59 protein-coding genes, 2 tRNA genes and 1 other RNA gene (1 of these 62 running past the window's edge) are annotated in these 57,671 nt (G+C 43.4%); 41 read left to right on the plus strand and 21 right to left on the minus strand.

The genetic code is table 11. The features are described from left to right. Nucleotides 1-251: 251 nt before the first annotated feature. Nucleotides 252-425, plus strand: a complete 174-nt coding sequence (locus N2317_05305; GenBank protein ID MCX7816907.1) for a hypothetical protein — start codon at nt 252-254, stop codon at nt 423-425. A gap of 419 nt (nt 426-844) precedes the next feature. Here N2317_05305 and N2317_05310 read toward each other — a convergent pair. Together N2317_05310 and N2317_05315 are read right to left on the minus strand one after the other, a co-directional pair. Continuing rightward, a tRNA-Gln gene (locus N2317_05310) sits at nt 845-918 on the minus strand. 67 nt (nt 919-985) lie between these two features. After that, nucleotides 986-1,879, minus strand: a complete 894-nt coding sequence (locus N2317_05315; protein MCX7816908.1) for an alpha/beta hydrolase — start codon at nt 1,877-1,879, stop codon at nt 986-988. Between the two features lie 56 nt (nt 1,880-1,935). Between N2317_05315 and N2317_05320 the strand changes: the two genes are divergently transcribed. From N2317_05320 to N2317_05370, 11 genes are all read left to right on the plus strand, one after another. Continuing rightward, complete coding sequence (locus N2317_05320; GenBank protein MCX7816909.1) at nt 1,936-3,012, plus strand: sugar phosphate nucleotidyltransferase; 1,077 nt, start codon at nt 1,936-1,938, stop codon at nt 3,010-3,012. 16 nt (nt 3,013-3,028) lie between these two features. Next, on the plus strand, nt 3,029-3,622 hold the full coding sequence (locus N2317_05325; GenBank protein MCX7816910.1) for a Maf family protein: 594 nt from the start codon (nt 3,029-3,031) through the stop codon (nt 3,620-3,622). A 13-nt stretch (nt 3,623-3,635) separates the two neighbouring features. Beyond that, nucleotides 3,636-4,331: a YggS family pyridoxal phosphate-dependent enzyme gene (locus tag N2317_05330; protein MCX7816911.1), complete on the plus strand. Its 696-nt coding sequence runs from the start codon at nt 3,636-3,638 to the stop codon at nt 4,329-4,331. 10 nt (nt 4,332-4,341) lie between these two features. Next, nucleotides 4,342-4,977, plus strand: coding sequence for an MBL fold metallo-hydrolase (locus tag N2317_05335; GenBank protein ID MCX7816912.1), 636 nt, complete (start codon nt 4,342-4,344; stop codon nt 4,975-4,977). A 13-nt stretch (nt 4,978-4,990) separates the two neighbouring features. After that, nucleotides 4,991-5,875 (plus strand): phosphoribosylaminoimidazolesuccinocarboxamide synthase, encoded by an 885-nt coding sequence (locus tag N2317_05340; protein ID MCX7816913.1) that lies wholly within the window; start codon nt 4,991-4,993, stop codon nt 5,873-5,875. A gap of 96 nt (nt 5,876-5,971) precedes the next feature. Next, a complete protein-coding gene (locus N2317_05345) occupies nt 5,972-6,418 on the plus strand; it encodes a hypothetical protein (protein MCX7816914.1) in 447 nt (148 codons plus the stop codon). Between the two features lie 6 nt (nt 6,419-6,424). Further along, entirely contained in the window at nt 6,425-7,498 is a 1,074-nt protein-coding gene (gene dnaJ / locus N2317_05350) for a molecular chaperone DnaJ (GenBank protein MCX7816915.1), read from the plus strand. Between the two features lie 86 nt (nt 7,499-7,584). Then, nucleotides 7,585-7,983 (plus strand): DUF3568 domain-containing protein, encoded by a 399-nt coding sequence (locus tag N2317_05355; GenBank protein ID MCX7816916.1) that lies wholly within the window; start codon nt 7,585-7,587, stop codon nt 7,981-7,983. 268 nt (nt 7,984-8,251) lie between these two features. Further along, nucleotides 8,252-8,914 carry a lytic transglycosylase domain-containing protein gene (locus N2317_05360; protein MCX7816917.1) on the plus strand — a complete coding sequence of 221 codons (663 nt, stop codon included), beginning with the start codon at nt 8,252-8,254 and terminating at the stop codon, nt 8,912-8,914. 22 nt (nt 8,915-8,936) lie between these two features. Next, complete coding sequence (locus N2317_05365; GenBank protein MCX7816918.1) at nt 8,937-9,866, plus strand: DUF523 and DUF1722 domain-containing protein; 930 nt, start codon at nt 8,937-8,939, stop codon at nt 9,864-9,866. After that, the gene (locus N2317_05370) at nt 9,856-10,278 is read left to right on the plus strand and encodes a GNAT family N-acetyltransferase (protein ID MCX7816919.1); all 423 of its coding nucleotides are present in this window, start codon (nt 9,856-9,858) and stop codon (nt 10,276-10,278) included. The genes N2317_05365 and N2317_05370 overlap by 11 nt, the downstream gene beginning before the upstream one ends. Nucleotides 10,279-10,289: 11 nt before the next feature. On the opposite strand, the gene N2317_05375 is transcribed toward N2317_05370, so the two are convergent. The 5 genes from N2317_05375 to N2317_05395 all read right to left on the minus strand — a co-directional run bounded on the left by N2317_05375 (nt 10,290) and on the right by N2317_05395 (nt 15,146). Continuing rightward, the gene (locus tag N2317_05375) at nt 10,290-11,129 is read right to left on the minus strand and encodes a universal stress protein (protein ID MCX7816920.1); all 840 of its coding nucleotides are present in this window, start codon (nt 11,127-11,129) and stop codon (nt 10,290-10,292) included. Further along, complete coding sequence (locus tag N2317_05380) at nt 11,126-11,818, minus strand: toxin-antitoxin system YwqK family antitoxin (GenBank protein ID MCX7816921.1); 693 nt, start codon at nt 11,816-11,818, stop codon at nt 11,126-11,128. Before N2317_05380 ends, N2317_05375 begins: the two co-directional genes overlap by 4 nt. A gap of 1,319 nt (nt 11,819-13,137) precedes the next feature. Continuing rightward, on the minus strand, nt 13,138-13,827 hold the full coding sequence (locus N2317_05385; protein MCX7816922.1) for a Smr/MutS family protein: 690 nt from the start codon (nt 13,825-13,827) through the stop codon (nt 13,138-13,140). Between the two features lie 3 nt (nt 13,828-13,830). Continuing rightward, nucleotides 13,831-14,742, minus strand: coding sequence for a CRISPR system precrRNA processing endoribonuclease RAMP protein Cas6 (gene cas6, locus N2317_05390; protein ID MCX7816923.1), 912 nt, complete (start codon nt 14,740-14,742; stop codon nt 13,831-13,833). 5 nt (nt 14,743-14,747) lie between these two features. After that, entirely contained in the window at nt 14,748-15,146 is a 399-nt protein-coding gene (locus N2317_05395) for a DUF2784 domain-containing protein (protein ID MCX7816924.1), read from the minus strand. A gap of 124 nt (nt 15,147-15,270) precedes the next feature. On the opposite strand from N2317_05395, the gene N2317_05400 reads away from it, so the two are divergent. The 7 genes from N2317_05400 (at nt 15,271) to N2317_05430 (ending at nt 23,904) form a co-directional block, all read left to right on the plus strand. Next, a complete protein-coding gene (locus N2317_05400) occupies nt 15,271-15,903 on the plus strand; it encodes a class I SAM-dependent methyltransferase (protein MCX7816925.1) in 633 nt (210 codons plus the stop codon). A gap of 82 nt (nt 15,904-15,985) precedes the next feature. After that, nucleotides 15,986-17,188 (plus strand): NAD(P)-binding domain-containing protein, encoded by a 1,203-nt coding sequence (locus N2317_05405; protein ID MCX7816926.1) that lies wholly within the window; start codon nt 15,986-15,988, stop codon nt 17,186-17,188. 254 nt (nt 17,189-17,442) lie between these two features. Beyond that, the gene (locus tag N2317_05410) at nt 17,443-18,804 is read left to right on the plus strand and encodes a TrpB-like pyridoxal phosphate-dependent enzyme (protein MCX7816927.1); all 1,362 of its coding nucleotides are present in this window, start codon (nt 17,443-17,445) and stop codon (nt 18,802-18,804) included. 94 nt (nt 18,805-18,898) lie between these two features. Beyond that, a complete protein-coding gene (locus N2317_05415; GenBank protein MCX7816928.1) occupies nt 18,899-19,162 on the plus strand; it encodes a hypothetical protein in 264 nt (87 codons plus the stop codon). Beyond that, on the plus strand, nt 19,146-20,483 hold the full coding sequence (locus N2317_05420) for a replication-associated recombination protein A (GenBank protein ID MCX7816929.1): 1,338 nt from the start codon (nt 19,146-19,148) through the stop codon (nt 20,481-20,483). Before N2317_05415 ends, N2317_05420 begins: the two co-directional genes overlap by 17 nt. A 259-nt stretch (nt 20,484-20,742) precedes the next feature. After that, nucleotides 20,743-22,524, plus strand: coding sequence for an ATP-binding protein (locus tag N2317_05425; GenBank protein MCX7816930.1), 1,782 nt, complete (start codon nt 20,743-20,745; stop codon nt 22,522-22,524). Between the two features lie 12 nt (nt 22,525-22,536). After that, a complete protein-coding gene (locus N2317_05430; GenBank protein MCX7816931.1) occupies nt 22,537-23,904 on the plus strand; it encodes a sigma-54 dependent transcriptional regulator in 1,368 nt (455 codons plus the stop codon). Here N2317_05430 and N2317_05435 read toward each other — a convergent pair. After that, nucleotides 23,890-25,254 (minus strand): FAD-dependent oxidoreductase, encoded by a 1,365-nt coding sequence (locus N2317_05435; GenBank protein MCX7816932.1) that lies wholly within the window; start codon nt 25,252-25,254, stop codon nt 23,890-23,892. The genes N2317_05430 and N2317_05435 overlap by 15 nt on opposite strands. 137 nt (nt 25,255-25,391) lie before the next feature. Here N2317_05435 and N2317_05440 point away from each other — a divergent pair, with 137 nt between their 5' ends. Next, a complete protein-coding gene (locus tag N2317_05440) occupies nt 25,392-26,198 on the plus strand; it encodes a sugar phosphate isomerase/epimerase (protein ID MCX7816933.1) in 807 nt (268 codons plus the stop codon). Here the strand turns inward: N2317_05440 and N2317_05445 are convergent. The 3 genes from N2317_05445 to N2317_05455 all read right to left on the minus strand — a co-directional run bounded on the left by N2317_05445 (nt 26,142) and on the right by N2317_05455 (nt 29,030). Further along, nucleotides 26,142-27,026: a carbon-nitrogen family hydrolase gene (locus N2317_05445; GenBank protein MCX7816934.1), complete on the minus strand. Its 885-nt coding sequence runs from the start codon at nt 27,024-27,026 to the stop codon at nt 26,142-26,144. The two genes, N2317_05440 and N2317_05445, sit on opposite strands and share 57 nt — an antisense overlap. A gap of 8 nt (nt 27,027-27,034) precedes the next feature. After that, complete coding sequence (locus tag N2317_05450; protein MCX7816935.1) at nt 27,035-27,493, minus strand: ferritin family protein; 459 nt, start codon at nt 27,491-27,493, stop codon at nt 27,035-27,037. Between the two features lie 91 nt (nt 27,494-27,584). After that, complete coding sequence (locus N2317_05455; protein MCX7816936.1) at nt 27,585-29,030, minus strand: diadenylate cyclase; 1,446 nt, start codon at nt 29,028-29,030, stop codon at nt 27,585-27,587. 54 nt (nt 29,031-29,084) lie between these two features. Between N2317_05455 and N2317_05460 the strand changes: the two genes are divergently transcribed. After that, nucleotides 29,085-29,603: an energy transducer TonB gene (locus tag N2317_05460; protein MCX7816937.1), complete on the plus strand. Its 519-nt coding sequence runs from the start codon at nt 29,085-29,087 to the stop codon at nt 29,601-29,603. Nucleotides 29,604-29,608: 5 nt separating this feature from the next. On the opposite strand, the gene N2317_05465 is transcribed toward N2317_05460, so the two are convergent. Next, entirely contained in the window at nt 29,609-31,231 is a 1,623-nt protein-coding gene (locus N2317_05465) for an MBL fold metallo-hydrolase (GenBank protein MCX7816938.1), read from the minus strand. Between the two features lie 137 nt (nt 31,232-31,368). On the opposite strand from N2317_05465, the gene N2317_05470 reads away from it, so the two are divergent. Further along, complete coding sequence (locus tag N2317_05470; GenBank protein MCX7816939.1) at nt 31,369-32,286, plus strand: ABC transporter ATP-binding protein; 918 nt, start codon at nt 31,369-31,371, stop codon at nt 32,284-32,286. Beyond that, on the plus strand, nt 32,283-33,050 hold the full coding sequence (locus N2317_05475) for an ABC transporter permease (protein MCX7816940.1): 768 nt from the start codon (nt 32,283-32,285) through the stop codon (nt 33,048-33,050). The genes N2317_05470 and N2317_05475 overlap by 4 nt, the downstream gene beginning before the upstream one ends. 8 nt (nt 33,051-33,058) lie before the next feature. Here the strand turns inward: N2317_05475 and N2317_05480 are convergent, their stop codons facing one another. Beyond that, entirely contained in the window at nt 33,059-34,363 is a 1,305-nt protein-coding gene (locus tag N2317_05480; GenBank protein ID MCX7816941.1) for a pyridoxal phosphate-dependent aminotransferase, read from the minus strand. 157 nt (nt 34,364-34,520) lie between these two features. Between N2317_05480 and N2317_05485 the strand changes: the two genes are divergently transcribed. Beyond that, the gene (locus tag N2317_05485) at nt 34,521-35,369 is read left to right on the plus strand and encodes a ribonuclease D (GenBank protein ID MCX7816942.1); all 849 of its coding nucleotides are present in this window, start codon (nt 34,521-34,523) and stop codon (nt 35,367-35,369) included. Here N2317_05485 and N2317_05490 read toward each other — a convergent pair. From N2317_05490 to N2317_05505, 4 genes are all read right to left on the minus strand, one after another. Next, nucleotides 35,366-36,667 carry a TRAP transporter large permease gene (locus N2317_05490; protein MCX7816943.1) on the minus strand — a complete coding sequence of 434 codons (1,302 nt, stop codon included), beginning with the start codon at nt 36,665-36,667 and terminating at the stop codon, nt 35,366-35,368. The two genes, N2317_05485 and N2317_05490, sit on opposite strands and share 4 nt — an antisense overlap. Next, on the minus strand, nt 36,664-37,071 hold the full coding sequence (locus N2317_05495) for a TRAP transporter small permease (GenBank protein MCX7816944.1): 408 nt from the start codon (nt 37,069-37,071) through the stop codon (nt 36,664-36,666). Before N2317_05495 ends, N2317_05490 begins: the two co-directional genes overlap by 4 nt. Before the next feature lie 112 nt (nt 37,072-37,183). Next, nucleotides 37,184-38,194 carry a TRAP transporter substrate-binding protein gene (locus N2317_05500; protein ID MCX7816945.1) on the minus strand — a complete coding sequence of 337 codons (1,011 nt, stop codon included), beginning with the start codon at nt 38,192-38,194 and terminating at the stop codon, nt 37,184-37,186. Between the two features lie 232 nt (nt 38,195-38,426). Continuing rightward, complete coding sequence (locus N2317_05505) at nt 38,427-38,738, minus strand: hypothetical protein (protein MCX7816946.1); 312 nt, start codon at nt 38,736-38,738, stop codon at nt 38,427-38,429. Nucleotides 38,739-38,886: 148 nt separating this feature from the next. Here N2317_05505 and hisI point away from each other — a divergent pair, with 148 nt between their 5' ends. The 12 genes from hisI (at nt 38,887) to rnpB (ending at nt 48,007) form a co-directional block, all read left to right on the plus strand. Continuing rightward, on the plus strand, nt 38,887-39,291 hold the full coding sequence (gene hisI, locus N2317_05510; protein MCX7816947.1) for a phosphoribosyl-AMP cyclohydrolase: 405 nt from the start codon (nt 38,887-38,889) through the stop codon (nt 39,289-39,291). A 22-nt stretch (nt 39,292-39,313) separates the two neighbouring features. Then, complete coding sequence (gene hisG, locus N2317_05515) at nt 39,314-40,192, plus strand: ATP phosphoribosyltransferase (GenBank protein ID MCX7816948.1); 879 nt, start codon at nt 39,314-39,316, stop codon at nt 40,190-40,192. Between the two features lie 17 nt (nt 40,193-40,209). Then, nucleotides 40,210-40,794 (plus strand): imidazoleglycerol-phosphate dehydratase HisB, encoded by a 585-nt coding sequence (gene hisB / locus N2317_05520; GenBank protein MCX7816949.1) that lies wholly within the window; start codon nt 40,210-40,212, stop codon nt 40,792-40,794. Between the two features lie 94 nt (nt 40,795-40,888). Continuing rightward, entirely contained in the window at nt 40,889-41,482 is a 594-nt protein-coding gene (locus N2317_05525; GenBank protein ID MCX7816950.1) for a hypothetical protein, read from the plus strand. Beyond that, nucleotides 41,479-42,213: a 1-(5-phosphoribosyl)-5-[(5-phosphoribosylamino)methylideneamino]imidazole-4-carboxamide isomerase gene (gene hisA, locus N2317_05530; protein MCX7816951.1), complete on the plus strand. Its 735-nt coding sequence runs from the start codon at nt 41,479-41,481 to the stop codon at nt 42,211-42,213. The genes N2317_05525 and hisA overlap by 4 nt, the downstream gene beginning before the upstream one ends. A 13-nt stretch (nt 42,214-42,226) precedes the next feature. After that, nucleotides 42,227-42,571 carry a histidine triad nucleotide-binding protein gene (locus N2317_05535; GenBank protein MCX7816952.1) on the plus strand — a complete coding sequence of 115 codons (345 nt, stop codon included), beginning with the start codon at nt 42,227-42,229 and terminating at the stop codon, nt 42,569-42,571. 57 nt (nt 42,572-42,628) lie between these two features. Continuing rightward, nucleotides 42,629-43,075 carry a GatB/YqeY domain-containing protein gene (locus N2317_05540; protein ID MCX7816953.1) on the plus strand — a complete coding sequence of 149 codons (447 nt, stop codon included), beginning with the start codon at nt 42,629-42,631 and terminating at the stop codon, nt 43,073-43,075. Between the two features lie 27 nt (nt 43,076-43,102). Further along, the gene (gene dnaG, locus N2317_05545) at nt 43,103-44,890 is read left to right on the plus strand and encodes a DNA primase (protein MCX7816954.1); all 1,788 of its coding nucleotides are present in this window, start codon (nt 43,103-43,105) and stop codon (nt 44,888-44,890) included. Nucleotides 44,891-44,893: 3 nt separating this feature from the next. Then, the gene (gene rpoD, locus N2317_05550) at nt 44,894-46,603 is read left to right on the plus strand and encodes an RNA polymerase sigma factor RpoD (protein ID MCX7816955.1); all 1,710 of its coding nucleotides are present in this window, start codon (nt 44,894-44,896) and stop codon (nt 46,601-46,603) included. A gap of 58 nt (nt 46,604-46,661) precedes the next feature. Continuing rightward, a tRNA-Ile gene (locus tag N2317_05555) sits at nt 46,662-46,734 on the plus strand. A gap of 175 nt (nt 46,735-46,909) precedes the next feature. Next, nucleotides 46,910-47,635 (plus strand): C4-type zinc ribbon domain-containing protein, encoded by a 726-nt coding sequence (locus tag N2317_05560; GenBank protein MCX7816956.1) that lies wholly within the window; start codon nt 46,910-46,912, stop codon nt 47,633-47,635. Further along, nucleotides 47,633-48,007: RNase P RNA component class A (rnpB, locus tag N2317_05565), an RNA gene on the plus strand. The genes N2317_05560 and rnpB overlap by 3 nt, the downstream gene beginning before the upstream one ends. A 13-nt stretch (nt 48,008-48,020) precedes the next feature. Here rnpB and ppsA read toward each other — a convergent pair. The 3 genes from ppsA to atpE form a co-directional block, all read right to left on the minus strand. Then, on the minus strand, nt 48,021-50,435 hold the full coding sequence (gene ppsA / locus N2317_05570; protein ID MCX7816957.1) for a phosphoenolpyruvate synthase: 2,415 nt from the start codon (nt 50,433-50,435) through the stop codon (nt 48,021-48,023). Between the two features lie 154 nt (nt 50,436-50,589). Further along, nucleotides 50,590-51,906: a cache domain-containing protein gene (locus tag N2317_05575; protein ID MCX7816958.1), complete on the minus strand. Its 1,317-nt coding sequence runs from the start codon at nt 51,904-51,906 to the stop codon at nt 50,590-50,592. 64 nt (nt 51,907-51,970) lie between these two features. Further along, nucleotides 51,971-52,351 carry an ATP synthase F0 subunit C gene (gene atpE, locus N2317_05580; GenBank protein ID MCX7816959.1) on the minus strand — a complete coding sequence of 127 codons (381 nt, stop codon included), beginning with the start codon at nt 52,349-52,351 and terminating at the stop codon, nt 51,971-51,973. A 353-nt stretch (nt 52,352-52,704) separates the two neighbouring features. Between atpE and N2317_05585 the strand changes: the two genes are divergently transcribed. Genes N2317_05585 through pyrF form a run of 5 tightly spaced genes read left to right on the plus strand, consistent with a single transcriptional unit; the run spans nt 52,705 to nt 57,616 of the window. After that, nucleotides 52,705-52,887: a hypothetical protein gene (locus N2317_05585; GenBank protein MCX7816960.1), complete on the plus strand. Its 183-nt coding sequence runs from the start codon at nt 52,705-52,707 to the stop codon at nt 52,885-52,887. Further along, nucleotides 52,880-54,880, plus strand: a complete 2,001-nt coding sequence (locus N2317_05590; protein ID MCX7816961.1) for a PAS domain S-box protein — start codon at nt 52,880-52,882, stop codon at nt 54,878-54,880. Before N2317_05585 ends, N2317_05590 begins: the two co-directional genes overlap by 8 nt. Before the next feature lie 21 nt (nt 54,881-54,901). Beyond that, nucleotides 54,902-56,275: a sigma-54 dependent transcriptional regulator gene (locus N2317_05595; protein MCX7816962.1), complete on the plus strand. Its 1,374-nt coding sequence runs from the start codon at nt 54,902-54,904 to the stop codon at nt 56,273-56,275. A 16-nt stretch (nt 56,276-56,291) separates the two neighbouring features. Next, nucleotides 56,292-56,870: a ribosome biogenesis GTP-binding protein YihA/YsxC gene (gene yihA / locus N2317_05600; protein ID MCX7816963.1), complete on the plus strand. Its 579-nt coding sequence runs from the start codon at nt 56,292-56,294 to the stop codon at nt 56,868-56,870. Between the two features lie 11 nt (nt 56,871-56,881). Further along, nucleotides 56,882-57,616: an orotidine-5'-phosphate decarboxylase gene (gene pyrF, locus N2317_05605; protein MCX7816964.1), complete on the plus strand. Its 735-nt coding sequence runs from the start codon at nt 56,882-56,884 to the stop codon at nt 57,614-57,616. 6 nt (nt 57,617-57,622) lie between these two features. Here pyrF and N2317_05610 read toward each other — a convergent pair whose 3' ends face one another. Next, nucleotides 57,623-57,671, minus strand: the end of a protein-coding gene (locus tag N2317_05610) for a hypothetical protein (protein ID MCX7816965.1). Its footprint extends 491 nt past the window's final position; 49 of the gene's 540 nt are visible here — the last part of the coding sequence; its start codon lies off the right edge, out of view; it ends in the stop codon at nt 57,623-57,625.

Below are 57,671 nucleotides of genomic sequence, written 5' to 3' on the forward strand. Positions count from 1 at the left end.
AGGTAGAGAAGCACACCCAGTCCAAAGGAAATCAATATCAGGAAGACAAATAAAATTCTGAAAATCGTTGGATCCTTTTCAAAGTAATCCCCAAGGCCGCCACATACGCCGGCAATTTTTCTGTCCGTGTTGGAAAGGTACAATCGCTTCATACAAAGTTATTTATTACGTTTTTCTGAAGGAGAAAAGTGTTTTTTGGACATTTGTGAATAAAAGTTACAAAAGTAATCTAACTGAAAGGTGCTTTTGAGATGGAGCATGCGTGGCTGTATGCCCAGGTGAAGGCTTACAAGTTGACCTCGGATTTAGTTAGTTTTATCGTTTTCAGGATATCATGTCGTCATTTTCCGGGAAAACTGATTGAGAGAAGTACAAAGATCTATCAAAGAATTACGATACTACCTGTGGGTGTCCACGAGTGTTGAGGGTGAGAGGAGGTTTGCCTTAATTTTCATTTTAAGTTGATGCCAGGGATAATTTTAGGATTTTTTTAGGTGTGTAGTTAATACAGTAAGTGTAGAGTTTTTCAACCCCAGCCAATACTCTTTGGATTTTTCTGCACTTGGTGAGTCCCTTTGGAGTTATATAATTTGTGAGCCTTGACTTGTTAGACTGTGTGATTAAATTATAAGATAATAATACTCAGGTGCATGTTTTTGACGAGATTTCATTGCCCTCCTTCACCATAACTACCCCCTCCTCCAGTGGCAGCGCTTGCCCCAGATTTTGGAAACGGGTCCGAAAGAAGGGGCAAACGCTGCCATGTTTTGTTTGATGGGTCGATGGTTTTTACTTAAATTGATCTTTTAGGCCTGATGACAAACTTTTAAGAGGAGAAAATATTTGGCTGGGGGAAGAGGATTCGAACCTCTATTCACGGAGTCAGAGTCCGTTGTCCTGCCATTGAACGATCCCCCAGTGTTCTGTTGAAAAGAATTATTTGATTATCAAATCTACCATCAACAGAAAGTCTCGTCAAGGCATTTTAGTGGAGAGATTCTATCCAGTTGACAATGGCTGCTGCAACTGTTTCCCAACCTGGTTCGGCTATTAGCATATGGGAGTGGTGAGGGAATTCTATGTAGGTTGAGACATTCCTGTATCTTTCGTGTATTTTTCTGACTAGGGCAGGAGGGGTTAGTCGATCTTCAGATCCCACAATGGTTAGAGCAGGACACGTGACTTTGTTTTTGTCGACATAGGTACTTTTTTTGAAATCTAGGAACCACAAAGCAATTTGAGCAACAACTTTGGGTGATTCGTAGGTAAATTTGCTAAACGCCTTCACCTGATCTTCTCGAGGTAGTAGGTGCAAAGAGGAGTACACCGCACCCTCGAAGTTTGGTTTAAGTGGTTTATTTAAGGAAATAAGTCGGGGTTTGTTGAGCCAGAGTAATTTGAAGATAGAGGTTGAGATGTGGAATGTGCCCCATGGAGGTGCAGGGGAAATGAGCACTATAGCTTTTGCCCTGTTTCGCTCAGCTAACATCTGGGCTAAAAGCCCCCCCATTGAATGGCCTATTATAATGGGTTTTTCGTTTAAAAGTGATAGTGTTTTTTCCACGTCTTCTAGGTAATCCTCTATCGTTGTTTTCACGAGCCTTTCGTCGGGAGGCTGATCCCACGTTTTATCATGGAATCTTAGGTATGGGGTTAAGCAGATGAAACCCTTTTTCTCAAAGTACGTTTTAAATTTTTCCCAACACCAAGGACCAACAAACATACCGTGGATCATTACAACTACGGGTCTGGCGGAAACTGAGGGTTTATCTTTGCCGAGTGCGTCACTGAGCAGGTAATTGAGGAATAGAAAGGAGAGTAGGAGGGGGTAAAGATGTCGTAATGTGGTTTTTGTTATTGGGTATCCTTTTGTTGACATCTCTATATTTAACCACTAAATATCACACGTAGGTGAAAACGGAAAGGAGGATATTCATGTTTGCGGTGATCATGGCTGGTGGAAAAGGTTCCAGATTCTGGCCCCGAAGTAGGAACCGACTGCCAAAACATCTGCTCGACATATACGGTGACAGAACATTGATTCAGGAAACCGTTGAAAGGGTGCTTCCGCTCGTAGGTAGGGAAAACATACTGGTCATAACGAGCATTCAACATGCTGAGGAGTTACGAAAACAACTGCCCAAAATCCCAGAAACGAACATTTTTGTCGAACCTTTGGGTCGTAATACTGCGCCCTGTATTGGAGTGGCGGCTTTAATGGTAAAAAGGCTAACAGAGGACGATGTTATGATTGTTCTTCCTTCAGATCATATTGTCAAAAATGTGCATGAGTTTAGACGGGTGGTGGAAGTGGCTGCCAAAATGGCCACACAGGGAGATTATCTGATTACCATAGGTATAACCCCGACGGGGCCTGAAACCGGTTATGGTTACATTAAGATGGGAACTGTAATGACCATAATAGATGACGAACCCATCTTCAGTGTGGAAGCAATGATTGAAAAGCCTTCAATTGAAAGAGCGCGCGTATTAATTAAGGAAGGTGGTTATTACTGGAACAGTGGGATGTTTGTATGGAGGGTGTCCACTATAATGAGGGCAATAGAGCGATATCTTCCACGGCTGTATGAAGGATTGGCACACTTGGAGCGAAACAGGAAGGCGTGGAAGGACATAGAAATTCTTACGGAAGTTTACAGGCGATTTCCTAATATTTCCATAGATTATGGTGTGATGGAGAAGGCGGAAAACATCCTTCTTCTGAGAGGCAATTTTGGATGGTCCGATGTGGGAAGTTGGGATGCCCTTTATCAGATATCCGAACGGGATGAGAACGGTATTGTGACCAGAGATGTAAAAAAGTTGATAGCTATAAATGCGAGAAATTGCTATGCTTATAGCCCTCAAAAGCTCGTGTCTTTTGTTGATGTTGAGGATTTGATAGTGGTTGATACAGACGATGCCCTTCTTGTTTGTCGTCGTGGATTTTCACAGGATGTAAGAAAAGTTGTGGAAACCCTCGAATTAGAGGGGGAGAGTGATTTTCTTTGAGTTCGGAGATGTGTGAATGGGTGTAAGATCAACAGGTAAACTAATTTTGGCTTCAGCGTCGCCACGCCGTATAGAACTGCTGAGTCTTTTAGGTCTTGTATTTGACGTTGTACCCAGTTCTATTGAGGAAACTTATTATTCCCATGAAGCGCCACAAGATTACGTTTTACGTTTGGCAGAAGTGAAGGCAAGGGTTGTAGCATCAAGATATCCAGAGGCATGGGTTTTAGCAGCGGACACTATCGTTATAATTGATGGTGAAGTTTTGGGTAAACCAAAGAAGCGGGATGAAGCTGAAGCGATGTTGAGAAAGCTCAGTGGCCGGACGCATGAGGTGTATACTGGGTTTAATTTGAGTAGCGTAAGGGAAGGTACGAACGTGAGTCGTTATGTTAGATCGTTGGTTACTTTTAGGAATCTAAGTGATGATGAGATTTTTTGGTACACAAGAACGGATGAACCGTACGATAAGGCTGGTGCGTATGCGGTGCAAGGGAAGGGAGCCTTTTTTATAAAGGAAATTCAAGGATCTTATACAAATGTCATGGGATTGCCTCTCTGTGAGGTTGTGGAAGTGATGAAAGATAAGGGGATAATTCAATTTTGCTAAGCGAGGGGGTTTTTTGAAAACCGAGGTCATACAGAAAAATATCCTTATCATAAGGGAAAATATTGCAAGAGCGGCGGAAAATGTTGGAAGGGATCCTTCTAGTGTGCGCCTCATGGCTGTAACCAAAACGGTAGATGTGGAGAAAATAAAAGTGGCGATTGAAATGGGTGTGGATATTATTGGGGAAAATTACGTCCAGGAGGCCAGAAGGAAGATAGAAGTTTTAGGAAAGGGGATTGAATGGCATCTGATAGGGCATCTTCAGACGAACAAGGCGAAGTATGCGGTTAAATTGTTCGATATGATTCATTCTGTTGACCGGGTTGAGATTGCCGATGAACTTGACAGGAGGGCGGAATTGGCGGGGGTTAAGGTAGATGTACTTATAGAGGTGAATCTTAGTGGAGAGGCCACTAAATATGGTGTTTCGGAAGATATGCTCGTACCCCTTGTGAATTATGTGGCTTCAAAGAAAAACCTTCGTCTGAAAGGGCTGATGACGATGGCACCTTGGACGGAGGATCCAGAAAATTCTCGTCCTTTTTTTGCGAGGTTGCGTCACCTAAGGGATGAAGTGGCAAGGATGAACATCCCAGGTGTTTCCATGGAGGAATTATCTATGGGCATGACGGATGATTATCGTGTTGCCGTTGAAGAGGGCGCGACGATTGTGAGGATTGGCAGGGCAATTTTTGGTGAAAGAAAGTAAAGGAGGAAAGATGTTTTTGAAGCAGATGCAAGTGGGTCATATGGCGGTTTTTGCGTATATTATAGGAGATGAAGTTACAGGGGATGCTCTTGTTGTTGATCCAGCAGCGGAAGTTTCTGAAATCGTAGCTGTAGCGCGCAGGAATAATTTGTTAATCAAATACATTGTGAATACCCATGGTCATGTGGACCACATTTCGGGAAATGATGAAATGAAGAGGTTGACCGGTGCCCAGATTATTATTCATGAGAGAGATGCCGATATGCTAGTTTCCATACCTGCGCTTTATCTTCGTCTTTTTGGGGCTAAGAAATCCCCTCCGGCAGACTATTTAGTGAGAGAGGGGGATATAATAAAGGTAGGTAGGGTGGAGTTGCGTGTTATTCATACACCTGGACATTCACCGGGTAGTATGTGTCTTTTAGGAGACGGTTTTGTAATTACTGGTGATACGTTGTTTGTTGGGTCTGTTGGTCGAACGGATTTGCCAGGTGGGTCTTGGTCACTTCTAAATAGCTCGTTAAAAGAGAAATTGTCAGTTCTGCCTGATGAAACTAAGGTACTACCGGGACACAATTATGGACCTACACCAACTTCAACAATAGGTTGGGAAAAAAGATTCAATCCTTTTATGAAAACTAATTGATATGGTGGACTCTATGGATGAAGTGTTAATGATGACGGATTTCCCACATTTAAAAAAGAAAGGTTCAGGTAAGGTGCGTGATCTCTATGAAGTGGATTCTCATCTTTTGATTGTAGCTACTGATCGTATCTCGGCATTTGATGTGGTCATGCCCAACCCCATTCCTGGTAAGGGACGTATACTAACAGAGATGTCGGCTTTCTGGTTTAAAAGGATGGAAGATATTGTAGAGCATCACTTGATAACCACGGATGTGGATCTCTTCCCAAACCCTTGCAGACCATACCGGGAGATTCTCAGAGGTCGTAGTATGCTTGTTAAGAAAGCAGTTCCGCTGCCTGTGGAATTCATTGTCAGAGGTTACCTCGCTGGTTCCGGCTGGAAAGATTATCTTAGGTACGGTTCCATATCAGGAGTAAAATTGCCTCCTGGTTTGAAGGAGTCAGCTAAGCTACCTGAACCTATTCTGACGCCAACGACAAAGGCACAGGAAGGTCAGCACGACGTCCCCATCACAAAAGACGAGATGGTAGCCATGATTGGTATTGAAATAGCTGAAATTATAGAGAGCAAGGCGTTAGAGATATACAAACGAGCAGCTGCGTATGCAGAAAAGGCAGGCATCATCGTGGCCGATACAAAGATGGAATTTGGGCTCTTTGAAGGGCGTGTTATTCTTATTGATGAGTTGCTAACCCCTGATTCGTCTCGTTTTTGGTCAGTGGAGACTTATGAAGAGGGCCGTCCTCAAGTGAGTTTTGATAAACAATACTTGAGAGATTACCTTCTTTCTCTCTCCTGGGACCAGAGGCCGCCGGCGCCTGAACTTCCCCTGGAAGTGATCAGGAAGACAGCGGAAAAGTACAGGGAGGTGCTTCATAGGTTGTTGTCGTTGTAGTTTTATACTAGAGAGTGGTAACCTTGACACTCTTATTTATGAGTATTAAGTATATAAATCCTTCCAAAAAAGCTATTTGTTTTGATTTGTGTGAGGGTGTTATTTTCGCGTTTAGTTGGGATTTTCAAAAAACGCTATAGTAAAGACAGGGTGATGCAGGATCTTCCCGATTATCGGGAGAAACAGAAGATATTATACACGGACAAGGGAAATATTGATCTCTGGATAAAATACGGTGATGCTTTTTTTGAAGCAGGGAGGGTATGTGATGCCCTTGATTTCTATCGCCGTGCTGATTATCAACCTGGTTTGAAACGTGTAATGGAGTCCGCTATCCAGGAAGGAGATGTCATGCTTTTTCAACAGGTATTAGATAGTTTGAGGCGCGAAGGTACGAAGGAGGAGTGGGATAGAATTGCGAGACGAGCATTTGAGCTTGGAAAGTATTCATTCAGCCGCTATGCCTGCATGAAAACTAACAATACAGAGCTTCTGAGTTTGTTTGAGGTTAAAACAAAAACTCCTGTGAACAGTGCGCTGTAAATTATCATGGCCAAACGCTGTTATTACGAAATACTCGGTGTTGATAGGAATGCCTCACTGGAAGAAATAAAGAAGAGTTACCGTCGCCTGGCAATGCAGTTCCATCCCGATAGAAACCCAGGTGATAAGGAGGCTGAAGAGCGTTTCAAAGAGGCTGCCGAGGCGTATGAGGTTCTTAGCGATCCTGAGAAGAGGGAGATTTATGATAGGTATGGTCATGAAGGTTTGAGTAGTACTGGCTATCGAGGATTTTCGGGATTTGAGGATATATTTGCCAGTTTCAGCGATATATTCAGCGATATTTTTGGTTTTCGTGACACTAAAACCCGTTCTCGTACAGCGGCAAAGGCGGGAGCTGATCTACGTTATGACCTGAAGATCACGTTTATGGAAGCGGCTTTTGGTGTTACGAAGGAGATTGAAGTTCAAAAGCTAGAGAAGTGCCGTATTTGTGACGGGACGGGGGCGGCTCCTGGAACTTTCCCCGATGTATGTCCCCGTTGCCATGGTCGTGGTCAGATAACTCAGACGAGTGGTTTCTTCAGTATAAGTACAACATGTTACTACTGTCATGGGCAGGGAAGTATAATTGTGAATCCATGTCGGACGTGCAAAGGTACGGGGAAGGAAAGGATTTCTAAAAGGGTTCAAGTACGTGTGCCTCCGGGAGTTGATACGGGTTCACGCCTCAGGTTACGCGGTGAGGGGGAGAGAGGGGAATACGGCGGGCCGGATGGTGATCTTTATGTGTTCATTCATGTGGAGGATCATGAATTCTTTAAACGAATTGATGATGATGTTTACTGCCGTGTGCCTATCACGTTTGTCCAAGCGGCTCTTGGAGGAACAATAGAGGTTCCTACTCTGACAGGTTCGGAGAAGATTAAAATTCCTAGGGGGACTCAAAGTGGAAAGATTTTCCGTTTGAAGGGAAAAGGATTTCCCCGTTTGAGAGGTTATGGGCGGGGGGATCAGATTATCGAAACTTACGTTGTTGTGCCCACTAACCTCACGAAGAGACAGGAAGAACTACTAAGGGAGTTTGCTAGCCTCAGTGAAGAATCACCCTCCAGTTCTTGATGTCTCTTTGAAATGATAAGCGTTGTTAACGGTTGGAGTGGTTTGATTGTGATTAAACTCACAGAATGACAAAAGGAGGATATACGATGAGGAGAGGCTTTGGACTTTTCATAGGCCTGTTTTTTTTGTTGGGGGGTGTTATTGGTTGTGCTGCTGTTGCGGTGGGCACAGGAATAGTAGGTAGTGGTTTGGGGACTTATTATTACGTTAAAGGGGAGCTAAGGACCGACTATTACGCTAGCTTCGAAAAAGTGTGGGAGGCTACGGAGAAAACAGTGGCAGTGATGGGAGGTATAGACGTTGTTCCGGAAAAGAGGATCGGTTATGGTTCTATCAGTTCAACTATAAGTGGTGAAAAAGTGGTATTTAAAGTAAACTATAAAGACAAAAACGTAACCACCGTCGGAGTTCGCGTTGGTGCTTTTGGGGATGAGAGGGCTGCCAAGAGACTTCACGGAAAAATATCTGATTTCTTGAGGGAGTGATTGTTTGCCAAGGGTCTCTTCTGCTCTCATTAAAGCATCGATCTGTGGTTTACTGCTATTTTTTTCGGCCACCCGCAGTGTTGCATTCACAATTCCCATCTTTGATCTACCCAAGGATTTACATTTATGTGGGGAGAGGGTCCCTCTGGAACGACCCGACGTGTGGGAGCAACTTGATCAGGCTTTTATATCTTCCATATACAATACAAGTCAGGTGATATTATGGATCAAAAGGGCGAACCGTTACTTTCCTTATGTTGAGAAACGGTTGAAAGAACGAAGTTTGCCTGATGATCTCAAGTATGTACTCGTTGTGGAGAGTTCTTTTAAGACCTATGCGATTTCATCGGCAAAGGCTGTGGGACCCTGGCAGTTTGTTTTGCCTACAGCTAAAAAGTATGGGCTCCGTGTGGATGCGTGGATTGACGAGCGTTACAATTTTGAAAAAGCTACCGAAGCGGCACTCAATTATTTAAGCGATCTGTATCAGATGTATGGTAACTGGAGTCTTGCCATTGCGGCATACAATTGTGGAGAACACAAAGTATCAGATAGGGTTAAGCTCCAGCAAACTACCAGTTTTTATGACACAGATTTACCTCTGGAAACTGAGGCCTACATATTTAGAATTTTGGCGGCAAAGATAATACTCACTCATCCTGAGGCTTATGGTTATAGGGTGCCTGTGCATAAAAAATACCCAGTTCAAACCTTCGATGAAGTAGAGATAAATTTGTCTCATAAAACGCCGGTAGTTCTTATTGCCCGAGCGGCAGGAACGACTTATAAGATGGTAAAGGAGATGAATCCGGAAATTCTCAAAGATGAACTTCCTCCAGGTACATTCAAACTTCGGATCCCGAAGGGTAAAGGTCTCCAGTTTCATGACAAGTTGTCCCAAGAGCTCACTAGTAATAAGTTAAGAAAATAGATTTCATCAGAAAAGTTTTGTTGTGGCAAAAATTAAAGTTGGAATCAGTGCCTGTCTTGTTGGGAAGAAAGTTCGTTACGATGGGAGCCACCATTGGGATACGTACATAACTACCGTTTTGGGTAGGTTTTTTGATTGGGTTCCCGTTTGTCCAGAGGTAGAATATGGATTAACGGTCCCCCGTGAACCGATGCGTTTGGAAGGAGATCCAGAATGCCCGCATTTAGTTACAGTCTACACTCGCATTGAACACACGGAGGGGATGAAGCGTTGGGCCGCGGAAAGGATAAATGAATTAGCAGAAGAGGATATATGTGGCTTTGTTTTCAAAAGTGGATCACCAAGCTCTGGGCTTAGGAACGTAAAAGTTTACGGTCCTTCAGGTAGGTATGTTAAGGCAGGCATTGGCGTATTTGCTCGCGTTATTGTGGATAATTTTCGTTTTCTACCCTTAGAGGAAGATATTGGTCTTCATGATCCCGAATCTGTAGAAGGTTTTATAAGGCGTGTCCAAGTGTATCATCGATGGAAATCTCTACAGGTTGAACGGGGAGAGTTAAAAGAGTTTCACGATAAACACAGACTATTGATAATGGCGCACAGTCCGCACCACCTGCATAAGCTGGATGAACTTGTCAATGAACCGGGATTGCACATTGATGAAAAGCTAAACCTCTATTTTCCAATCTTAATGGAGGGTTTATCTTTAAAAGCTACAAGGAGAAAACATGGAAAAGTTTTATTAAGTGCTTTCAACCGCCTGAAAATCTTTTTAAACGAGGCGCAGGCGAAAGATATCCTTTTGTGCATTGAAGGTTACCGAAAGAAATTATATCCTTTGATCGTTCCACGTGCAGTGGTTGCCCATTATGCGAGAATATTCGGTGTAAATGATCTTCTGACGCAGGTTTACTTTAATGTTTCGGCAGAGGGGGGCGTATATGAATCTTAGGATACAAGAGAACTGTGAAGGTATCAATTGGGATGAGGTTAGGGAATGCTTAAAAAGAGCTGGTTTGGGATATCATCGTCCTGAGTCTCATCAAAAAGCCTTTGAAAACAGTTACGCTGTAGTTTTTGTTTTTTACGGTGAATCACTCGTGGGATTGGGGAGGGCCATCTCCGATGGTGTATATCAGGCGGCTATTTACGATGTTGCAGTTGTACCGGAATTCCAGGGACGGGGCATTGGAACAGAGATTATGGAACGGATTTTAAAAAAAATAAGTCATTGTAATGTTATACTCTACGCAAACATAGGCAAAGAAGGGTTCTACACCCGTTGGGGGTTTCGTCCGTTGAGGACAGCTATGGCGAGATTTTTACGTCCCGAAATTATGGAGCAAAAGGGTTTTATAGGTTAATGGGAAACTGGTTATCGTGTCAAAAGGACAGCACAGGGGCTGTGGCGAATCACATAGGAAGTAGTGCTACCCCCTAAAAGTTCTCTTAGGCGGTTGTGCCCATAAGCTCCCATAATTAGTAATTCCACAGATCCTTCGTGAAGGAAGTTAACGATTTCTTTTTCTTCTTTACCTCTCAGCACAATGGTTTCGTTATCAACATTGAGGTCTTCAAGATACCGCTCAATCTTTGATGATAGTTCATAAGCCCAACTATCGTTGTTACTAACGATAATTGTGGTTAAAGGCCAGGATCCCTTCTCAGATAAAAATGCAGCAATTTTAAGGGCATGATCAGCCGGTGGGCTTCCGTCGTATGCGAGGGCTATGCTTTCAATTTCTATAAAATTTTTGGGTGTAACCATCACGGGTTTTCCCGCTTTGCGCACAACATATTCCGTGGTTGATCCTACAATGCCTCCTATGGTTACGTGAGAGTGTTCCCCCCTTTTGGCCATAACAATTAAGTCTGTAGATTTTGCCTCTTCAATGATGGTTTCACCAACAATTCCGTATACCTTTTTTGTGACAAATGATAGACCTGAATCGTAGCAGCGATCCTCGAAAGATTTAAGAATGTTATCTGCCTTCTTTTCCAGTTCTCTTTCTATGGCAGGAAACAAGTCTGCACAGGGGGGTAGGCCGATAGGTCCTGTAACATCTGTAATTATGGGTCCCTGTATCAAACGGAGGTCTAACACATGGATGCCAACTAAGGACGCTTTTAGTTTTTTTGCCACATAAATTCCGTAGTCTATGGCTGTTCTTCCATGTTCAGATCCATCGGTAGGAATAAGAATAGTTTTTATCATTTCCTGGGAATCTCTTTCTGAGGTTCATCCTCTATGTTGAAGTTATTAAGATCCCTGAGAAGGTTGTCTGCAAGGGCGTTTCGTTCCCTAATCTCCTCCTCATCAGGGTCTTTTGGGTAATTGTTAAGCTCGGTGGCTTTGATTTCGTTTCCCTGTTCATCAAAACAACGAAATGATCCAACCAGTTTGCCCTTCCGGTATAAAGCTTGCTCTTTTATACGTCCGTTTTTGTAGAAGGCCACGTACTCACCATCTCTGCGATCATTTATGAAGGACCCCTTTTCTTTAAGCTGGCCATTTTTGTAGTACGATACATAGTCTCCGTGGAATTTGCCATTTACGAAATGTTCTTCCTCTTTTAACTGGCCATTTTTGTAATAAAGACGGTATGTGCCATCAAGTAAGCCATCCTCGTTGTAATATTCCTCTTCCCTGATCTGTCCATTTTCATAGTAGCTTACATACGGACCAACGAGCCTATCATTTTTAAAAAAGCCTTTTTCTCTAAGTTTGCCGTCGGGATAGTAAGATTCAGCCTCACCCTCTTTCAAACCATTGCGAAAGAAAAGTTTAACCATGATCTGACCGTTTCCGTAATAAGAATTGTACTCACCTTCCCGTTTGCCGTTTAGGGTAAAGAAACGTTCAACGAGTTGCCCTTTCTCGTTGTATGTAAGATGTTCTTTCAGTTTGGCTTCTGTAATAACCTAGCTAACCTCCTTATTTTATTAAGGTTGAATCATTATGACTGTAACTCTTTTGCTTGTCAATCTTCATTTTTCCTAAAATGTATAACTACATCGGTTCAGAGAAGGAGATGGATCTCTTAGGCAGAAGAAAGCTATGGTAGATGAGGCGTACACAACCAGTGAATAACATATTTTCTGCCTCGTCTTGCCAAATTACGAGAAGACCTGTGAGAACCCATGATAGATTAATTATCGCCTTAAAGAGTAACAAGTGCTGATTTTCTGATGTTTTTGGGTTTCACTGCTATAAGGGTGAATATGTTCTCCATGGATATTTGTCATCGGATGTACACGCAACAGGTGGTATAAAATCAGACATAGTGAAGGATCTTTAAGGTTCTACCGACGGAATATCCGTTTGGTAAGATGGATAGATTGTCCTATATGATTCAGTGGTTCTGTGTTAATGGGCTTGCCTGTATATTTTTTGCCCGTATGGTCCCATATAGCAGCCCTGAATCAATATGTTTGTTTTTCATGTCGAGTTTAAATTTGTGTTTGATATTATCCCCCCGTGATGCCACCTGTGAGGAAGGATTTTTATGGTTTTCCTTTCAGAATTATTTGAAATTGCTTTTTCGCCTTCACCTTTTGGGAAGGGTGACTTTACAGCAGCTTTCACCAACCGTTTGGTAGTCATATAGGATTTGTCTTTTACTGTTTTATTCGCTTTCACGTAACCACAAAGTTGCAAAAAGTTGTTGAACAGTTATCACCGTATTGAAAAAGGGCTGACTCTGAGGGAGAAGACGCATAATATATTGTGAGTGTAAGTGAGAATGATTTTTTAAACTGCTCCGTCTACTGGTGTAAATGCGCGAAGAGGAGCGGATCGAAGTGCGGGAAAATAAATTTAGAAAAGATTACGGGTTACTATAAAGTCTCGACGGCGAGGTGATGTATCGTGGGCAGTTATCTTGTTTGATCACAGAAGAAATGATCGATCCTATGGATTACCCAAGTTGTCTCTTAGGGATAGATCGTCATCTTGGTTTAATATGGTCGAATTCCCACCTGTTCGGATCCTCTTTAAGTCGGAGAATGTACTTGCCTACGTTTCAGGTTTAATTACAGGTACTGAGATCTTTTGAAGCAGCTGGAGGGTGAAAGTGAAATGTTCTTTGCGGTGAGAGGCATGGAACCTTGCCGCAATTTGTTTTTTTGGTGTCCCATCATTTGCACTTTTTGTTGATTTTGTGCGAAGTAATGTCCTTCTAGTGTTGTATGGGTGGGATTTTATTATAAAGATGGGCAACTTATCACAAATGTCTTTTCAATAGTACGTAAGTTGCACCTGCGCCTCCATCACAAGAACGGGCACTTGCAAAGGCGAATACCCATTTTTTCCAAGGCCCACTGGTAAGCCATTCGACTACCTTTCTTTTCAGTATGGGTTCACCCGGTGATGAAAGTCCGCGTCCGTGAATGATAAGAACACCGAATTCGCCCCTTTTTATTACGCTGCGCATGAAGTTGTCGAATGCTTCTTTAGCTCTGTTCACCGTTAGACCATGGAGGTCAATGTGGGATTTTATGGAAAACTCACCCATGTGAAGGCGCCTTGCGTATTCTGCATGAACGTTTTTCCCGGTACCTTCTATATATTCAGGTGTTAAGGAAACAATAAAACCTTCACCTGTTTCCACTAATCTTTTTAGCTTTTCCATAACCTCTTTGCTCTCGTCCTTTTTTACCAAGAGTGGTGGACATTTTCGTTGGGTGATGACAATCTTTTCTTTGTCCCGTGTTATTGGTTTTACATCAACCATGGCGTTACGAAATATTTCAGCTTCCTGTTGTTGATCGGAGACCTCAATATCTTCCCTGTGTGTTAATGCGGGATCCGTCTGGGATGTTCGCCTTATAATTGGAAGTGGGAGTTTGGCGAAAGGTTTGAACAGGAGCTGGTTGTCATCCCGAATATTACCGCGAGAACAATGCCTCTTCATGTTTTAGTCCCTCCCGAGCAGTTCCATTTTTCCCATACCAATATGGGTGTAATTGCCTATGTGTGTCTTCGTGCCGCATTCCAAGAGGGGTATAAAAAGAGCCGGAACGTGACCGTAAGTAATTACTCCTACGATGCCCCTTTCTTTGCCTGTGCCGAGAGGTTGGTGAGCAAAATGTAAATCACTAGATATAGTAAAGGCTCGTCGGGCAGCAGCGCGGAGGTTGCTCAGGTCTAATGGAATTTCTCCGGTCCCGAAGGTTCTAAATAGAGATCCTAGTCTTTTAAACACAACGGCTATCAGTTTTTCAAATGGTAATTCCCTTTTTATTTCATTTGTAAAGAGAGGTGTTCTGAATTTTACTGCGACTCTATTGAAAGATGTTTCGCGGACTTGTTGGAAAGAGCGAAGAAATTCCTTTTTTAGATCAATCCATATGTCGCCTTCGATGTTTTTTCCCTTGAGGAGCACGTCAGAGGCACAACTTTCGTATTGCACATCGACCACCACAAAGCGAGCTTTATCTCCATTTGGATTTTTACCTGCACCTATGTATCCCATCTCTTCCACTACCTTAGCGAAGTGGGTGAATGATTCATTTGCTTTTCCGAATAGTATCAGTTTTATGAAAAATAGTGATTCTTTTGAGATAATGCCGTTCGGTGTTTCTGGAGGTTCTAGAACAAACGGTAGGGGATCTTCATTGAAACGTTTTTTGCTGCGGTTTTCTTGAACAAATTGAGGGAAGAGACAGCGTCTATTTATGGAGCAGATTTTGCAGTTTTTTTCTCTTGTGGCGCATACCACCTTTTTCAGAGCTGGTATGAATATTCTTATGAACTCGTAGCCAGGCCATGTACGAAAGTGAGCCTCGTCGATAAACCGGCATTTGAAAAGGTAACTTCCGTATAGCATAGCATTCAGGGTTTTTGCTCTGTTTTTAGAATTTTTTTTCGGAATACGATGAAGTAGAGAATGACATTAATGATGGCTGCTGCGCTGCCTAGCAGTATTTGGTGGAACCTTGTAAGTCCAGTGGGGTATATGATGGAAGTGAGATAATGGTTTATAAAGTCAGTGTTGTATGTGTTAAGTCCTGCTTTATACCTGAGCGTGTTTTCCCACACGGTTAACGGACAAATCCATCCTGTAAGTTCAACGGTGACGCCCCAGATCAGCGCTGGAATGTGCAGCCATATCCACCAACGGCTGTATAGAGCGAGTAAGCTTCCCAGGAGTACAAATAAGATGTATAGTGCATGTAAGACGAGTAAAGTATTCGCAAGGAACGTGTATAATGAAACTGTGTAAGCATCCATACATCTGCCTTATGTGTACTTCTTATGTATTTACAAAATAATACATTGCAAAGGAAGTCAAAGCAACACATAAATATAAATAGGTTAAATCAGTGGCGATGAGTATTGAGGTGAATTAGGTTTAATGAATCTATTCGATTACTGGGGAATTTTTGCAAATATTTACGATGAGGGTGCGGATTACGTTGTAGGAAAGGAGCTTAGACTTTCGATTTATCAAAGGTTATCTCAGCGAAGGGAATTGGGAGTTGTGCTTGATCTGGGTTGTGGAACTGGTTACTATACTTCAGCGATTGTCAATAATAGTGAATTCGTGGTAGCATCAGATCTTTCTTTCCCCATGCTCCAGGTGGCGAGGAAGCGTTTTAACGAGGGGGAAGGGATTTTTTTCTGCATATTGAATGCTTCTAGAACCCCTTTTAAAGATTCTCAGTTTGACACAGTTATAGCTGCAAATTTGTTGAATACAGTTCAGAATCCCATAGAGGTCTTAAATGAATGTTACCGCATTCTTCGGCCTGGGGGATGGTTCATAGTAATTGTGTATACAGATTTTGGAATGGTGCTTTCAGCGAGAGTTGAGACGGCCTTACGTTATATGAATGTGTTTGGTCTTCCACCTCCATGGGGTTTGAGAAACTTTAAGCCTGAAGTATTAGAAGGAATGGTTAAAGCTTCAGGTTTTCTGGTGGATGATTTAGTGCTCCTGGGAAAAGGGCCATTTGGGATTTTTGTAGAGGCGAGAAAACATGTTTGATTTACTTTGAAGAAGATGTATGGAGCTTAAGTGTAAATCATAATTATTTGACCTCGTAACTCTTTTTAGTTATGGAAGGCCCATGATTTTTCAACCGGATACGAGCAGGGTTGCCATAATAGGTCCAGGAAGATTGGGGACGGCTTTTGCGTATAAGTTTGGGAGGGATAACAAAAGGGTAACTGTCTATTATCCTGGTGCCGAAGTTTGTCGGGCAATTAACAGGGAACGTCTTAATCCTAAACATCTGACCCAAGATCTTGCCAGAATATTGGGAGGAATGGATAAAGTTCCCCGCCTATCTCCCAAAGTGCAAGCTACAAATGATTTGGAAAGAGTGATCGAAGACAACGATCTTGTAATATTAGCTGTGACTATGGACAGGTTGCCAGAGGTGCTGAATTACATAAGACCTATATTGGCAAGGAAGATCGGAGTTACATGTTTTATATCACCTATAAAAGGGTTGGCTTCTGATGAAATAACGAGGGAGCTCATCACCCCATCACAGTTGATTCACCATTACCTTGGTGACATGCGATCAAAGTATGAGCTCGTCTGTATTGGTGGACCTTTCTTTGATATCGATATCGCTTTGGGTCGTCCTGTGTGTGTGACAGTGGCTGGAAAGAGATCTGTTGCAATGATGATTCGCGAGGAACTGATACGTTTCAATCGTCGTGAACTGAGTTCCTACTATAATTTTGATGTTGTTGGTGTGGAAGCGTGTGGTTCACTTAAGAACATCGTCGCTAATATAAAGGGTTTGTCAGATTGCCTGGATCTGGGTGATTCTATTCCAGGGACAATATTTGCAAGGGCGGGGGTAGAGATAAGATCTCTTTCCATGATTTTGGGAGGAAGTTTCCAGGCTTTCCAGAGTCAAGCAGGTGTAGGTGATATGTATGTTACCGTTTCATCATTCGCGAGCAAGAATTACAGGTACGGTAGGTTTTTCTATGAACTTTACAATGGGAATCCCATTGAAACTCACCTGAAGGTACTGGAGAGGATTGATGGTACGCCGGAGGGTCCCAATACTATCAGGAACGTACATAGATTTCTCGAAAAGAAAAACATGTACAGTCCCCTTTTTAAGTGTGCTTATAGGTTGTTTAATGAGGGTGGAAATAAGAGGGACATGAGAGAAATGATCATTGAAGCTTGCCAGTTTGACAGAAGAGTTAAAGAGTTTGTGGGGCCTTTTTCCCGGTTGATGTACCGTTTAATGCCGAATTTCTGGTATCGGAGGGACAAGGGGTTCTTGGCCCATTTAAAAACGTGATCATTTAAAAAAGACTTGACACATCTTTTTTTTTCTGTGCTAAAGTGGTTTTATGTCAAAAATGTATTCTACGGGTTTCAGCTTTAAACGCTGGTGGTGGCGGGTAGATAAAGTCTGCCCATAGCCAAAGAGTATCTAAAAAAGGTCATGGGCAGGCGAGGGAAGCCTCCCGTGACCACTGGAGGTTTAAAGGCCATGGGAGGTTCCCATGGTTTTTCTTTTATTAATTAAATTGGTGGAAGGAGAGAAAGAAAATGGAACAGACAAAAGTTACACTGGCAGATTCAGAGATCCCCAGGCAATGGTACAACATACTTCCTGATCTTCCCACCCCTTTGAGACCTCCCTTACATCCCGTGACAGGTGAACCTGTTAAGGCAGAGGATCTAGCAGCTGTTTTCCCCATGAATCTTATTGAACAGGAAGTGAGTAACCAAAGGTGGATAGATATACCTGAAGAGGTTCTTGGAAAATACCTGATTTGGCGACCAACACCACTTTACAGGGCGCGGAATTTCGAAAAGCTTTTGGATGCACCTGTGAGAATTTACTACAAACACGAAGGTTTAAGCCCCGCAGGTTCCCATAAGCCAAACACTGCGATAGCTCAGGCGTACTACAATAAAGTGTTTGGCATTAAACGACTTTCAACGGAGACTGGTGCCGGTCAATGGGGCAGTGCCCTGAGTATGGCTTGCAGTATGTTTGGTTTGGAGTGCAGGGTTTTCATGGTTAGAGTGAGTTATGATCAGAAACCATATCGAAGAATTATGATGGAGACCTGGGGGGCGGAGTGTATACCAAGTCCCAGTGAGCTAACCATGGCGGGTAGAAAGGTTCTTGCAGAGAATCCCAACTCACCCGGAAGTCTTGGTATTGCCATAAGTGAAGCAATCGAAGATGCTTTGACGCATGAAAATGCCCGATACTCTCTTGGAAGTGTTCTGAATCATGTTTTGCTCCACCAAACGATCATTGGTCTGGAAGCTCAAAAGCAGTTGAGGGCTATTGGAGAGTATCCTGATGTGGTTTTGGGATGTGCTGGAGGGGGGAGTAATTTTGCGGGGATTGCTCTGCCGTTTGTCAGGGAAAAAATAGAGGGAAAGGATGTGAGGATCGTCGGTGCGGAACCGACTTCCTGTCCCACGATGACCCGCGGACCTTTCGCCTATGATTTTGGTGATCTAGCGAAGATGACCCCTCTACTTCCCATGCATACACTGGGCCACGATTTTGTGCCCCCACCCATTCATGCTGGAGGATTACGTTATCACGGGATGGCTCCTATAATAAGCCATCTCATTGAGGAAAAACTGATTGAAGCACGGGCTTTTGATCAGATTGAAACATTCGAGGCAGGCGTCAAATGGGCCAGAGCGGAGGGATTCATTCCAGCCCCAGAAACAAATCATGTGATAGCCGCTGTTGTGGAAGAGGCTCGAAGGGCCAAAGAGGAAGGGAAGGAGAAGGTCATTCTGTTCAACTGGAGTGGTCATGGTTTGGTAGATTTAGCCGCGTATGAAGCTTATCTAGCTGGAAGACTTCAGCCTTATGATCTCCCAGAAGAGGAAATTGAAAGGGCGCTTAAAGCAATTGCCGATCTGCCAAAACCGTAATTTATTAATAGGCCAAGGTGGTGGACCGTCATGGGGAAACCCTTGACGGTCCAATGTTTTTGTCCTACGCTTTATTTTAATGAAGGAGTTTCATGTGTTCGACAATCTGGAAACAAGATGTCCCCGTTTGGGGCATGTAGTTAAGTTTTGCTATTGTCGTCAGGAGGGGGGGATGCTACCTTGCACCCGGGTGATTCAATGTTGGCAGGGTATTTTCCCGGTTACGAATTACCTGGAAAATTTAATGGACAGAGAAAAACTCGAAGTTTTTCTAAACGTCAGACCTAAAGAAAAAATTGTCAGTATTTTGGAGATTGTGGAAAGTGTAAGGAAAAGATACAATGACGAAAAGGGATAATGAGAAGAAGGATAGTTTAGTGAGTCCCCTTGCCGATAGGATGCGACCAAGGACACTTTCGGAATTTGTCGGTCAGGTTCACCTCGTCGGAGAGGAAGCTATCCTGCGTAAAGCCATTGCAGAGAAACACATTTTTTCCATGATTTTTTGGGGTCCTCCAGGTTCGGGGAAAACCACGCTGGCCTACTTGTTAGCAAAGGAGTTCGATGCTGAATTTTTGAGTTTCTCTGCGGTTCTTTCCGGTATGAGGGACATAAGAAATGTCGTGGAAACAGCGGAGCGAATAAAGCAGGAGCAGAAAAGGAAAACCATTCTTTTTGTTGATGAAATTCATCGCTTCAATAAAGTTCAGCAAGATGCTTTTCTTCCCCATGTTGAAAGGGGTCTTATCACTCTCGTGGGAGCTACAACAGAAAATCCTTCCTTTGAAGTAATAGCTCCCTTACTTTCACGGTGTCGTGTGCTTGTTCTTTATCCATTAACGGAGGAAGAGTTAAAACTGATAGTTTGTAGGGCTTTGGCGGATCGAGAGAGGGGATTGGGCAATCAACATTTGAGTATAGATGAGGAAGCCCTTCGTTTTTTGGTGGTCCAGTCGGCGGGCGATGCTAGGGTGGCACTCAACGTGCTTGAAACCGCTGCCTCGCTGGCCAAGGATGGAATTATAAGCCTCTCCTGTGTGGAAAGAGCCCTTCAAAAAAGGGCGCTTCTTTACGATAAGTGCGGAGAGGAGCATTATAATCTAATATCGGCTTTCCACAAGAGTCTCCGGGGAAGTGATCCCGATGCGGCTCTCTACTGGTTGGTGAGGATGCTCGAAGCAGGTGAAGACCCTTTTTACATAGCTAGGAGAATGGTCCGCTTTGCCTCTGAGGATGTGGGTAACGCAGACCCTCGGGCGCTAACGGTTGCCATTGACGCCATGGAAGCTTTCCGGTTTCTCGGACATCCCGAGGGAGAATTGGCCCTTGCTCAGGCAGCTGTATACCTTGCCACTGCTCCGAAGAGTAACGCGGTGTATATAGCGTATGAGAGAGCAAAAAACTTTGTCAAGAGGACCGGCTATTTGTCTGTACCGCACCATTTACGTAACGCCCCTACACTTCTGCTTAAGCAACTTGGCTACGGTGAGGGTTACATGTATCCTCATGATTATGAAGAGGCATGTGTGCCTCAGGATTACCTTCCCGAGGGAATAGATTCGAAAGAACTTCCCTTTTATGTACCGACCGATCGTGGATACGAGAAGATCATTAAGGAGAGGCTTGTCTATTGGCGGGAATTAAAATCAAAGCTTAGAAGACTGAAGAAGATAAAATAGAAGACGGGGGAGATGTTTAACATCCCCCCTCCAGGAGGTAAAGATTGGAAAATCAGTTGGCATATTGCTTTCTCTTACTTCCAATTGCATTTTCTGTGCCTGAAACCCCAATTCAGAACCATTTGAAATTTTAGTTTTTTTGATTTTGCTCCATGTGTAGTATTCAAATACAGGTAATAAATGTCGAAAGAGATCACACTTTTGTCGGAAGTGTTAAATCGTTCGCTGTACTGAAAAAGAAAGTTGGTCTTTGTCGATTATGGATACAATTAGGATTAACCATGGAAAAAGATTGAGTAAAAGACCCTTTCTTCCTCCTTTTGCTGTGGCAGTGGTATTTCTGGTTTTCATCGGCCTTATTGTAGTTATGGGTGTGATGAACATTCAACGGATAGACAAAGCCCTTACTGAATTTGTGGAAGAAAGGGCGCTCAGCATAGCTGGTATTGTACAGAATCTAGCTCAGGAGAATCTTAATAACCTCGTTCAGGCTTCCAGGATCGAACGGGAGAGTTCTACTCCACGGAAAGGTGTGGATGTTTTCTCCCCAAAACAACTGTTAGTTACGGCTCTTTTTAACATTGGACGGGAAGTGGATAATCATTGGAGAAAGGAGAAGCTTGATGAGGGTTACCTAAACCGGTATGCCAGTGAAAGGGGTATTTTTTTGATTGCTATATTCGATCGGAAGGGTAGAGTTGTCATTCAGAGCAGAGAGTTGTCGAAAGAGTATCTCAAAGGTGCCCACCCCACTTTGGTGGAATCGGGTAAACTTAGCATGACGCTGATTGAATACTTAGGGGCAACTCAGAGGATAGGGTTTGTTGCTCTCAAGCGGAAAGATGGAAGTGGGACAGTGGTTATCGCCCTTGATCCAGAGGGTTTAAGGTTCTGGGGCATAAAGGTATCAGTTGAGAAAGCTATTTCTGAATTGGGGGAAAGTTCAGGTCAGGGACTTTACTATTTTGTGGTTATTGATCAGAAGGGAAAATTAATCAGTGCATCGGGAAGTGTGCCGGGACCCTGGCATCCTGAGGACCTTCAGGTAAGCGAAGTGATGGCAGGGTTACGTAGGATTGATAGCAGGAAGGTAATCTACCTCGGCAAGCCAATTTTTGATGTGGTAGTTCCCCTATACCTAAATGGACAGATTGCCGGAGTTGTGCGAATGGGTCTGGATAGGGAGGATACAGAAAAGATACTGGAGGATAATAAGAAAAACATCTTTGCCAATATGGGGATCATCACGCTAATAGCTTTTGTTTCTCTCTGGTTTCTCTATCATACTCAGAACAAGCACCTGGAGAGCATTGTGGCGATGGAGCGACAACTGGAGAAGGCAGAACGCCTTTCAGCTTTAGGTCAGCTTGCTGCTGGTTTGGCACATGAGATACGCAATCCTTTGAACGCAATAAGTATGGCGACACAGAGGTTGAAGAGGGAGTTTATGGGTGGAGATGAATTAAAAAACAAAGAGATTCAAGAATTGCTCTTCGTTGTACGGGATGAAATAAGACGCTTGAATGGTATAGTTGAAGAGTTTCTTAGTTTTTCTAGGAGTCGGCGTTTGGAGTTCAGAGAGTTTCCGTTAGCTGAGCTTTTGCAGAAGATAGTGAATCTTATGAGTGAGGAAGCGGCGGTTAGAGGTATTGTATTGAAAACCAAATGGGAGGATGATTTTTACATACCAATGGATGTTGATAAATTGCAACAAGCTTTTCTGAATTTCATAAAAAATTCTATCGAATCTATGAGTGATGGGGGAGAGGTTTCTCTTGAAATTGCACGGGAAAGGAAAGGATGGGTGACGGTCCGAATAGCTGACACAGGTTGTGGTATAAGTCCGGAAGAGTTAGAAAAGATTTTCAGTCCTGAGTATACTACTAAGGATAAGGGTTTCGGATTAGGTCTTTGTCTTGCTCATGAGATAGTTCGTGGGCATGGGGGTGAAATTCGGGTGACAAGTGAGAAGGGTAAAGGATCTATCTTTGAGATACACTTGCCTGAAGAAAAGGTCAATTTAACAGCATCCAGTGGCTGAGGATGGTTTGTTATGAAGAATCTTGACATTTTAATCGTGGAAGATGGTAAATCGCAGAGACAGATGCTACGAGATTTCCTTAGCAGAGAAGGATATAGAGTCAGGGAAGCTGAGAACGGTGAGGCTGGAATTGATGCTGTGCGGACCGGGTACTTCGATGTAGTTCTTTTGGACTACAAAATGCCCGGTATGGATGGCATGGAGGTCTTAAAAAGGGTAAAGGAAATAAATCCTGAGGTAGACGTGGTGATTATAACTGCTTATGGCACTGTGGAGACAGCGGTGGAAGCTATGAAAGCAGGTGCTGTGGATTATATAACGAAGCCTATCGATTTTGATGAACTTCTTATCGTTTTGGAGCGTTTAGCAGAGAGGCGGACGCTTATAAGAGAGAATGAAATTTTGAAAAAGGAGCTTCAGGAGAAACGGGTTACTACAGATCAGATAATTACCCGCAACCCCAGAATGGAAGCTCTTATAAACCTAGCAGGGAGAATAGCAGCCAGTAAGACTACTGTTCTTATTCAGGGTGAAAGTGGAACGGGGAAGGAGCTATTCGCGCGTTTGATTCACCATCTGAGCCCTAGGTCCAGCAAGCCGATGTTTGTCGTTAACTGTGCGGCTCTGCATGAGAATCTGCTGGAAAGTGAGCTTTTTGGGCATGAGAGGGGTGCTTTTACAGGCGCGATATCGAGGCGCATTGGTCGTTTCGAGGAAGCTAATGGAAGCACGATATTTCTAGACGAGGTAGCTGAGTTGACGCCATCGGTTCAGGTCAAACTACTTCGTTTTCTGCAGACGCGTGAATTTCAAAGGTTAGGGGGAAATGCCGTTATATACTCTGATGTTAGAATAATCAGTGCAACGAATTGCAATCTGGAGGAAATGGTTAAAGAAGGAAGGTTCAGGGAGGATTTGTATTACCGGTTAAACGTTGTTCAGTTTAACATACCCCCCCTCAGGGAGAGGAAGGAAGACATACCTCTGCTAATCGATTATTTCATAAAGCGCTATGCATGGGAAAATCGAAAAAACGTGGTGGGAATCAGTGCAGAGGCACAGGATCTTCTCATAAAGTATGATTATCCTGGTAACGTGAGAGAATTAGAGAACATTATCGAACGCGCTGTGGTAATAACGAGGGATCCTGTGATTTCCGTTGAGGATCTACCTTTTAGTGAGGAGATGATCTTCGGTGGAGAAGCAGCAAAAAGGTCGGAAAGTTTTTTGCGTAATTCTTTGGAGGATCTGGAGAGACGCTTGATTCTGGACGCCATGGAGAAGACAAATTATCATCAAACAAGGGCGGCGGAAATTCTTGGCATAAGTGAGCGGATGCTTCGTTATAAACTGAAAAAATACGGTTTAAAAGGTTCTTAAGGTTTGATTTTTTATGCGGTTGGCAATGGCTCTGGCAGCTAGTATACCGCTTGCCGAAGCCTGAAGTAGTCCTCTTGTTATCCCTGCTCCGTCACCTGCGAGGAAGAGGTTCTTTATCCTTGTTTCCATTTCCTTTGAAACCTCTATGCGGTTGGAATAGAATTTTACTTCCACACCGTAGAGAAGCGTGTGCCTGGAAAACACGCCAGGTACGAGTTTGTCCATTGCCTGAAGCATTTCAATTATACTTTGTAGATGCCTGTAAGGTAGTACAAAACTCAGGTCACCGGGTGTAGCAGTTTTAAGCGTTGGTCTTGTCAAACAGCGGTCTATCCTGGTCTGTGTTGATCTTCTTCCTGCAAGGAGATCACCTAGACGCTGTACTATTACGCCTCCGCCTAATAGATTCGCAAGGCCCGCTATGTAGCGTCCATAGGCAATGGGATCTCGGAAGGGTTCCGTAAAGTTACTGCTTACCAGTATGGCAAAATTGCTGTTTTCAGCTTTTTTTTCCGCATAACTGTGTCCATTTACGGTAACGATGCCGTTGTTCTCTTCTGTGACAACTTCACCATAAGGATTCATGCAGAAGGTTCTCACTTTGTCATCGAAGGTTTTCGAGTAATAGATGAGTTTTGGTTCGTATATTGTGTCAGTGATACGCTTCAAGATCGCAGCGGGAACTTCCACCCGGATGCCTATATCCACTGGGCTTATTGTCATTTTGAGACCCAATTTCTGTGCTTCATTCTTCATCCAATTTGCCCCTACCCTTCCAGGGGCAACCACAACAAAACGTCCTGTTACCACTTCGCCATTTGAAAGCTTAACGCCTTTTATTCTGCCGTTTTCGGGTAAAAGTTCTCTGATCTGCGATTCCATTCTAATTTCCACTTTATCGTCGAGGTAATGGCGGATGTTCTTCAGAACCAGTCTACAATTTTCCGTGCCGATATGTCTTATTGTAGTAGGGATAAAATCTAAACCTGCCATGTTGGCCTGATCGCTTATTTCTTCCAAGTCTGTGGGTGAACCGCGGAATGTCCTTTCTGGGGCTCCGTAATTGACGTATATCTTGTCCGTTTTGTCGAGAAGTTCCATTAAATCCTTTTCCGGAACGTAATCTGATAAGTACCCCCCTACCTGTGTAGAGATGTTCAGTTTTCCATCGCTGAATGCACCAGCCCCACCCCACCCACAAAGCACATCTTTTGGATCGGTCCGGGCTCTTTTCTCTAAGTCCTTTCCCTGATCAAAGAGAATGATATTCTCAATCCCTTCTTCGACGAGTGTAAGGGCGGAAAATATCCCCGCGGGTCCACAGCCTACTATTATGACATTGTAGTCCATTTAATTACCGTCCCCTAATGGTTTTGTTGCAGAAAATCTCATATTTCTATGTGATTATCAAGTTCTAGGTTTTTTACTTTGACAAAAGAATTTTGTTTGGCGTAAAAACCCTTTTAAATTCATATGAGGTGTATGAAATGAAATACGGGGCGACCAACCATCCTTTCCATCCCGTAACCAATGAGATACGATTTATTGCCTCTATGGGCTTTGATTATTTGGAACTTTGCTTGGATCCACCTAATTGCATTCCGGAAAAATTGTTTGATGATTGGAGAGAAATCAAGAATGTGCTGGACGGTGAGGGTCTTCAGCTTCCGGTTGTTCATCTTCCCACGTTTGTATGGCTCGCCGATATGTATCCGTCAATACGGGAGGCTTCATTGATGGAGATTTATAAAGCCCTGGACTTTACTAGGGAAATAGGTGTTCGGAAGGCTGTGCTTCATCCAGGGTACATCACAGGTTTACTCTCTTTCTCGCCAAATGTGGGGAAGATGTATGCACTTGAATCCTTGGATTTAATCATTAGGCGAGCTGAGGAGCTGGGTATCGTAATCTGTCTGGAAAATCTTTTCCCGAAGTTGGGGAATTTCCATCGGCCGGAGGAGTTTTCAGCAGTGCTTACAAAGTACCCGTCACTTATGGTGACGCTTGATCTAGGCCATGCCAGTTTACGTGCACCAAAAGAGCAGATTCAGTCATTTGTTTCCGCGGTGATGGGTAGAATTGGTCATGTGCATGTGGCCGACAATAACGGTCGCGATGATGAGCATTTGCCCATCGGTGTAGGGCGGGTGGATCTAGTTGGGGGATTGCGTGCCATTAAAGCTACAGGTTATGATGATACTTTAACGCTTGAAGTTTTTGCACCGGATAGGGAGTACCTAGGTATCTCTTTGCGAAAGGTTAAGAGTCTCTGGGAACAACTGTCGGTCTCCTGAGTACTGCGTGTAAACCTCGGGCCTTATACTCTTAAGAAAGGGCATTCTGGAACGAATTTCATCTACCTTGTTGAGGTCGATCGTTGTTGTTATGAATGTTTCAAATTCATCTCTGCTCTCAAATACGGTTTCTCCGAAGGGATCAATAATGGCAGAATGCCCGAAGAATGTTGCTTTTACACCGCCAAGCGTTTTTGTTCCAACCTGGTTTACCCCGACGACGTACATTTGATTTTCTATTGCCCTGGCTCGCAGAAGGATCTGCCAGTGCTCGAGTCGGGGATGGGGAAATGCTGCAGGTATGAGACACAGTTTAGCCCCCGACAGGGCGTAAATACGGAACATCTCAGGAAAGCGAAGATCGTAACACACGGCAAGACCAATCTTCCCCCACGGAGAGTGGGCGGTTACGAGTTTGTTTCCAGGAGTGAGGTATTTATCCTCACCAGCCAGAGGAAACAGATGCACTTTATGATAGACGCCTGCTGTCTTTCCACGGTTATCGAAGAGGTAAAAGGTGTTTGTCATGCCACCTGATTCATGTCTGCTGAGCAAAGATCCCCCGATCCAAATGTTGTTTTGTTTTGCAAGTTCCCCAATGCGGTCCACCATCTTTTGATGAGTGTCAACGAGGTCTTTTAAACTTTCCCAGTCAAAACCTGTGGTCCATAGTTCGGGAAAACAGATGAGTTGAACTCCTTTTTCTGAAGCTTTTCTTACGTATTCCTCGGCTTTACTCAGATTGGCAGAAGGAGAGCCACTTATGACATCCATCTGTACCAAGGCGATGGTGAGAGTTGAGTTGTCCATTGTCACAGAAAATGCCAATCTTGTCTCTAGCGGGAGACCACTAGTTTTAATAAACTGTTGTAATGTTGTCTTTCCTCTTCTATTATGGCATCTACTATGTGATGTTCGTGTTGTGGGACGAGCCTTTTAATTTCGTGATAGAAGAGTATGGAATCTAGTTCCCTTCGTAGGGCAAATTCTACAGCATCCGCTACGTTTTTGGGCACTTCATCTACCTTTTTGAAAACTATGTTGCCGTCGATAAAGTTGTGAAGATATGCATCGTACTCACCATCGTAAGTTTCAGGAGGGTTTACCTTTTCCATTGCGGCAAAGATCTTTCTAAATATTTTTTGATGATTTTTTTCTTCGTCCGCTAATCGGGCAAACAGCTTCTTAGTTTCTTCATCATTGGTCAGCTGGATAGCATAGCGGTAGAAGTTTTCCCCATTTTCTTCGATGCGAATGGCAAACTCTAAAATATCACTTCCCCTGAAAGTAGACATCTCTTCTCCTCCTTGGGTTTTATTACACAACGAGGATATACAGTAAAATTGTATGTAGATACAAGCTTTTTGTCGTAGATAGAGAGCTATTTCACTTTGGTCGTTTCTTTACGTATACTTTCACCGAAACTGAAGAGGGGGATCCATCTACGAGGGACACATGGGGAGGTAGCTTGAGAGGAACGTTGAGTACTACAGTTTCCGTAATTTTCGCAAGATCTATAGGTGTGGTGGTAATTTTTAAGTTCCGTTCTCTCATAAACCTCGGCATGATGACCCTAACGTGGGATGGATCGACCTTTATAGATGTTATTTTGACTCCTCTCGGGGGAGAATTTTTTTTGGCCACCTCAACACGTGCTGTATCGGTTATGAGTCGGGAGGCGGTAATTTTAATAGAGCTAGGCGATATGGTAACAATGGAAAGATTGGATGGTAGCCTTACGATGTCTTTGGATAGACCTATTACGTTGGTACCTTCCTTGAGGTGGGATAGATCTAAACTCACTTTTAGATGTTCCGGCGTGAGTAATTGAAAGGCCTGAGGTGGTCCCATAAGTCCTATCTTAACCTCCGAAGCCGGAGGTTCTTCAAGGACGAACTGCGGAGGGATATTTACAAAGTTGAGATATAATGTGTAATCTTTGAAAATGGTCTCTTTCTGATAACCGAAGAGGACCCAGAGGAAAGATGCCAAAACAAGCGCTATGAATTTTTCTTTTATGTTCTGTTTCCACAGGGTATCTGCAAAAGGTTTACGATGAACGAATTTCTCAATCAGATGGGACTCTATTATTTGCTTTAGATCTGTAAGATTTGTAATTTCTTCTAACGTCTCACCCCGGGCAATAGATATGGTACCCTTTTTTTCTGAGACTACTATACAGAGGGCGTCTGTTCTCTCTGCTAACCCAAGGGCTGCTGTATGACGGAGACCGAGATTTTTGCTTTGTTCACCCTGGCTGGCTAGGGGTAAATGACATCCAAAGGTGCTTACCCTATCCCCCTCGATTATAACGGCGCCGTCATGGCCGCTGGAGTGAGGATCGAAGATACTCTCCAATAGAGAGTGACTTACGAGTCCATTCAGTGGAATCCCTCCGCTTATGTGGCGTCCCAGGGGGTCGTTCCCACTTATGACGATCAAAGCTCCAACGTTCTTTTCTGCCATGTTGCTTACAGCAGAGGTGATTGCCTCAGCCACAGTGGCATATGGGGTAGTTTGGCTTATCTTTTTACCCATCTGGCCAATAAGACCCAGACGTTCGAAGAATCGCTTAAGATCCTCCTGGAATATGACGACAAGGACGAATAAAAAGATAGCAAAGAAACCCTGAAATATTAGGGTTGTGAGGTACAATTGCAAAAAACGGGCGATTCCGTAAATTAAGGCAACAACACTTATACCGATAAGTACCAGCCGGGTGGGTCTCTGTTTGAACCATGAGAGCAAAATGGATATAAGAGCCGCCACGATAATTATATCAACGATATCCTGAATACGAATATTGCGCAGTATGTACGCTATGTTAGACATTTCAAATTAAGCAATAACCTTGATTTTGTGTAAATTGGTCATTATAGTTTTTTTATGTACAACAAAACGTTAACAATTGCATTATCTCTTTCTCTCATTATTCATCTTTCTATACTTGGTGTTTCCTTTTTTGAAAGTAAGCCTGCTACAAAAGTTCTGGAGCGGAGCTCGATATTTGTAAATTTGTATGATGAAGGGGGACATGGAGCTGTGGTGGAAGGACATGACTCCAAAGATGTTTCGATATTGAATGCTGATGTTTCAATTGCTTTATTACCGAGTGATGTAAGTTATCGGGACTACATTTTGTCCGTGAAGAGACGTATAGAAGAGAGGTGGCTTTATTCAGGCTCTGCTTTCACACATGGCGAAAAGGGAGTGACCACTATTCGTTTTTCCATTTCATCTTCAGGAGATCTTGTAGATTACACTATCGTTTCATCCTCTGGTTTTCCCGTTCTGGATAGGACTGCTTTAGACGTAATTTGTTCTGCAGCCCCCTTTGGTCCATTCCCATCACATATTAAGATTTCCCAAATTAACGTTGTTGCGGAGTTTTATTATGGAATCTAGTGACATTATCGTAATGACTCACCTTTTGATTCTCCTGTGTAAAGTGCAATCAAACTTTCCAATCTCACGATCTGTTCTCTGAGGTCATTTTGTTCATCAAGACTCAGGGATTCTAATTGTTTTCTTTTCATTCGGAGCATTTCGACATAAGTAGCTAAATCTCTTAGGATTTTGTCCCAATCTACAGGAGGTATTAAGGCTGCTTCTTTCATTAGTTTGGGTGTTTCCCCTTTTACAAGTAACCACTCCTCTAATCGGTCTGGGATATACACTGGATAGTTGAACCTATCTCTGATAAGGTCCGCAAGTGCCTTCTGAGCTTGGTATTCACCGTGGATAAGAAACACTTGGAGGTTAGGTGATCGAAAGTGGCTCAGCCATTCGAGTAGTTGGCTCTGACCAGCATGGGCGGAGAAACCATTTATTGTGAAGATTTTTGCTTTAACTGCAATTTCCTCTCCAAAGATTCTTACCTTGCGGGCTCCATCTACTAGACGACGACCGATTGTGCCTTGGGCCTGGTAACCTACGAAGACTACACTTGCCCCTTCACGCCACAAATTGTGGCGAAGATGGTGTTTAATTCTACCTGCATCAGCCATGCCACTTGCTGATATTACGATGGAGGGTTTGTTTACACTGTTGATCTTTATGGATTCCTCTGTGGTTTTTGTAAATCTCAGCTGGGGTAGATGTAGGGGATCCTGTTTAACTTTGAGGATATTTTGGGCATCTTCGTCGAAATACTGAGTATATTGGTGGAATATCTCAGTGACCTTTATGGCGAGAGGGCTGTCAACGTAAACCATCATGTCTTCAGGCAAACGTCCATCCCGGTGGAGAAGGTGGAGACAATATATTATTTCTTGGGTTCTCTCCACGGCAAAGGCAGGGATAATAACCTTTTCTCCGTTTTTATAACTGTAATCGATAGCTTCGGCTAGTTCTTCTAGACTTTCCTGTTCGTTTTTATGGTCTCTGTTTCCGTATGTGGATTCCATGAACAAAAAGTCTCCTTTTTCCGGTGTGTAGGGGTCCTTAACTATAAGCTGTGCTGTTCTTCCGATGTCACCGGAGAATATTAGTTTTGTCGGGTTTGTGTTTCCTGTCATTTGGATTTCGACTAAGGCGGAGCCCAGTATATGACCGGAGTCCCTGAAGGTTACTTCTACACCGGGGTTGGGGTTGAAAGGATGGTCGTACTCCACATCTCTGATAAGTGTTATCGCTTTTTCTACATCGCCCTGGGTATATAGTGGCTCAACTTTTTCCTCCCCATGACGTTGTCTTTTTCGGTTTTTCCACTGGGTTTCTATTTCCTGGATGTGTGCGCTGTCGAGAAGCATAAGGTACATAAGATCCTTCGTGGGTGGAGTGCAGTAGACCGGTCCATTATATCCTTCGGACACGAGGCGGGGTAATAGCCCTGTGTGATACAGGTGAGCGTGGGTTACAAGAATGAAGTCTATTTCTTTAGGTTTATAAAGTTTGGTTTCACGGTTTCTAATATCGGCATCGCTGCCTCCTTGGTGAAGTCCACAATCGACGGCAAATCTTCCTTCGTGGTATTCGATCATGAAACAAGACCCAGTAACTTCTCTTGCTGCTCCTAGAAAGTGAACTTTCATCCTTGACCTCCAAAATAGTGATCTTTCCCATATGACATACAGTGGATAAAAAGCAACTGTGGATGTGGTCTAATCAGGTGTTTACAAGGACATTATCGGTATTAATTTATTTATTGAGGTGCGGAGGTAAATGCTGGATGCGTGACGAGGTTGTTGTTGCTTTTGAGAATGTGAGCAAGGTGTTCGGTAAAACGATAGCAGTTGATGGTGTTACTTTTACCGTAAGCAAAGGGGAGTGTTTTGGTATTTTGGGACCGAACGGTGCCGGCAAAACCTCTACAATTAGGATGATATACGGTTTATCACCTCTCAGCGGAGGCTCTTTAAAGGTATTCGGTATGGATGTCACGAGAGATATCCGTTCTGTAAAAAGGAGATTAGGAGTATGTCAGCAGGAAACGACTCTGGATCCAGACCTTACTGTGCTTGATAACCTTATAGTTTTTGCCCGTTACTTTGGTATTCCGAAGCGTGATGCTGTTCCTAGGGCAGAGGAATTATTGCATTTTATGGGTTTGGAGAGCAAGAGTCATGTGAAGGTGGGAGAGTTATCCGGGGGTATGATCCGGAGGTTGATGTTGGCGAGAGCCCTGATCAATGATCCGGAACTTCTCATTCTCGACGAACCGACGATTGGTCTCGATCCTCAGTCGAGAAATCAGGTTTGGGATAAGTTAATGGATTTAAGACTCAACGGGTTAACGATCCTTTTGACGACCCATTACATGGAGGAAGCGGCTAAACTATGTGACCGCATTATAATAATGGATAGAGGTAAGATTCTGGTCGAGGGAAGTCCTGAATTACTTGTAAAAGAATACATTGGTACTCACGTGCTGGAGATCACCGATGCTCCTTATGTGTTGAGAGATTATCTACATCATTCGAGTGTACCCTATGAAGAGTTTGGTCATCGTCTGGTTGTCTACGGGAAAAATTTGGAGCGTATATACGGAGAGATCAGTGGAATTGTTCGTGGAAACGGTTGTGTGCTCCGCATGGCCAATCTTGAGGATGTTTTTTTGAAAATGACGGGTAGGAGTTTGAAAGATTGATCGCGGGAGTTTTCAGGGTTTGGTTACGTAACTGGGAAGTTCACAAGGCAACCTGGAAGATCAATTTTTTGGTGCCTCTCTTGGAACCCATTTTTTATCTGGTGGCATTTGGTGTAGGATTAAACGCTCTTGTTGGAGAAGTGAACCTTTATGGCCAGAAAGTGTCGTACTTTACCTTTGTCGCTACGGCTATCCTAGGTATAAACATTATGAACTATGCTTTTTTCGAAAACACCTATTCGTCTTTTGTTCGCATGTATTACCAGAAAACCTTTGATGCCATGATTGCAACACCCCTAACTCCTGAAGAAATTATCACAGGAGAAATTGTTTGGGGAGCAACCAAGTCGCTTATGGCAACAGTGGTCGTTATGTTCGTACTGAGCCTGTTTGATCTTATCCGTTATCCCCATGGGCTTATGGTTATTCCCCTTGCGGTTATTGGCGGTTTGGCATTTGGTAGTATAGGTATGTTTTTCACTGCGTTTGTTCGACACATCGATTCTTTCAACTTGCCTTACTTTTTGTTCATTACCCCGATGTATCTATTCAGTGGTACTTTTTTTCCCTTAGATGTTTTGCCTTTGTGGATGCAGATTTTGGCTTTTTTCCTACCTCTCACGCATCTGGTTAACATGATAAGGGAGTTCTGTTATGGGAGTCTGGGTAGTGGTGTGCTATTAGGTATTGGTTATTTTTCCCTCTGTATACTTGTTTTTTATGCCTTTGCCCTACGAAAGATGAAGAATCGATTGCTACGGTAAAATGTCAACTACCTTGAAGAGTCAATGTACTCTACGATCTTTTCTGCTATTGTTTTGACTATGTGCTCGAATTTTGTTTCGTCTTTTTCTAGCAATGTCATTCTGAATCCCCTAAGAGAGGTAAAAAAGGAGGTTAATGGCACAACGCAGATCCCCGTGGAAGCTAGTAAATAGTAAACAAATCGTTTGTCCTGTTCAATTTTCTGACTAACAAGGGAGTTCACAAAATCTTTGATTTCTGGATGTTCAATGGGCAGTGTCTGTCTATCATTGAGGAACGCTTCGTTGAATACTACTGTCATGTAAAACGCACCGTTTGGTTTGTTGACTATAATACCGGGCACATCTTTAAGTATATTGTACGCTATATTGGAGAGCCTTTCGTAGTGCTTGACCCTTTCTTGGAGGTATTTGTTGTATTCGGGGTGTTGCATAATTTTGGGAATGGAAATCTGCGGGAGCGTGGTTGAGCATACCTCTGCCATTTTTTGCTTCAGTATTATGTCTATATAACGGTCAAAAGTTTCGTCCCTTTTTGCGTTATAAACTTCTATCCATCCACATCGAGCTCCAGGCCATGGGAATTCCTTGGATATACCTTTCATGCTGAAGCCAGGGACATCCTCAATGACGTCTGAGAGAGGTAACGTTTCTTTCCCATTGTAAACCATATTTATGTATGTCTCATCAAATATCAGAAAAAGATCGTATTCTTTTGCTATGCGCACTATTTCCCTCAAGATTTCAGGAGGATACACAAAACCTGTGGGATTGTCAGGGTTAATTACGAGAATACCAACTATTGAATGATGACTTTTCACCTTTTGTTCCAATTCCCTGAGGTCTGGGGACCAGTTGCTGTATGGATTCATTCGATAAGTGTTAGGTGGAAAGGATGCGTGTAGTACCTCCGCAAGAAAATGGGTAGAATATGTTGGTTCCGGAACTATTATACGGGCGTCCACGCGTATTGCGCTGTATATTCTTGCAATAGCATCGCCGAGGCCGTTGAAGAATATTATGTCGTCTCTTGTGATTTGAACCTTTCCCCGTCTATTGACCATTTCCACAAGGAAATCTCGGGTTTCGTCAACACCTTGTGTGGGTGAGTAGGCGAAGGATTTGTCGTCTTTTATTATGTCGATGATTATCTCTTTCATCCAGTCTGGTATACGTTCGCCTTTGAGTACGGGATCGCCTATATTTTCCCAGTGGACTTCTATCCCATACTCTTCCATTTTTTTTGCAATATTCACTATATTTCTAATTTCGTATGTAAGACCTGTTCCAGCTCGCGCTATATCGAAACGCATTTTTTTGACTTAACCCTCCGTATTGCGTAGTTTAAATGTGCTTCATTTATTATAATCTTACTTAAATATCCAGAGTTTTTTGAATTTTCAAGTATTGACGGGTAAAAGCGAATCTCTTATAGGTTGAAAATTGAGATTGGATTTAAAGAGACTGAGCGTGAAATGGTTTTTGGTGAAGAGTGAAAATGATGTTCTAATTTTTCTTGAGGAAATCACAAAGCACCCAGCCGTTGGTATTGATACTGAGTACGACTCTTTTCGTTATTTTCGGGAAAAACTCTGCCTTATACAGATAAGTACCGGTGAAAAGACATTTATATTTGATCCTCTTGGTGATTTAGATCTTTCCTTTCTCGGTGATATATTTTATAAAAAGGGCATTGTTAAGGTCGTGCACGCAGGTGACAATGATATTCGTTACCTGAAACGGGATTACAATTTCAAGTTTACCAGCATATTTGATACATACCATGCAGCTTCAATTCTTGGTTATAGGAACCTTTCGCTCGAGCGGTTGGTTCAAGAGGTTTTGGGTTACGAAATAAAGAAGAACAGAAGAATACAGAGATCCCGTTGGGACCTAAGACCTCTCAAGCATCACCAAATAGAGTACGCTGTTCAGGATACTGTTTTTCTTCTTCCTCTTTATGAGAGGTTAAGTGAGATCCTCGTGGAAAAGAAGTTGTTTAAGAAGGCACAGAATGTTTTCGCGGCGATTAGTGATGCAGAATGGCAGGAAAAGAGATTTTCAGCAAGAGGGTATAATTGCGTACGGGGTTTTGATAAACTTGATGTTGCTGGCAGGGAGAAATTAGAAAAACTATACAGATGGCGTTTTTACAAGGCGAAGGAGACTAACAAGGCTATTTTTATGGTTATGACCGATTCGGAGCTATTGCGGCTTGCTCAGAATGACTGTAAAAGTTTACATTCCCTTTGCAGCATTCTTCCACGCCGGAAAGTTTCCATGTACGGTACTGAGTTGCTAGGTCTTCTAAAAGGTTAACGCATCATAGAGGGTAGGTAAAGGGCAATCTGAGGAAAAATAATAAGAAGAACTGTCAAGATAAGCTGGGCTGTAAGCATTATACATGCACCTCTGAATATAATACCCAGAGGTACATCTCTCGCGACACTTGCCACTACGTATACGTTGATACCTACGGGTGGTGTTAGAACTCCCATTTCGGTTACTACAACGATTATAACGCCGAACCAGATAGGATCGTATCCGAGGGTTGTGATAATAGGAAAGAATAGTGGAACGGTGAGCATGATCATAGCCAAGGAGTCCATAAGGCATCCCATGATGAGGTATATAAATATTATTGCACCAACGATCATCCAAGGTGGCAATGGTAGATGGGCAACCCATTCTCCTATCTTCATGGGTATAGTTGTAACAGCCAAAAAGTGACCAAAAATGGTTGCCCCTGCTACGATTACTAAAATCATACAGGAGATTCTTGTGGTTTCTTCGAGAGCTACAAGCAGTTTTTCCCACGTGATGTTTTTTCTTAGCGTTGCAGATAAAAGAGTGGTAAAGGCACCCACTGCGGCTGCTTCTGTGGGTGTGAAAAATCCCAGGAACAATCCTCCCATAACGATAAGAAAGATAACAAGTGTTTCCAGTAAGCCTTTTAATTGGGCTATACGTACTTTCCAGCTAACCGGGGGTGCCTGCATACACATGTCGGGTTGAAGGCGAGTCCAGATGACTATCACAAAAATGAAAAGCAGCGAGAGAAGGATTCCAGGCAGTATACCCGCCATGAATAGTTTTCCCACTGACTGTTCTGTCATAATTCCGTATATGATGAAAATTGTACTAGGTGGAATGAGAATCCCCAGACTGCCACCAGCAGCAACGACACCAGTGGCAAGTGCTGCATCGTATCTATACTTTTTCATCTGGGGCAATGCGACGGACGCCATCGTTGCAGCTGTAGCACTTGTGGATCCACAAATGGCTGAAAAACCGGCACAAGCTCCGATAGTTGCGATTGCCAGACCTCCTCGGAGATGTCCTAGAAAGGCGTGAGCTGTTTGAAAAAGTCTGCTACTTATTCCTGCGTGATGGGCAACCTGTCCCATCAGTATAAAAAGTGGTACTACAGTAATGTTGTAAGAGCTAAAAACTGAAAAGAAATCTCTCACTGCCATACCGAGCGCTGCGTCCTTTCCTACGATCAGGGAGAAGCCAGCTATACCTACAATGGCCATAACAAATCCCACGGGAATTCTGAGTAGCATGAGGACAATGAGCGCCGCAATGCCAGTTAAGCCTATTTCTACAGGTGTCACTTGAGGAGCCTCCGAAATGACCGCAGACTTTCTTGAAGAAAGACTAATGTTGTCATTGCAAACCCCGCTGCAATACCAAAGACCATTGGCGAAATGGGTATTCCTAAAGTTAACGATACTTCCTGGCTATTTTTGAGTTCCATTGCATAGATAAAACATTCTTTTGCCAGAAGTGTGAAGAGAACTGTAGATAGAAGTGCATTAATTCCCTCAAGGAAGATCTGTAATCTCTGGGGAAGTCGGGAAACAAATATTTCCACAGTGATATGTCCTTTTTCGATGGAGGTATAAGACAGGGAGAAGGAAGCCATAAATGCGCCGGCAAACCCAGCGAGTTCATAAGCGCCGGGTATTGGTCGATTGAATAGACGAAGCAGAACATCGGCGCACGTGATTATCATCATAAAAAGTACTGCTAAGCAGCCGAGGTAATTCACCCAGATTGACACGATTCTCGTTCCCCTAGAAAAACGATGCACTTCCCTGTCTCCCTGTCTTTATAATTCCGGGTCTGATTTATTTCTTTTTACTAAATTTTTTTATTAGGGTTTCCGTTTCTCTCACCGCTTTTGCACCAGGTAATCCCTTTGTTTCAGCACCCTTGATGTACTCATTGATTACGCTCTTTACAGCATTCTGCCAGCGCTTACCTTCAGTGCTTGATAGAGGTATTATCTTGTTTCCTAGGTTGAGACTGTATTCCTTCCCTTCTCTATCTAGGTTGTCCCATGTTTGCCCATGTACATCTATCCAACGGGAACTCACCTCCTCAAAGATCTTTTGGATATCTTGAGGCAGAGCATCCCATTTTTTCTTGTTCATTACTACAAACATGGTTGTTGTGTAACCGACTATAGGGCAGTCCGTTGTGTATTTTATCACTTCTGCCTGTTTCCAACCTTTCAGCACTTCGATGGGGCCAAAAGTTCCGTCTACAATACCCTTTTGTAAGGCTTCGTATGTTGATCCTTGTGGCATCGCCACCGGAACTGCGCCAAGAGCACTCACGATTTTGGCACTTAACCCCGTTGAGCGGATCTTCATGCCTTTCAAATCTTCAAGCCTGTGGACAGGTTTGTTTGTGTGGAGAAGCCCAGGTCCATGGGCGTGTAAATAAAGAACCTTTACGTCCTGTAGCTCTTTAGGTTGGAATTTTTTGTAAAACTCGTTGGCGACACGCGTCGCCACCAGACCGTTTGGGTATCCGAGTGGCAGGTCAAGAACTTCCAAAAGAGGGAACCTCCCCCTTGTGTAGGCGAAACAGGACATGCCAATATCGGAGATTCCTTTAACTACACCGTCGTATACCTGATCTGCAGGTGTAAGTGTTCCACCGGCGAATATGTTTATTTTTACTCTATCACCAGAGAGTCTTTCGATTTCCTTTGCCCAAGCTTCAGCTGCTTTTGTATGTCCGTGGGTAGGGGGGAAAAAGATACTGTATGAGAGGGTTATGGTAGCCCATGAGAAACTAGTGAATGTCAACAACAAAAGAGAAAACGTTAACGTAAAGAAGATTTTCTTCATCTCTATCCTCCTAACTTTTTTAAAAGGGCGAACTTATACGAATGTTTACTTGCTTTGCCTCCTTTAACTGTTTACGGAACTTTCTACCGAACTTGCCTGCTGGTCCATTTCGGAAATGGACAGCAGGCATCAATACATATACGTACTGGACATGAATGCAGAGATGTGCAGGTTAATTGGAGTTGAATTTCTCATCATGACAAATATTTCGTAAAGAATTTTGCTTCACCTGTCAAGGGTTATTTGAACTTAATTTCTTAGTTTCTTCCCTTAGACGCTCTAATTCTTCACGGTACCTCTCCGCTTCCGCTTTTATGGTTTCAATTTCTTCCCTGGCTTTTTCCAGTTTCTCTTCCTGTTTTCTTCTCTCTTCCCTTATCTGTTCCTGGAGGTCATCGTAACCTACGTAGATGGCAAGAATGCCCCCTAAAATCATCATCACCGGTAATGCTCCTTTGATTATAGTTATGAAGTCGCCCCACCAGATAACCATTCCTATGATCCCCAATACGGTTGCTATAAAACCTCCTACAATGAGAGGCATGAAAGGAACCTCCTCTGTTTTGGGATTCAAAATTTTCGCTAAGAACATAACAAAATCTTTGTTTGCCGACAATGATAAAAGTTTTGAAAAAAAGCTTGATAAAAACTTTTTATTCTTTTAAAGTATTACATTTAACGGGTGATTGAATATGTCAATTTATGGTGATGTTCCTAAATTTTCTGGACCTGATACGCTGATCCCAGTTGTAGTGCAGGATGCCAAAACATCTGAAGTACTTATGTTAGCCTATATGAATGAGGAAGCGTGGAAGATTACCCAGAGAACACTCCGAGCCACTTTCTGGAGTCGTTCCCGTAAGAAATTATGGACGAAAGGAGAAACTTCCGGTAACTATCAAATAGTTAAGGAGATCAGGTTAGACTGTGATGCTGATGCAATTTTACTAAAAGTGGAGCAACTGGGTGGTGCGGCATGTCATACGGGATATCGGAGTTGCTTTCACAGAAAGTGGAATGGGGAGAGATGGGTGATTGAGGAGGAAAAGGTTTTCGACCCGGAGAAGGTTTACGGTCAAGATTCTGAATCAAAGTGAGCTTGAAATCAATGGTTTACTTATGGAGCAGAAGATACTTAAATTGGGTATTCCTAAGGGGAGTTTAGAAACTGCGACAGTTGATCTTTTCCGGAAGGCGGGGTGGGTAATTTCTTACGATAGTAGAAGTTACTTTCCCGAGGTTGACGACGAGGAGCTTAGTTGCACCCTTGTGAGGGCTCAGGAGATGTCCCGTTACGTGGAGAATGGGACTTTGGACGCTGGACTTACGGGAAAGGATTGGATCCTGGAGAACGGCTCGGATGTGGTGGTCGTGGAGGACCTGGTTTATTCGAAAACTTCCAGAAGGCAGGCCAGATGGGTGGTGGTGGTACGTGAGGATTCTGAAATAAGGAGTATAGAGGATCTGGCGGGCAAAAAAATCTGCACGGAGCTTGTTAATTTTACTAGGAGGTACTTTGCCGAGAGAAATATTCCTGTGAATGTAGAGTTCTCGTGGGGAGCCACAGAGGCAAAAGTGGCCGAAGGGCTAGTGGATGCTATCGTGGAAGTGACAGAAACAGGGTCAACGATTAGGGCAAATAAGTTGAGAATTGTTCACGAGATTATGAAAACGAACACTCAACTCATAGCCAATAAACGATCCTGGAATGATCCCTGGAAGAGGAAAAAGATAGAACAGATCAGGATGCTTCTTGTGGGTTCGCTTATGGCAATGGGCAAGGTAGGGCTTAAAATGAATGTGGCGAAAGAAAATCTAGGACGGGTTGTATTACTCCTTCCCTCTCTGAGAGCCCCTACTATTTCTAGTCTCTATACAGAAGGATGGTATGCGGTGGAAACCGTTGTAGATGCTGCTATAGTTCGAGATCTTATTCCATTACTCAGAGAAGCAGGTGCGGAAGGGATCATTGAGTATACTCTGAACAAAGTCGTTTGAAGAGAGGTTAAGCACTCTTGCGGATAGCTAAAATAAGTCGCAAAACAAAAGAAACAACGGTTTCGGTGGAAGTGAATCTAGATGGATCGGGGAAGGTGGAAATTGATACTCCAATACCGTTCCTGAATCATATGCTTACCCTTTTTGCCTTTCACGGCCTTTTTGACTTAAAGGTGAATGGTGAAGGGGATACGATGGTGGATGACCATCACCTCGTTGAGGATATAGGTATATGTTTGGGGTCAGCATTCAAAGAGGCTCTTGGTAAAAAGGAGAATATTGAACGATACGGTTTTTCCGTAGTTCCGATGGATGAAACTTTGTGCAGTGTAGCGGTGGATGTTTCGGGGCGTCCGTGTCTAGTGTATCGTGTGAAGTTGGGAAAGGAGAGAGTGGGATCTTTTGACCCCGGATTGGTAAGGGAGTTCTTAAAGGCTTTTTCTGACCATTGTGCAATTACAATGCATGTGAATCTGGCATATGGCAGAAATAACCATCATATGCTGGAAGCGGTGTTCAAAGCTTTTGCTAGAGCTATGCGCGAGGCAGTTGCTCGACAGAGACGCATTAAAGGTGTAATGTCCACAAAGGGTTCTCTTTAGGTTTTAATTTTGGATGCAGCGAGATCATTTCATAATTTTCTTGTTTTGCCTTTCGGTTGTTGGTGTGGTTTCCTGTTCGCATTTCTCTGGTGTGATGCCCTCCTCTAAGGAAGAGACTTATCTTAGGCGAGTTGCTGTTTTGCCTTTCAAGGATTTAACGCTGGAAATGGTTGGTTCTAATGTTGTACAGAAAGGTGTGCCCTTGAGTAGTTTTATTAAAGAGGAATCTCCGGATTCGCCTGCAGGAGTTGTTCAGCAATTGGTGTTTGAGCGCCTGAGAGAAATGGCGGGGCTCGATCTCATTTCACCGGATAGGGCGGGTGGTATCGTTGAACAAGTTGTGTCCACTTCGCTGAAAGCCACACTCAAAGATGCAGTTATAGCTATTGGTAAAGAGTTGGAGGCAGATGCTGTTCTTGTGGGTTATGTTTACCGTTTTAGAGAGAGAAAAGGTTTTGATTATTCGGTGGAAAAACCGGCATCAGTGGCCTTTGAGCTTCAACTTTTTGATTGTAGGAATGGTAGCATCATATGGAAGAGTGGTTTTGACAAGACCCAGACCTCTCTGTTTGAAGATATTATGCAAGTTAGGCGTTTCATAAGGGATAAGGGTAGATGGGTGACCGTCCGTGAATTATCATCGGAGGGGGTTGAGGAAGTACTAAAAAAGTTTCCCTTAAAACCATGATTGTAATACCGGCTATTGACATTAAAGATGGACGGTGTGTTCGTTTGAAGCAGGGAGATTTTGCACATGTGACGGTGTACAGTGAAGATCCTGTGGGTGTGGCGATTCACTGGGTTGAGAAAGGTGCCGAACGATTGCACGTCGTTGATCTCGACGGTTCTCTCCAGGGACTTCCCGTCAACAAAGATGTGATAAAGCGTATAGTAAAAGCTGTCAAAGTCCCTGTGCAGGTTGGTGGTGGGATTCGTAATTTAGACATTATTGATGAATACATAGGTTCGGGTGTAAGATGGGTTATTTTGGGAAGTGCTGCTCTTCAGAACATGGATTTTGTTCGCGAAGCATGTAGTTGTTTTCCCGGTCGCATCATTTTGGGGGTAGATGCACGAGATGGTTATGTCGCCATATCGGGGTGGAAGGAGGTCACCGGTATTACACCCCTTGAATTGGTGAAACGGTTCGAGCGTTTTGCTGTGGCAGCAGTGATATACACAGATATTTTGCGGGATGGGATGAGAACTGGTGTCAATGTTGAAGCTACGCGAGCATTAGCGCAAGCGACTAATCTACCCATCATTGCATCGGGTGGCGTTTCGGGTTTGGAGGATATTGAACATCTTTTACCCCTTGAAAGGGATGGTGTTATTGGGGTAATCACAGGGAAGGCTCTGTATGCAGGGGATTTGGATTTAAAAGAGGCGATTAAAATGGCTAAACAATTCAAGGGTTGAAGGAGGTAGCGTGATGCAGGACTGTATTTTCTGTAGAATTGTGAGGAATGAGATACCTTCCTCGCGTGTTTATGAGGATGAGAAAGTATTGGCGTTTGATGATATCCATCCTGTGGCGCCAGTGCATGTAATTCTAATTCCCAAAGAGCATATACCCACCCTAATGGATGTGGGGCAGGAGCACATGCCAATAATGGCTGCAATGATTAATGCGATTCAAGAAGTTGCATGCCGGAAGGGAGTAGATGAGAGGGGGTTTCGAACGGTTATAAACTGTAAATCAGAAGGGGGACAGGTAATTTTACATCTACATGTTCACATTATAGGTGGACGTAGGTTACAGGATGGCATGGGCTGAAACCTAACGCTGTTGACAATATACTTTTCGCAACTAAAATAATTAAAAGGTGTATGTATGAGTGTCAAGGAGCAGATAGAAAAGGAGACAATAAGTGCGGCTAAAAACAGGGATGCGGTTAGACTTTCCACACTTCGTATGATCAAAGCAGCCATTCATAATAAAGAAATTGATTTGCGCCGTGAGTTAAACGACGGAGAAGTTTTCCAGGTGCTTGGTTCTTTGGTTAAACAGCGGAAAGATGCCATAGAACAGTTTGAGAAAGGCGGTCGAAATGATTTGGCTGACAAAGAAAGGCAGGAGTTATCCATTATTCAGTCCTTTATGCCTGCGCAGATGTCGGAGGCGGAGTTGAGAGAGGCTATTGAAAAGGCCATTTTGGATACGGGGGCGAAAGGACCAAAGGATATGGGTAAGGTAATGAAGGTGCTTATGCCTGTTGTGAGTGGAAGGGTGGATGGTAAAACGGTTAGTGAAATGGTAAAAGCAATGTTGACCACTTAGAATAATCTACACCAAAAAGGTGAAGATTTGAAGGGGCGAATCCCCGATAGCATTTTGGAAGAGGTAAGGAACAGGGTAAACATAGAGGATGTTGTATCCCCTTATGTTACTCTGAAAAAAGCAGGAAAGAATCTCGTAGGACTGTGTCCGTTTCACAGGGAGAATAAACCCTCTTTTACAGTAAATCCTGAAAAACAGATATTTTACTGTTTTGGCTGCGGAGAAGGCGGTGATGCTATAAATTTTTTAATGAGAGTAAACGGTGTATCATTCACAGAAGCCATTCGAGAATTGGCACGGATCACAGGTGTGGTGTTACCTGACGCACGGATATCAACTCTGTATCGTGAGGGTGTAGAATCAAAAAAGGAGGTTCTTTTGAGGGTCAATGCCCTAGCAGAAGGATTTTACGTCAAGATGCTTTTCTCGAATAGTGGGAGTGAGGCTAGACGTTACTTAAAAGGACGGGGGATAACAGAGGAAGCGGTAAAAGCTTTTGGTTTAGGTTACAGCCCTGATACATGGGGAAGTCTTAGAGACTTCATGAAGACAAGGGAGATTCCCCTTTCCTTTGTGGAAGAGGCTGGTTTGATATTGAGGAGTGAAAAACTAGGTTATTACGATAGATTTCGTGGCAGAGTGATGTTTCCCATAAAAGGTGCAGCGGGGAAAACGCTGGCTTTTGGAGGGAGGATTATAAAGGAGGGTGATCCCAAATATCTCAATTCTCCTGAAACTCTCATTTATAGAAAAGGTGAAGTTCTGTATGGTTTTTGGGCAAATAGGGAAGATATCCGTAAAGAAGGTTTTGCCATTGTGGTTGAGGGATATTTGGATCTTCTTTCTCTGTGGTGTGCTGGTGTGAGAAATGTGGTGTCAACTCTGGGTACAGCTTTAACACCTCATCAGGTTTACCTGCTTCAGCGTTATACACCGGAAGTGGCTCTTGTTTTTGATTCTGATGAGGCAGGGCGTAGGGCATTGTCCCGAGGCATAGGTATTTTAATGTCAAAAGGGATTAAATGTCGAGCTATCACCCTTCCCGATGGGTATGATCCTGATGAGTTTGTTCGCCACTTTGGGCCAAGCGAATTTACTGGTCTTATCAGTAAGGCGAAACCCGCTATGGAGTATTATTTGGAGACGAGTGTGGGGTCTACTTACACCACTCAGGAGTTCATGGGGCGTTTGAGGGAGGCAATACGATTTGTAGCTGAGATGGAGAATCCTCTGGATAGAAGGATTTTTGTACGGCGCATCGCAGAATATGTTGGTATTGATGAGAATTTGCTTGCAGATGAGGTGGATGTTCTACTTAGAAGCAAGTTTGAAGGTAAAGCTGAAGAGGGTGAGAGTTTCGCGTCTCTTCCTGTCAGATTGGAGATAGATCTCATAAAGGTGATTGTCGAGCATCCGGATAAAGTAGAATACATAACTAAGACGGGTGCGGTCCGGTACTTTGAGAATGACGAGCTGAGAGAGCTTGTGAGATATTTGGAGGATCAAAAGGCAAAGGGTTACAGTGTTTCTGTCAGTGATGTCCTCTATAGAATTTACGATGAGAACTTGCGTAGTATGTGTATAAAAAGGTTGATGGAACCTTTACTTTGCGATGGTGAAAAATTAGACAGATTAATTGCAGATGTGATTGTAAAGCTAAAGAGTAAGTGGTATCGCAAGCAGCATCAACAGCTAAGAATCGCTATAGCTAGAGCTGAGGAATCCGGAGACGAAGAGCGGTGTAGGGAGCTTCTTTTAAAGAAACAGTCTCTAATTGAGGAAGAGAAGACTATAAAAGAATCGTTGGGAAGGTAACATATGCGTAAAGAAGAACACTCCGAGGAGCTAAAAAAGCTAATATCTTTGGGGGAAGAAAAAGGTTTTTTAACGTACGATGATATAAACGATTTTTTGCCTGCGGATGATCCTATATCCCCGGATCAGATGGATGACATTATTTCCCTTTTCGGAGAGAAAGATATAGAGATCATCGACGGGGATAAGGGAGAGAGGCTTGTTGTAAAGAAGGTCTCAGATGATCTGCTCTCCTCGAAAGATGAGGAGGAGGAGGATATCCTGGGTTTGCTTCCCCTTACTGGTAGGGCTGGGGATCCGGTGAAGATGTATCTCCGAGAAATGGGTATGGTTTCGCTCCTCAGTCGTGAAGGAGAAGTGGAGATAGCCAAGCAGATAGAGGAAGGTGTTCGCGAGGTTATGGATTCAGTATTCAGTGTTTCTTTGTGCGTTAGAGGTGTTATAGACATTGGTGAGCGCTTGCGGACTGGTGAGCTCAGGATCAGAGGAGTGGTGGAGAATCTGGAGGACGACGAAGGTTTTGTTGAGGAGGAGATCCATCGTGAGAGAGTGCTAAAGCTTATCGATAAGGTCAAGGTACTTCACGAGAAAAATGAAGCGTTAAGGAAAAAGTTGCAAGACAGAAGACTTGGAAAGAATGAGCGCCAAGAGCTAAGGAAGGAACTAGAACGAAACACAAAAACAATTGTGCGTCACTGCCGTAAAGTAAAGTTCAGTAAGAAACAGATTGAGCGTTTTGTGACTGCGTTGAAAAAGTTGCGTGATGAAGTTGAATCGGCGGAAAAGGAGATTCAAAGCTGGAAAGATAATATTGGTTTATCGCTGACTAAAATGGCGTATGTGTGGAATGTGATAAGGGTGGAACCTCATAAAGCGGAAAAGGTAGCAGAGGAATTAGGTACATCACTGGAAAGGCTTATGGCTGCGGAAAAAGCTGTAAAGGAAGCTAACAAAAAGCTCAAACAGATTAGGGAACATACAGGCATGCCTGCGGTGACATTTAAAAAGGTTGTAACAACAGTGATTAACGGCGAGGCTAAAGCGGAACAGGCTAAGAAAAGACTCGTGGAAGCCAATCTGAGACTTGTGGTGAGTATTGCTAAAAAGTATACGAATAGGGGGCTCCAGTTCTTAGATTTGATTCAGGAAGGTAATATAGGTTTAATGAAGGCTGTGGACAAGTTTGAGTATCAAAGGGGCTATAAGTTTTCCACTTATGCGACCTGGTGGATACGTCAGGCAATAACTAGGGCAATTGCTGATCAGGCCCGCACGATCCGGATACCCGTGCATATGATTGAAACTATAAACAAATTAATAAGGACTTCCAGATACCTCGTCCAGGAGCTGGGGAGGGAACCAACTCCGGAGGAGATTGCAAGTAAAATGGAATTTCCCCTGGATAAAGTAAGGAAAGTGCTCAAAATCGCAAAGGAACCAATATCGCTGGAGACACCTATAGGTGAAGAAGAGGATAGTCATCTCGGAGATTTTATTGAGGACAAGAAGATACTCTCGCCTTCGGATGCTACAATTAGTATGGATCTGGCTGAGCAAACAAGAAAGATTCTGGCCACTCTAACCCCCAGGGAGGAGAAGGTGCTCAGGATGCGCTTTGGCATAAGTGAAAGGGTAGATTTCGACGAGGAAGAGTCCGAAGAACATAAAGATCGCGATGTAAGTTCCAATGTAAGACCCACGAGGAAAAGATAGTTTATTTTGCTTATTGACAAGTGAATATATAGGGTATTAAAATGAATTTATATGTGAAGGGCCCATAGCTCAATTGGTAGAGCCACCGGCTCATAACCGGAAGGTCCCTGGTTCGAATCCAGGTGGGCCCATCATGATCTGAGTGGATCAAGGGAGGTGACCCGTATATTTATCAACTGGGGAGGTAGACAGGACGAGGATAGCTCGTGTGTTATGAATAAGTGTGCGGGCCTTTCCTGCCAAAAAATGCACCAATAAACGGTGCATTTTTTGTTTCATCTGATTTTTGTTCGGGGGATGTGAACATTGGGTGCAAAGTTGAACTTACTCATAGAATTACAGAAAATTGACACAGCTATTGTGCAAGCTAATCTCAAGAAGAAGGAACTTCCCTCTGCGATAGCGAAATTGGACGAGCAGTACAGAGAGGAAGAAAAGCAGCTAAAAGGGCATAGGTCCTATTTGGACGAGCTGTTTAAAAAGCATCGTTCTCTTGAGGAGGAGCTGAAAAGGGGGATGGAAAACCTCAGGCGTACTAAGGCACGGTTGTTCGAAGTGAAGACAAACAAAGAATATCAAGCTATGTTGAAGGAGATAGAAACGATTGAGAAAAAGAATGAACAGTTGGAAGAGGATATAATTCTTCTTCTCGATGAGATAGACGAAAAGAAGAAGTTTCTTAAAGAGAGGGAATCGCGGTTTGCACAACACAAAGAAATTTATGAGAGAAAAAGAGCTGAGTTGGTTAGAGAGATGGATTCCATTGGTGATGAATTAAGGACGTATAGAGAACAAGGGGATGCTCTGAGGAAGCAGCTTAGTTCAGAGATCCTTAGGAAGTATGATCAATTAAGGGCTTTAAACAACGGTATTGCCGTTGTTTCAGTCTGGAAAGAGATCTGCGGTGGTTGTCATATGAATATCCCTCCCCAACTTTACAACGATCTTATGACAAACAAGGATGAAATTTTTTTCTGTCCCCATTGCAATCGGATAATTTTCTGGTACAATCATAACGAAAAGGGTATCTGAGCAGATCGGATGGTCGCTCCTCCATTTCACGGGAGGGGAGGAAAGTCCGAGCTCCGCAGGGCAGGATGGTCGCTAACGGCGACTGGGGGTGACCTCAGGAAAGTGCCACAGAAAATATACCGCCCAGCATTAGCGGGGTAAGGGTGAAAAGGTGAGGTAAGAGCTCACCGCTTCTCTGGTGACAGGGAAGGCACGGCAAACCCCATCCGGAGCAAGACCAAATAGGAGAACGCTTGAGGATGGCCCGTCCGATGTTCTCGGGTAGGTCGCTTGAGGCGGCGGGTAACCGTCGTCCCAGAGAAATGATCATCACCCCGGCGGGTTTATCTTTCCGCCGGGGTACAGAACTCGGCTTACAGATCGGCTCAGGTACTCTTTTCTTTTTTCAAGATATTCCGAGGGCTTTCTCTGTTTCTAATATATCCAGTGTGGTTTTGATCACAGTGTCGGAATTCAGAGATATGCTGGTGATACCGCATTCTACTAAGAAACGGGCAAATTCAGGATAATCACTAGGAGCCTGGCCACAGATACCGATTTTTTTACCCATTTTGTTTGCTTTAGTGATAGCTTCTTTTACAAGTATAAGAACTGCCGGATCTCGTTCGTCAAATAAGTGGGTAATTAGGTAAGAATCTCGGTCTAGACCTAAGGTCAACTGGGTAAGATCGTTGGATCCTATTGAAAACCCGTCAAAAATCTTTCCAAATTCTTCGATAAGAATAACATTACTGGGAATCTCCACCATCATGTAAATTTCTAAACCTTTTTCACCCTGCACGAGGCCATTTTTTGCCATTATGTCGATTACCTTTTTCCCCTCTTCTACAGTTCGACAAAAGGGGATCATGAGTTTTACATTTGTGAGCCCCATCTCTTCCCGGACCTTCTTCATCGCTGCGCATTCGAGAACAAATGCGTCTCGGTATCGTTCGTCGTAGTAACGGGAGGCCCCTCTAAATCCGATCATGGGATTTTCTTCCTGAGGTTCGAAATACGAACCACCTATCAAATTTGCGTACTCGTTACTTTTAAAATCGCTCATGCGTACAATCACATCGTTGGGCCAGAATGCCGCAGCTATTTTAGCTACACCTTGAGCAAGTCTGTCCACAAAGAAATCAGCTTTGTTCGCATAACCATATGTAAGTTCCTCGATTTTTTGCCTGATTTCTGGATCAGTGACTCTGTCAAATTGAATAAGGGCCATGGGGTGTACGCTTATATGCTGGTTTATGATAAATTCAAGACGGGCTAATCCTACACCGTCATTGGGAATGGAGGCTAGGTTGAAGGCGATCTCTGGGTTACCCACATTCATCATGATTTTTGTTTTGGGTCTTTCTAGATTCTTTGCATTGATCCTCTGAATTTCGTATTTCAATATCCCTTCGTAAACATAACCTATTTCACCTTCTGCACATGACACAGTGACCTCTTTTACATTCTGTAGGACTGAGGTGGCATTTTCTGTTCCCACAATACATGGGACACCGAGTTCGCGGCTCACGATTGCGGCGTGACACGTTCTTCCTCCTTTGTTTGTCACAATGGCCGCTGCCATTTTCATAATGGGTTCCCAGTCAGGGTCTGTCATGTCCGTGACAAGTACTTCACCTTTTTTAAATCTTTTAATTTCAGAGACATCTTCAATGACATTGACTGGTCCAGCACCTATCTTTGTACCCACAGCTGTTCCTGTGACAAGGGGTGGTTTTTTCTCAAGTAGCACGTAAGTTTCTAATATACTGCCATCCTTTTGTGACTGAACTGTTTCGGGCCGAGCTTGCAGGATGAACAGTTCTCCAGTTCTTCCATCCTTTCCCCATTCTATGTCCATTGGTTTGAAGTAACCCGCTTTGCTAGAGTAGTGTTCTTCAATTATCACTGCCCAGTGGGCTAAGTTTAGTATTTCATCATCAGTTAGACAGAAACGACGACGATCTTCAATAGGAGTTTCTACAAGAACGGTAGCTTCCCCTTCTTGGTGGGTCTCGGCATAAACCAGTTTTCTTTCTTTTGTCCCCAGTTTTTTCTGAATTATAGGTCGAAATCCCTGTTTTAGGGTAGGTTTGAACACGTAGAACTCATCAGGATTAACGTTTCCCTGAACTACAGTTTCGCCCAGACCCCACGAACCTGTGATCAATATCGCATCTCTGAATCCCGATTCTGTGTCGATAGTGAAAATAACCCCCGAGGCACCGAGGTCTGACCTCACCATCTTTTGAACACCTATGGACAGGGCCACGGAGAGATGATCGAATCCCTTGTCGACCCTATAAGATATCGCCCGATCCGTAAAGAGGGAAGCAAAGCAACGTTTACATGCGTCTAAAAGGTCTTTCTCTCCCCTGACATTAAGATAAGTCTCCTGTTGACCAGCAAAACTGGCGTCAGGAAGATCCTCAGCTGTTGCTGAACTTCTCACGGCAACGTCGGTATTCTCCCCATATCTGGCACAGAGTTCTCGGTAGGCATCGACAATAGCTTCTCTCAAATCATTGGGCAATTCGGTTCCGTATATGAGGTCTCTTATCTTTTTACCGCGTTCTTTTAGGTTTTCTATATCGTGGGTATCGAGATCAGCGAGAATCTCTTTTATTTTTTCAGTGAGACCTGCGGACTGAAGAAGGTAGCGGTAAGCATGGGCCGTTATGGCATAACCATCAGGTATATTTACCCCTTTTGGCCCCAGTTCCCGTTTCATCTCCCCCAAGGAGGCATTTTTACCTCCCACCTGAGGTAGATCACTCATCTGAACTTCATCGAACCATAGTATAAATTTATTCTCTGACATTTTACTGTCCTCCTGGTTTATGGAGAAATTACCCTCAATTGAGATTTTGTCCATAACAATTTTGCTCTGGGGTGTCAATCACAAGGTATGTTAGAATAAGAACAAAAAAAACTGGAGACTGTAGTCTCCAGTTTTTCCAATTTTTTTTAGTTAGTTACTTTTCCTCTTCTTCCTCATCGTCGTAAAAAGGACCTTCTCCTTCCGCTCCTTCAGGCACCGGAGTTTCTATTGAGCGGGTAATTCCTCGGGCGAGAAGTGCTGCAATACCGAAAAGGATGACTATAGATATGATGAGAATAACAATTATAGTTGTAGTCCAGGCTCTGCTCTCCTTTTCGATATTTTTGGCAGTTTGAATTGCGAGTTCGTTGAATTTGTCCACATCCACACCCATTGCGATCCATCCAAAGCCAGCTGGGGGAGGGTAATCCGCTGTGAAGAATTTAATGGGTGCATACGCGACAAATTTCGTGTGCCCTGCGAATTTGTACATTTTAATACCCGCTTTTCCTGATAAGGCATCACTGGCTACCTGTGGGATATTCGGGTCAAGATAACCCATCAGCTTCAGGTTTAGAACTTCCATCCCCTTTTTGGTAAGCTCTTCCTGGTTTTCCTTTGTCAAAGGTGGCACAGGTGTCCCATCTTTAAGCAAACCTCGAATGTGAAAATCGTTGGGGTGAGATATCATGAACCCCTCACTGTCTACCATGTAGGCGTAATTACCTGTTGATGCATCAGCCTCAAAAACTGGCGTTGATGATGTCGGTACGATGTGATCCGTGAATGCAGCTAAGTGGCGATAATCTAATGCAAGTTGTACTACACCCTGAAACCCTTCACGACCATAAATAGGTGTGGCAAATCGAATGACGCCTGAGAACCTTTTGCCTTTCTCGAATTCACCTCGGGTAACATACCATCCTGTTACGGGAGAAACATAAACCTCACCTTTGTTTAGATTTTTGGCTTTAGCGAAGTACGTTTCCGATTTATATGTTGTATTTGCGGGATTGCTTACATTTACAAGTTTTGATGTAGGAACAATCTGGCCATTCACAATTTTGATCATCTCGTTTCCATTTTTGTCAATCAGCGACATCTCAGTGTAAAGGGGAATGGAGACCTGTTTTAGCTTCCCGTCTTCTTTAACCCAGATATGCCGGCGATTCTCCTGGACAAATTTTTGAAACGCGGAGTCTGTAGCCGGAATAATGGTAGCAATCAACAGATCCTTTTTACGTTCGTTGAGGAAATTGGCAACTTCATCCGCAAGATTAATGGCGCGTATTTTGATTTCCTCCTGTGCTTTCTGATCCAAAACTGTAACAGCCTTTTCTCGTACAGCCACTCCCAATTTGAAGATACCGTTTGCAATAAGTATAGCAACTAGTGATAAGGGGATCACAATGAGGAGGAAGAATACGCGAGCAACCGTGAAAATCTGCCTTTCTTTTTTAGTTTTTGTCATGCCATTTCCCCCTAACTATATTCTTTTAGATTAACCGCTTAATTAAGCGTATACCACTCACGACTTAGCCAAGAAAATACTTCATGTAGGGGTTGGCATAAAGTAGAATTAGAGCGACGACAAGTGCGTAAATGGCAATTGATTCGGCCATAGCCATTCCGACGAGCATTACGGTCATGATCTTTCCCTGTACCCCAGGATTGCGGCCTACAGCCTGACAGGCTCCACTAGCAGCATTTCCAATCCCCAGACCTGCACCAACAGCACCAACACCTATGGCAAATCCGGCGCCAATCATTGCACCAATGGCGAAAAGCACTTTAGCATAAGACTCTCCCGCAACTGGTAATGCCTCTCCTGCGGCGTAAACGAGTGGAGAAGCTAGCATAGAAGCCATAGCGGCAAATAGTGTGGTAAAGAATGTTCTCCCAACCTTCCTAAGCATCTCTCAAATCTCCTTTCTTTAATTTTTTTATTGAGCTCTAAGTTGTGCCTTTCTCCGTTAACATAAAATGTAGGATGGAGAAAGGGAAATGTTAAGTAAACCGAGTGTCAGATGACAGCAATACTTGTGCCAATGAAACGTATCATCCTCAAGATACACTTATGATACGGTAGATATTAACAAAAATGAAGAGCATGTGTGTGGGGTGGGTTTCTTTACGATTGAAAATTTTTTTAAAGGGGGATTTATTTATTGAACAAAAGTTGGAATGATTTTCTACATGGTGGTTTCTCCTTGAAAAAAGGCTAAGGGATTTGTAGTATTTTCTTACAGTTTCTCGGAAGGAGTTTTTAGTGCAGGAAATTTTAACAGCTGTTACGTATCTTGTGGTTTGGCTTGTTTGTCAGAAGGTAATAGGAATTGAAAGTGGTCTTACGAAGCTAATGATATCCCTTACTGCAGCAGTAGGTGTATATGTTTTTATTGCTTGGATAACGTATCGCCGTAACAAAGGGGGGAGGATGTCCGATGATTGAAAATCCTCTGATAGTCAAGAGTGTTATTGAGGGTCTTCCAATACCCACTTTTGTGATTGGCAAAGATCATAGGGTAATTTTCTGGAACAGGGCATGTGAGGAACTAACAGGTTTTCATGCACGAGACATAATAGGAACGGATCATCATTACATGCCATTTTATGAGAGTAAAAGGCCCCTTATTGCGGATCTTATAGTTGACCAGGATTTTAAGGCTCTAGAGAGGTATTACGGCACCAAACAAGGGAGGCCTTCTGATATAGTGAAAGGTGCGTATGAGGCGAGGGATTTCTTCTTGAACTTAGGTGGAAGGAGTCGCCATCTCTATTTTCTCGCCGCTCCTATATACGATGAAAAAGGAGAGATAATAGGAGCAATTGAAACACTTCAGGATGTAACCAAGGAACGAGAGCTGGAACTAAGCCTTAAGGAATACGCCAGCAATCTACAGAAGGAGCTAGAAAGGAACATCACACTGCAGAAAACCCTTGAAGGGGTTATAGAAGGGAGTCCGATTCCAGCTTTTGTTATTAATAAGAGTCACAGAATAATATTCTGGAACAAGGCCTGTGAGGAACTTACGGGTTATTCAGCGAAGGAGATGTTGGGTACCGATCTGCAGTATAAGCCTTTCTATGGAGAGAAGAGGCCTGTTATAGCTGATCTCATTGTTGATAGCGATTTTGAGGCTCTTGACAAATACTACGGAAAGAAAAAGGTTCAGCGTTCGGCGATCATACCGGGGGCTTATGAGGCCTGGGATTACTATGAAAATCTTGGGGGAAAAAGTCGTCATCTCTATTTTCTCGCCGCTCCGATATATGACGAGGCGGGAGACATAATTGCGGCAATAGAGACACTACAGGACATCACAAGACAGCGTGAATTGGAGCAGCGTCTGATGGAATATGCTGAAAGTCTTCAAAACGAGCTTACAGAAAACATAAATCTCCGCAAAGAAATAGAGGGACTTTACCACTACATCCAGTCAATACTTGATAGTTCACCTGATACACTCTTCGAATTGAATGAGGATGGGATCATCACGTATGTTAGTAGAGGCAGAGAGAACGGGACGGGTCCAGAGGGAATAGTGGGAAAGCATTTTTCTGAATATGCACCCAAACACAAGAATTTTTTAATGGCACGCTGGGAGGAGATAAAGAAGGGAAACTACAAACCCTATGAAATAGAGAGTACGGATCGTACCGGTCAGAAAAGAACCTATCTTCTAACGCCTAGACCCGTGAAGGGTCGGAACCGCTATGTTATAGCTCAGCGTGATATAACAGAATTCAAAGAATTGGAGCGGAAGGTTTATGAAGCTGAGAAACTTGCTGCTATAGGTCAGCTTTCTGCAGGAATTGCTCATGAGATTCGCAACCCTCTTTCATCAATTAAAATGAGCCTCCAGATACTGGAGAAGAGATTGAGGCCCACGGGCAATGATTTAAAGAGGTTTCAAATTGCCCTCAGAGAAGTCGAACATTTGGAGAACCTAGTTAATGATGTGCTTATCTACGCGAGACCTGGGGATCCCAAGAAACGCCCCTCAGATATACGGCGGATAGTGGAAAACGCTCTCGAGATGGTAGAAAAGGCTATTTTGGACAAAGAGATTAGTGTGGTCAAGGAGATTCCAGAGGGTTTACCACCGGTTGATGTTGATGATGCGATGATGCAGCGGGCGTTTCTTAATATAATGCGCAATGCCATTGAGGCTATGGAAAATAGAGGGATATTGTTAATAAAGGCGACGTTGAGGGATGATAAGTCACTACAAGTGGAGTTCCACGATACTGGTTGTGGAATCTCTGAAGAGGATTTGACCCATGTTTTCAATCCATTCTTCACAAAGAAGCGTTATGGAACTGGTCTGGGGATGGCTCATGTGAAGCGAATTATAGATCTTCACGAGGGTAATATTGATATAAGGAGCAAGTTGGGTGAGGGGACATGTGTGATGGTAACGTTGAAGACGGCGGATAAATAGATCACCCTTTAGGAACGAAGTATGGCTAAGATTCTCATAATTGACGATGATAAATCGATTGCCGAGACCTTGGAACTCTATCTTACCGAGGAAGGGCATGAGGTGTATGCCGCTTATACAGGAACGGATGGTTTGAATGCCTTTGTTCAACATAATCCAGACATTGTTATTCTGGATATTCGTTTGCCTGATATAGATGGATTTACAGTGTTAGAGGACCTTAAAGAAGAGGAAGAGAATGTTAAGGTAATAATGATCACTGCTTTCCACGATATGGAAACGACAATCCGAGCTATGAAAAGCGGTGCGTTCGACTACATCCATAAGCCTATAAATATAGATGAACTGGAAGTGGCTATTGATAAGGCGCTTAAAAGTTTGGAGATGGAGAGAAAAATTAGGGGGCTTTTGAATGAACCATCTCGCAGTTTTAAAGTGGGAGATATGATTGGTAATACCAGGGAGATGAAAGAGATATTTAAAACGATAGGTGTTATATCTCAAAATAGGGCTACCGTGCTTATTGAAGGCGAAAGTGGTACAGGTAAAGAACTCATCGCAAAAGTGATCCATTACAACACTTCACCTGATGAACCGTTTATAGCGGTTAATTGTTCTGCTATAGTGGAGACCCTTCTGGAATCAGAACTCTTCGGTCATGAGAAGGGTTCTTTCACAGGTGCAATAACTCGCAAGTTGGGTAAATTCGAGCTCGCTCGTTACGGGACGGTTTTTCTGGACGAGATAAGTGAAATGTCCTTAAATTTACAAGCTAAACTTCTTAGGGTTCTCCAGGAGATGGAATTCGAGAGGGTGGGTGGTAAGGATAGAATAAAGGTTCATGCTCGTATAATTGCTGCAACCAATAAAGATCTAAAGCAGCTTGTTAAGGAGGGAAAGTTCAGAGACGATTTGTATTACCGGTTGAATATTGTCACCATAAAAATTCCTCCTCTAAGAGAGCGTCGGGAAGATATACCTCTACTCGTTGATTATCTGATTGCTAAGATAAACAGGGATCTTCACAAGCGGATAATAGGTGTTTCCGATGAAATGATGGATATATTTATGAAATATCACTGGCCGGGAAACGTTCGTGAATTGGAGAATCTTTTGGTTAGGGCTGCTGTGGTGGCAAAGGGACAGGTTTTAGTACGGGAGGATTTTCCCGAGTTACCTCTGGAAACAAAAGGAGAAACAACTCGTAAGGTTGAGGAGGATATATTCGAGGAACCTGGAAAATTGCTGACACTCGAGGAGGTGGAGGAAAGGTACATAAGGAAGATAATTAAAGAGCACCCTGACAAGAATAAGGGGGAAATATGTGAGATTTTAGGTATCTCGCGGCCAACGCTGGAGAGGAAATTGGAAAAGTACGGAATTGAGATTCCCTGAAGAATGTGTTTTTTCCATGGTTCGTGCATCTTTCATTAAATCGGCGGTTAAAAGTGAGGATTATCCAAAGAATAACTTACCTGAAGTAGCTTTTGCGGGACGTTCCAATGTAGGCAAATCTTCGCTCATAAATTCGCTTCTCGGGCAAAAAAATCTCGCACATATAAGCTCCACACCTGGTTGTACGAGGGCGATCAACTTTTTCCTCGTAGAGAATCGATGGGTTTTCGTTGACCTACCTGGGTACGGTTACGCTAGAGTCGCTGCTAAAATTCGCAGTGAATGGGGTCCAATGGTGGAAACCTATTTAAAAACCCGCGATAATCTACGGCTCGTTGTTCTTCTCGTAGATATTCGTCGCAACCCGGAGAAGGAGGAATTTGATCTCATTGAGTGGTTAAAGATGTACAGTCGCCCCTTTATAGTGGTTTTGACTAAAGCCGATAAAGTGACGAGGATGGAGGTGGAGCGGAGGCAAAGGGAGATTGCAAGTATCCTCAGTGATCTTGGTAATGGTAAGTTGTTTGTTTACTCTTCACGAACGGGAGAGGGTAAGAAAAAAATTGTTCAGGCGATCAACCAGCATTTAAAATAAAGGAGGGGAATGTGACCGATAGAAAATTGCTTTCCCAAAAACCCATACCTCCAGGTGAACGGCTTATAGTGGCTTTGGATGTGCCATCGGCGGAGGATGCTAAGTCTTTAGTTGAATATCTGGGTGAGAATGTACATTTTTACAAACTGGGTCTCGAATTATTCATGGCGGGTGGATATTTCGAACTACTTAAATGGATAAAAGATAGGGGAAAGAAAGTTTTTGTGGATCTCAAATTCTTCGATGTGCCCCAAACGGTAAGATCGGCGGTGGCGCGCCTTCGGGGGAGAGGAGTGTATTTCACCACAGTTCACGGAAACGATGGGATTCTTAAGGCGGCTGTGGAGGAAGCCGAGGGGGAAATCCACATACTTGCCGTTACAGTGCTCACCAGTTTGGATGAAGGTGACATAAGAGATTTAGGTTTTGATTGCTCTGTGGAAGATCTGGTTTTATCGAGGGCGAGGAGAGCAATTGAGATAGGATGCGCGGGTGTGATTTCCTCGGGTTTGGAGGTTAGGCGTTTGAGGCAGGAGTTGGGAGAGGGTTTTGTGGTTGTTACCCCGGGTATCCGCCCAGTTAAAAACGTAGATGACCAGAAACGGACAGTGGATGTCCGCGAGGCCTTTCTAAACGGTGCGGACTACATTGTTGTGGGTAGGCCTATTCGGGAAGCTCCTGACCCACGAGAAGCTGTAATTTCCATTCAAAAAACTATAAAGGAACTGTTCTGCGGGAAATTGTAAGAGAATTTATTTACGCATTAAGTAACGTCTTATGTAACCAAACGTTTCCTCCAAA

Source organism: Syntrophales bacterium, assembly GCA_026417625.1.
GTDB lineage: Bacteria > Desulfobacterota > Syntrophia > Syntrophales > UBA8958 > JAOACW01.

Excerpts from the sequence above, each read along its gene's own strand:
- N2317_05395 (MCX7816924.1), bottom strand. The coding sequence starts at position 15,146 with ATGGATGCTTACACAGTTTCATTATACACGTTCCTTGCGAATACTTTA.
- atpE (MCX7816959.1), bottom strand. The coding sequence starts at position 52,351 with ATGCTTAGGAAGGTTGGGAGAACATTCTTTACCACACTATTTGCCGCT.
- N2317_05375 (MCX7816920.1), bottom strand. The coding sequence starts at position 11,129 with ATGATAAAAACTATTCTTATTCCTACCGATGGATCTGAACATGGAAGA.
- dnaJ (MCX7816915.1), top strand. The coding sequence starts at position 6,425 with ATGGCCAAACGCTGTTATTACGAAATACTCGGTGTTGATAGGAATGCC.
- N2317_05535 (MCX7816952.1), top strand. The coding sequence starts at position 42,227 with ATGCAGGACTGTATTTTCTGTAGAATTGTGAGGAATGAGATACCTTCC.
- N2317_05425 (MCX7816930.1), top strand. The coding sequence starts at position 20,743 with ATGGATACAATTAGGATTAACCATGGAAAAAGATTGAGTAAAAGACCC.
- N2317_05455 (MCX7816936.1), bottom strand. The coding sequence starts at position 29,030 with ATGTCTAACATAGCGTACATACTGCGCAATATTCGTATTCAGGATATC.
- N2317_05315 (MCX7816908.1), bottom strand. The coding sequence starts at position 1,879 with ATGTCAACAAAAGGATACCCAATAACAAAAACCACATTACGACATCTT.
- N2317_05320 (MCX7816909.1), top strand. The coding sequence starts at position 1,936 with ATGTTTGCGGTGATCATGGCTGGTGGAAAAGGTTCCAGATTCTGGCCC.
- N2317_05500 (MCX7816945.1), bottom strand. The coding sequence starts at position 38,194 with ATGAAGAAAATCTTCTTTACGTTAACGTTTTCTCTTTTGTTGTTGACA.
- N2317_05400 (MCX7816925.1), top strand. The coding sequence starts at position 15,271 with ATGAATCTATTCGATTACTGGGGAATTTTTGCAAATATTTACGATGAG.
- N2317_05595 (MCX7816962.1), top strand. The coding sequence starts at position 54,902 with ATGGCTAAGATTCTCATAATTGACGATGATAAATCGATTGCCGAGACC.
- N2317_05435 (MCX7816932.1), bottom strand. The coding sequence starts at position 25,254 with ATGGACTACAATGTCATAATAGTAGGCTGTGGACCCGCGGGGATATTT.
- hisI (MCX7816947.1), top strand. The coding sequence starts at position 38,887 with ATGTCAATTTATGGTGATGTTCCTAAATTTTCTGGACCTGATACGCTG.
- N2317_05410 (MCX7816927.1), top strand. The coding sequence starts at position 17,443 with ATGGAACAGACAAAAGTTACACTGGCAGATTCAGAGATCCCCAGGCAA.
- hisG (MCX7816948.1), top strand. The coding sequence starts at position 39,314 with ATGGAGCAGAAGATACTTAAATTGGGTATTCCTAAGGGGAGTTTAGAA.
- N2317_05355 (MCX7816916.1), top strand. The coding sequence starts at position 7,585 with ATGAGGAGAGGCTTTGGACTTTTCATAGGCCTGTTTTTTTTGTTGGGG.
- N2317_05525 (MCX7816950.1), top strand. The coding sequence starts at position 40,889 with ATGCCCTCCTCTAAGGAAGAGACTTATCTTAGGCGAGTTGCTGTTTTG.
- N2317_05540 (MCX7816953.1), top strand. The coding sequence starts at position 42,629 with ATGAGTGTCAAGGAGCAGATAGAAAAGGAGACAATAAGTGCGGCTAAA.
- N2317_05420 (MCX7816929.1), top strand. The coding sequence starts at position 19,146 with ATGACGAAAAGGGATAATGAGAAGAAGGATAGTTTAGTGAGTCCCCTT.
- N2317_05450 (MCX7816935.1), bottom strand. The coding sequence starts at position 27,493 with ATGTCTACTTTCAGGGGAAGTGATATTTTAGAGTTTGCCATTCGCATC.
- N2317_05590 (MCX7816961.1), top strand. The coding sequence starts at position 52,880 with ATGATTGAAAATCCTCTGATAGTCAAGAGTGTTATTGAGGGTCTTCCA.
- cas6 (MCX7816923.1), bottom strand. The coding sequence starts at position 14,742 with ATGCTATACGGAAGTTACCTTTTCAAATGCCGGTTTATCGACGAGGCT.
- N2317_05385 (MCX7816922.1), bottom strand. The coding sequence starts at position 13,827 with ATGAAGAGGCATTGTTCTCGCGGTAATATTCGGGATGACAACCAGCTC.
- N2317_05575 (MCX7816958.1), bottom strand. The coding sequence starts at position 51,906 with ATGACAAAAACTAAAAAAGAAAGGCAGATTTTCACGGTTGCTCGCGTA.
- N2317_05480 (MCX7816941.1), bottom strand. The coding sequence starts at position 34,363 with ATGCGTTTCGATATAGCGCGAGCTGGAACAGGTCTTACATACGAAATT.
- N2317_05340 (MCX7816913.1), top strand. The coding sequence starts at position 4,991 with ATGGATGAAGTGTTAATGATGACGGATTTCCCACATTTAAAAAAGAAA.
- N2317_05470 (MCX7816939.1), top strand. The coding sequence starts at position 31,369 with ATGCGTGACGAGGTTGTTGTTGCTTTTGAGAATGTGAGCAAGGTGTTC.
- yihA (MCX7816963.1), top strand. The coding sequence starts at position 56,292 with ATGGTTCGTGCATCTTTCATTAAATCGGCGGTTAAAAGTGAGGATTAT.
- N2317_05495 (MCX7816944.1), bottom strand. The coding sequence starts at position 37,071 with ATGATGATAATCACGTGCGCCGATGTTCTGCTTCGTCTATTCAATCGA.
- N2317_05505 (MCX7816946.1), bottom strand. The coding sequence starts at position 38,738 with ATGCCTCTCATTGTAGGAGGTTTTATAGCAACCGTATTGGGGATCATA.
- N2317_05370 (MCX7816919.1), top strand. The coding sequence starts at position 9,856 with ATGAATCTTAGGATACAAGAGAACTGTGAAGGTATCAATTGGGATGAG.
- N2317_05325 (MCX7816910.1), top strand. The coding sequence starts at position 3,029 with ATGGGTGTAAGATCAACAGGTAAACTAATTTTGGCTTCAGCGTCGCCA.
- N2317_05465 (MCX7816938.1), bottom strand. The coding sequence starts at position 31,231 with ATGAAAGTTCACTTTCTAGGAGCAGCAAGAGAAGTTACTGGGTCTTGT.
- N2317_05405 (MCX7816926.1), top strand. The coding sequence starts at position 15,986 with ATGATTTTTCAACCGGATACGAGCAGGGTTGCCATAATAGGTCCAGGA.
- N2317_05440 (MCX7816933.1), top strand. The coding sequence starts at position 25,392 with ATGAAATACGGGGCGACCAACCATCCTTTCCATCCCGTAACCAATGAG.
- hisA (MCX7816951.1), top strand. The coding sequence starts at position 41,479 with ATGATTGTAATACCGGCTATTGACATTAAAGATGGACGGTGTGTTCGT.
- rpoD (MCX7816955.1), top strand. The coding sequence starts at position 44,894 with ATGCGTAAAGAAGAACACTCCGAGGAGCTAAAAAAGCTAATATCTTTG.
- N2317_05430 (MCX7816931.1), top strand. The coding sequence starts at position 22,537 with ATGAAGAATCTTGACATTTTAATCGTGGAAGATGGTAAATCGCAGAGA.
- ppsA (MCX7816957.1), bottom strand. The coding sequence starts at position 50,435 with ATGTCAGAGAATAAATTTATACTATGGTTCGATGAAGTTCAGATGAGT.
- N2317_05305 (MCX7816907.1), top strand. The coding sequence starts at position 252 with ATGGAGCATGCGTGGCTGTATGCCCAGGTGAAGGCTTACAAGTTGACC.
- N2317_05460 (MCX7816937.1), top strand. The coding sequence starts at position 29,085 with ATGTACAACAAAACGTTAACAATTGCATTATCTCTTTCTCTCATTATT.
- N2317_05335 (MCX7816912.1), top strand. The coding sequence starts at position 4,342 with ATGTTTTTGAAGCAGATGCAAGTGGGTCATATGGCGGTTTTTGCGTAT.